The 56,276-nt window shown below is 63.2% G+C and carries 52 protein-coding genes and 1 pseudogene (2 of these 53 running past the window's edge); 30 read left to right on the forward strand and 23 right to left on the reverse strand.

What is annotated here, in order from left to right:
- The 3 genes in view from GHK62_RS14775 to GHK62_RS14785 are tightly spaced (at most 39 nt apart) and all read left to right on the forward strand, a layout consistent with a single transcriptional unit that may run on beyond the window.
- Positions 1–888, forward strand: the 3' portion of a protein-coding gene (locus tag GHK62_RS14775) for a sulfate/molybdate ABC transporter ATP-binding protein (RefSeq protein WP_153439904.1). 222 nt of this gene lie to the left of the window's left edge; only the last 888 of its 1,110 coding nucleotides appear in the window; its start codon lies beyond the left edge, outside the window; it ends in the stop codon at positions 886–888.
- Positions 888–2,255, forward strand: coding sequence for an FAD-binding oxidoreductase (locus GHK62_RS14780; RefSeq protein WP_153439905.1), 1,368 nt, complete (start codon positions 888–890; stop codon positions 2,253–2,255). Before GHK62_RS14775 ends, GHK62_RS14780 begins: the two co-directional genes overlap by 1 nt.
- 39 nt (positions 2,256–2,294) lie before the next feature.
- Positions 2,295–2,816, forward strand: coding sequence for an L-2-amino-thiazoline-4-carboxylic acid hydrolase (locus GHK62_RS14785; RefSeq protein ID WP_153439906.1), 522 nt, complete (start codon positions 2,295–2,297; stop codon positions 2,814–2,816).
- Between the two features lie 37 nt (positions 2,817–2,853).
- Here GHK62_RS14785 and GHK62_RS14790 read toward each other — a convergent pair whose 3' ends face one another.
- From GHK62_RS14790 to GHK62_RS14830, 9 genes are all read right to left on the reverse strand, one after another.
- Positions 2,854–3,345 carry an RES family NAD+ phosphorylase gene (locus tag GHK62_RS14790; protein WP_153440044.1) on the reverse strand — a complete coding sequence of 164 codons (492 nt, stop codon included), beginning with the start codon at positions 3,343–3,345 and terminating at the stop codon, positions 2,854–2,856.
- Positions 3,346–3,422: 77 nt separating this feature from the next.
- On the reverse strand, positions 3,423–3,794 hold the full coding sequence (locus tag GHK62_RS14795) for a DUF2384 domain-containing protein (protein WP_153439907.1): 372 nt from the start codon (positions 3,792–3,794) through the stop codon (positions 3,423–3,425).
- Positions 3,795–3,977: 183 nt separating this feature from the next.
- A complete protein-coding gene (locus tag GHK62_RS14800) occupies positions 3,978–4,760 on the reverse strand; it encodes a crotonase/enoyl-CoA hydratase family protein (RefSeq protein ID WP_153439908.1) in 783 nt (260 codons plus the stop codon).
- Positions 4,757–5,626, reverse strand: coding sequence for a hydroxymethylglutaryl-CoA lyase (locus GHK62_RS14805; RefSeq protein WP_153439909.1), 870 nt, complete (start codon positions 5,624–5,626; stop codon positions 4,757–4,759). Before GHK62_RS14805 ends, GHK62_RS14800 begins: the two co-directional genes overlap by 4 nt.
- Positions 5,623–7,611 (reverse strand): acetyl/propionyl/methylcrotonyl-CoA carboxylase subunit alpha, encoded by a 1,989-nt coding sequence (locus GHK62_RS14810; RefSeq protein WP_153439910.1) that lies wholly within the window; start codon positions 7,609–7,611, stop codon positions 5,623–5,625. Before GHK62_RS14810 ends, GHK62_RS14805 begins: the two co-directional genes overlap by 4 nt.
- A 17-nt stretch (positions 7,612–7,628) precedes the next feature.
- Positions 7,629–8,012, reverse strand: coding sequence for a RidA family protein (locus tag GHK62_RS14815; protein ID WP_153439911.1), 384 nt, complete (start codon positions 8,010–8,012; stop codon positions 7,629–7,631).
- A gap of 12 nt (positions 8,013–8,024) precedes the next feature.
- Positions 8,025–9,632, reverse strand: a complete 1,608-nt coding sequence (locus tag GHK62_RS14820) for a carboxyl transferase domain-containing protein (RefSeq protein WP_153439912.1) — start codon at positions 9,630–9,632, stop codon at positions 8,025–8,027.
- Between the two features lie 58 nt (positions 9,633–9,690).
- Positions 9,691–10,854: an isovaleryl-CoA dehydrogenase gene (locus tag GHK62_RS14825; RefSeq protein ID WP_153439913.1), complete on the reverse strand. Its 1,164-nt coding sequence runs from the start codon at positions 10,852–10,854 to the stop codon at positions 9,691–9,693.
- Positions 10,855–11,200: 346 nt separating this feature from the next.
- Positions 11,201–11,740 carry a gluconokinase gene (locus GHK62_RS14830; RefSeq protein WP_153439914.1) on the reverse strand — a complete coding sequence of 180 codons (540 nt, stop codon included), beginning with the start codon at positions 11,738–11,740 and terminating at the stop codon, positions 11,201–11,203.
- Positions 11,741–11,916: 176 nt separating this feature from the next.
- Between GHK62_RS14830 and GHK62_RS14835 the strand changes: the two genes are divergently transcribed.
- The 8 genes from GHK62_RS14835 (at position 11,917) to GHK62_RS14870 (ending at position 18,224) form a co-directional block, all read left to right on the forward strand.
- Positions 11,917–12,369, forward strand: coding sequence for an Lrp/AsnC family transcriptional regulator (locus GHK62_RS14835; protein ID WP_167528255.1), 453 nt, complete (start codon positions 11,917–11,919; stop codon positions 12,367–12,369).
- Positions 12,370–12,371: 2 nt separating this feature from the next.
- Positions 12,372–12,995 (forward strand): LysE family translocator, encoded by a 624-nt coding sequence (locus GHK62_RS14840; protein ID WP_167528256.1) that lies wholly within the window; start codon positions 12,372–12,374, stop codon positions 12,993–12,995.
- Positions 12,996–13,172: 177 nt separating this feature from the next.
- Positions 13,173–13,631: a helix-turn-helix domain-containing protein gene (locus tag GHK62_RS14845; RefSeq protein ID WP_153439916.1), complete on the forward strand. Its 459-nt coding sequence runs from the start codon at positions 13,173–13,175 to the stop codon at positions 13,629–13,631.
- Positions 13,632–13,767: 136 nt separating this feature from the next.
- The gene (locus GHK62_RS14850; RefSeq protein WP_153439917.1) at positions 13,768–15,636 is read left to right on the forward strand and encodes an AfsR/SARP family transcriptional regulator; all 1,869 of its coding nucleotides are present in this window, start codon (positions 13,768–13,770) and stop codon (positions 15,634–15,636) included.
- 38 nt (positions 15,637–15,674) lie between these two features.
- Complete coding sequence (locus GHK62_RS14855; RefSeq protein WP_153439918.1) at positions 15,675–15,893, forward strand: hypothetical protein; 219 nt, start codon at positions 15,675–15,677, stop codon at positions 15,891–15,893.
- 63 nt (positions 15,894–15,956) lie between these two features.
- Positions 15,957–17,150, forward strand: a complete 1,194-nt coding sequence (locus GHK62_RS14860; protein ID WP_153439919.1) for a YcaO-like family protein — start codon at positions 15,957–15,959, stop codon at positions 17,148–17,150.
- A complete protein-coding gene (locus GHK62_RS14865) occupies positions 17,147–17,866 on the forward strand; it encodes a TfuA-like protein (RefSeq protein ID WP_184108603.1) in 720 nt (239 codons plus the stop codon). The genes GHK62_RS14860 and GHK62_RS14865 overlap by 4 nt, the downstream gene beginning before the upstream one ends.
- 121 nt (positions 17,867–17,987) lie before the next feature.
- Entirely contained in the window at positions 17,988–18,224 is a 237-nt protein-coding gene (locus tag GHK62_RS14870) for a hypothetical protein (RefSeq protein WP_153439920.1), read from the forward strand.
- Positions 18,225–18,368: 144 nt separating this feature from the next.
- Here the strand turns inward: GHK62_RS14870 and GHK62_RS14875 are convergent, their stop codons facing one another.
- The gene (locus GHK62_RS14875; RefSeq protein ID WP_153439921.1) at positions 18,369–19,325 is read right to left on the reverse strand and encodes a S1C family serine protease; all 957 of its coding nucleotides are present in this window, start codon (positions 19,323–19,325) and stop codon (positions 18,369–18,371) included.
- 225 nt (positions 19,326–19,550) lie between these two features.
- On the opposite strand from GHK62_RS14875, the gene GHK62_RS14880 reads away from it, so the two are divergent.
- From GHK62_RS14880 to GHK62_RS14920, 9 genes are all read left to right on the forward strand, one after another.
- Positions 19,551–20,144 carry an ANTAR domain-containing response regulator gene (locus tag GHK62_RS14880; RefSeq protein WP_153439922.1) on the forward strand — a complete coding sequence of 198 codons (594 nt, stop codon included), beginning with the start codon at positions 19,551–19,553 and terminating at the stop codon, positions 20,142–20,144.
- Positions 20,145–21,365, forward strand: coding sequence for a CmpA/NrtA family ABC transporter substrate-binding protein (locus GHK62_RS14885; protein ID WP_153439923.1), 1,221 nt, complete (start codon positions 20,145–20,147; stop codon positions 21,363–21,365). It begins immediately after the preceding gene.
- A 339-nt stretch (positions 21,366–21,704) separates the two neighbouring features.
- On the forward strand, positions 21,705–23,102 hold the full coding sequence (locus GHK62_RS14890) for a CmpA/NrtA family ABC transporter substrate-binding protein (RefSeq protein WP_153439924.1): 1,398 nt from the start codon (positions 21,705–21,707) through the stop codon (positions 23,100–23,102).
- A 70-nt stretch (positions 23,103–23,172) separates the two neighbouring features.
- Positions 23,173–24,246 (forward strand): ABC transporter permease, encoded by a 1,074-nt coding sequence (locus GHK62_RS14895; protein WP_153439925.1) that lies wholly within the window; start codon positions 23,173–23,175, stop codon positions 24,244–24,246.
- Between the two features lie 10 nt (positions 24,247–24,256).
- Positions 24,257–26,035 carry an ABC transporter ATP-binding protein gene (locus GHK62_RS14900; protein WP_153439926.1) on the forward strand — a complete coding sequence of 593 codons (1,779 nt, stop codon included), beginning with the start codon at positions 24,257–24,259 and terminating at the stop codon, positions 26,033–26,035.
- Positions 26,036–26,039: 4 nt separating this feature from the next.
- Positions 26,040–28,490 (forward strand): nitrite reductase large subunit NirB, encoded by a 2,451-nt coding sequence (gene nirB, locus GHK62_RS14905; protein WP_153439927.1) that lies wholly within the window; start codon positions 26,040–26,042, stop codon positions 28,488–28,490.
- A gap of 4 nt (positions 28,491–28,494) precedes the next feature.
- Positions 28,495–28,833, forward strand: coding sequence for a nitrite reductase small subunit NirD (gene nirD / locus GHK62_RS14910; protein WP_153439928.1), 339 nt, complete (start codon positions 28,495–28,497; stop codon positions 28,831–28,833).
- A gap of 2 nt (positions 28,834–28,835) precedes the next feature.
- Entirely contained in the window at positions 28,836–31,493 is a 2,658-nt protein-coding gene (locus GHK62_RS14915; protein ID WP_153439929.1) for a nitrate reductase, read from the forward strand.
- Entirely contained in the window at positions 31,465–32,664 is a 1,200-nt protein-coding gene (locus tag GHK62_RS14920) for a siroheme synthase family protein (RefSeq protein WP_153439930.1), read from the forward strand. Before GHK62_RS14915 ends, GHK62_RS14920 begins: the two co-directional genes overlap by 29 nt.
- 30 nt (positions 32,665–32,694) lie before the next feature.
- Here the strand turns inward: GHK62_RS14920 and GHK62_RS14925 are convergent, their stop codons facing one another.
- Positions 32,695–33,159: an NUDIX hydrolase gene (locus GHK62_RS14925; RefSeq protein WP_153439931.1), complete on the reverse strand. Its 465-nt coding sequence runs from the start codon at positions 33,157–33,159 to the stop codon at positions 32,695–32,697.
- A 108-nt stretch (positions 33,160–33,267) separates the two neighbouring features.
- On the opposite strand from GHK62_RS14925, the gene GHK62_RS14930 reads away from it, so the two are divergent.
- Positions 33,268–34,251 carry a zinc-dependent alcohol dehydrogenase family protein gene (locus GHK62_RS14930; RefSeq protein WP_153439932.1) on the forward strand — a complete coding sequence of 328 codons (984 nt, stop codon included), beginning with the start codon at positions 33,268–33,270 and terminating at the stop codon, positions 34,249–34,251.
- Here the strand turns inward: GHK62_RS14930 and GHK62_RS14935 are convergent.
- Positions 34,248–34,916 carry a TetR/AcrR family transcriptional regulator gene (locus tag GHK62_RS14935; RefSeq protein ID WP_153439933.1) on the reverse strand — a complete coding sequence of 223 codons (669 nt, stop codon included), beginning with the start codon at positions 34,914–34,916 and terminating at the stop codon, positions 34,248–34,250. The genes GHK62_RS14930 and GHK62_RS14935 overlap by 4 nt on opposite strands.
- Before the next feature lie 381 nt (positions 34,917–35,297).
- Here GHK62_RS14935 and GHK62_RS14940 point away from each other — a divergent pair, with 381 nt between their 5' ends.
- From GHK62_RS14940 to GHK62_RS14960, 5 genes are all read left to right on the forward strand, one after another.
- The gene (locus GHK62_RS14940; RefSeq protein ID WP_153439934.1) at positions 35,298–35,861 is read left to right on the forward strand and encodes a TRAP transporter small permease; all 564 of its coding nucleotides are present in this window, start codon (positions 35,298–35,300) and stop codon (positions 35,859–35,861) included.
- A 10-nt stretch (positions 35,862–35,871) separates the two neighbouring features.
- Positions 35,872–37,152 (forward strand): TRAP transporter large permease, encoded by a 1,281-nt coding sequence (locus tag GHK62_RS14945; RefSeq protein WP_153439935.1) that lies wholly within the window; start codon positions 35,872–35,874, stop codon positions 37,150–37,152.
- A gap of 65 nt (positions 37,153–37,217) precedes the next feature.
- Positions 37,218–38,234 carry a TRAP transporter substrate-binding protein gene (locus GHK62_RS14950; protein ID WP_153439936.1) on the forward strand — a complete coding sequence of 339 codons (1,017 nt, stop codon included), beginning with the start codon at positions 37,218–37,220 and terminating at the stop codon, positions 38,232–38,234.
- Between the two features lie 96 nt (positions 38,235–38,330).
- On the forward strand, positions 38,331–39,191 hold the full coding sequence (locus GHK62_RS14955; protein WP_153440047.1) for a shikimate dehydrogenase: 861 nt from the start codon (positions 38,331–38,333) through the stop codon (positions 39,189–39,191).
- Positions 39,192–39,464: 273 nt separating this feature from the next.
- On the forward strand, positions 39,465–41,354 hold the full coding sequence (locus GHK62_RS14960; protein WP_153439937.1) for a bifunctional sugar phosphate isomerase/epimerase/4-hydroxyphenylpyruvate dioxygenase family protein: 1,890 nt from the start codon (positions 39,465–39,467) through the stop codon (positions 41,352–41,354).
- A gap of 24 nt (positions 41,355–41,378) precedes the next feature.
- Here the strand turns inward: GHK62_RS14960 and GHK62_RS14965 are convergent.
- Positions 41,379–41,465 (reverse strand): annotated as a pseudogene (locus GHK62_RS14965) (IS5/IS1182 family transposase); the annotation flags it as partial.
- An 87-nt stretch (positions 41,466–41,552) separates the two neighbouring features.
- Between GHK62_RS14965 and GHK62_RS14970 the strand changes: the two are divergent.
- Positions 41,553–41,981 carry a DUF4279 domain-containing protein gene (locus GHK62_RS14970; protein ID WP_153439938.1) on the forward strand — a complete coding sequence of 143 codons (429 nt, stop codon included), beginning with the start codon at positions 41,553–41,555 and terminating at the stop codon, positions 41,979–41,981.
- A 143-nt stretch (positions 41,982–42,124) separates the two neighbouring features.
- Here GHK62_RS14970 and GHK62_RS14975 read toward each other — a convergent pair whose 3' ends face one another.
- Positions 42,125–42,898 carry a slipin family protein gene (locus tag GHK62_RS14975; protein WP_153439939.1) on the reverse strand — a complete coding sequence of 258 codons (774 nt, stop codon included), beginning with the start codon at positions 42,896–42,898 and terminating at the stop codon, positions 42,125–42,127.
- 21 nt (positions 42,899–42,919) lie between these two features.
- Positions 42,920–44,263, reverse strand: a complete 1,344-nt coding sequence (locus GHK62_RS14980) for an NfeD family protein (RefSeq protein WP_153439940.1) — start codon at positions 44,261–44,263, stop codon at positions 42,920–42,922.
- Between the two features lie 356 nt (positions 44,264–44,619).
- On the opposite strand from GHK62_RS14980, the gene GHK62_RS14985 reads away from it, so the two are divergent.
- Together GHK62_RS14985 and GHK62_RS14990 are read left to right on the forward strand one after the other, a co-directional pair.
- The gene (locus tag GHK62_RS14985) at positions 44,620–45,792 is read left to right on the forward strand and encodes a Gfo/Idh/MocA family protein (protein ID WP_153439941.1); all 1,173 of its coding nucleotides are present in this window, start codon (positions 44,620–44,622) and stop codon (positions 45,790–45,792) included.
- A gap of 29 nt (positions 45,793–45,821) precedes the next feature.
- Complete coding sequence (locus GHK62_RS14990) at positions 45,822–46,772, forward strand: sugar phosphate isomerase/epimerase family protein (protein ID WP_153439942.1); 951 nt, start codon at positions 45,822–45,824, stop codon at positions 46,770–46,772.
- Here the strand turns inward: GHK62_RS14990 and GHK62_RS14995 are convergent.
- Positions 46,769–48,241, reverse strand: a complete 1,473-nt coding sequence (locus GHK62_RS14995; protein WP_153439943.1) for an FAD/NAD(P)-binding protein — start codon at positions 48,239–48,241, stop codon at positions 46,769–46,771. The genes GHK62_RS14990 and GHK62_RS14995 overlap by 4 nt on opposite strands.
- A gap of 353 nt (positions 48,242–48,594) precedes the next feature.
- Between GHK62_RS14995 and GHK62_RS33580 the strand changes: the two genes are divergently transcribed.
- On the forward strand, positions 48,595–48,759 hold the full coding sequence (locus GHK62_RS33580) for a hypothetical protein (RefSeq protein ID WP_167528258.1): 165 nt from the start codon (positions 48,595–48,597) through the stop codon (positions 48,757–48,759).
- Positions 48,760–49,041: 282 nt separating this feature from the next.
- Here the strand turns inward: GHK62_RS33580 and GHK62_RS15000 are convergent, their stop codons facing one another.
- The 7 genes from GHK62_RS15000 to GHK62_RS15030 all read right to left on the reverse strand — a co-directional run.
- Positions 49,042–49,812, reverse strand: coding sequence for an ABC transporter ATP-binding protein (locus GHK62_RS15000; RefSeq protein WP_153439944.1), 771 nt, complete (start codon positions 49,810–49,812; stop codon positions 49,042–49,044).
- Between the two features lie 10 nt (positions 49,813–49,822).
- The gene (locus GHK62_RS15005) at positions 49,823–50,812 is read right to left on the reverse strand and encodes an ABC transporter substrate-binding protein (protein ID WP_153439945.1); all 990 of its coding nucleotides are present in this window, start codon (positions 50,810–50,812) and stop codon (positions 49,823–49,825) included.
- Between the two features lie 117 nt (positions 50,813–50,929).
- The gene (locus GHK62_RS15010; protein WP_153439946.1) at positions 50,930–51,775 is read right to left on the reverse strand and encodes an ABC transporter permease; all 846 of its coding nucleotides are present in this window, start codon (positions 51,773–51,775) and stop codon (positions 50,930–50,932) included.
- 25 nt (positions 51,776–51,800) lie between these two features.
- On the reverse strand, positions 51,801–53,150 hold the full coding sequence (locus tag GHK62_RS15015) for an LLM class flavin-dependent oxidoreductase (protein ID WP_153439947.1): 1,350 nt from the start codon (positions 53,148–53,150) through the stop codon (positions 51,801–51,803).
- A gap of 68 nt (positions 53,151–53,218) precedes the next feature.
- On the reverse strand, positions 53,219–53,776 hold the full coding sequence (gene msuE, locus GHK62_RS15020) for an FMN reductase (protein WP_153439948.1): 558 nt from the start codon (positions 53,774–53,776) through the stop codon (positions 53,219–53,221).
- A gap of 577 nt (positions 53,777–54,353) precedes the next feature.
- Positions 54,354–55,058 carry an SDR family oxidoreductase gene (locus GHK62_RS15025; RefSeq protein ID WP_153439949.1) on the reverse strand — a complete coding sequence of 235 codons (705 nt, stop codon included), beginning with the start codon at positions 55,056–55,058 and terminating at the stop codon, positions 54,354–54,356.
- Positions 55,059–55,295: 237 nt separating this feature from the next.
- A protein-coding gene (locus tag GHK62_RS15030) for a xanthine dehydrogenase family protein molybdopterin-binding subunit (RefSeq protein WP_153439950.1) crosses the window boundary here: on the reverse strand, positions 55,296–56,276 show its 3' end. The gene runs 1,272 nt beyond the window's last position; the window shows 981 of its 2,253 coding nt (coding positions 1,273–2,253); the start codon falls outside the window, past its right edge; it ends in the stop codon at positions 55,296–55,298.

The following is a 56,276-nucleotide window of genomic DNA, read 5'->3' on the forward strand; positions in this document are numbered from 1 at the left end:
AACATCGGCTTCGTCTTCCAGCACTACGCCCTTTTCCGGCACATGACGGTGCTCGACAACGTCTCCTTCGGGCTCAAGGTACGGCCGGCCAACAGGCGGCCGCCAGCGGCCGAAATCCGCCGCCGGGCCCTTGATCTTCTCGATCTGGTACAGCTCTCCGGTCTCGAACGGCGCTATCCGGCCCAGCTTTCCGGCGGCCAGCGCCAGCGCGTGGCGCTCGCGCGCGCCATGGCGGTCGAGCCTAACGTGCTGCTGCTCGATGAGCCCTTCGGAGCGCTCGACGCGCAGGTACGTAAGGAACTCAGACGCTGGCTCAGGGAAATCCACGATCGAACCGGTCACACCACGATCTTCGTCACGCACGACCAGGAGGAGGCCCTCGAACTCGCCGACCGTATCGTCGTCATGAGCAAGGGCGCGATCGAGCAGGTCGGTACGCCGGACGAAATCTATGATCGTCCAGTCTCGCCCTTCGTCTACGGATTCATTGGCCAGTCGAACAGCCTCAACGTAACGCTTGCGAACGGTGAAATCTGGTTCGAGGACCGGCCGATCGGCCTGCGCGCCGCCGACGAACCGGACGGAGAGGCGACGCTCTACTTCCGCCCGCATGACGTCGAGCTCATCGATGGCTGCGGCGGCTGTCTGGCTGGTCTCGTGACGGGCAGCCGCCGCGTGGCCGGAACGCGCCATCTCGAGCTAGACCTTGGGCGGACGCAGCCCTCGGTGGAAATCGAACTGCCGCCGGAACGCGCGACTTCCACCGACCACACCCGCGTCGCCTTCCGGCCGACGAAGTGGAAGCTCTTCCGCAAGGAGGAGAAGCTGCCTGAGGTTCAAAGGACCGTCGCGACACAGACCGCCGAGCTGGCGCGCACCGGCACGTAATGTCCGTCATCGAAGAGCTCATCCGAACCCTCGGCGATGCCGTGCTGATCGGCGACCGGATCACCGAACGCCATCGCAGCGACGCGAGCCTTACCGGGCGAAACCTCCCAAGCGCCGTGGTTCGCCCGGCGAGCACGGCCGACGTCGCGACCGCGCTCAGTATATGCAACACGCATCGTCAAAGCGTGGTGCCGCAGGGTGGCATGACAGGGCTCGCCGGCGGCGCAAACCCCGACTGCGGCGACATCGTCATTTCGATGGAGCGGCTTTCCGGTATTAAGGAGATCGATACGGCGGCCGCGACGATGACGGTGCTTGCCGGAACACCGCTTGAAGTCGCGCAACGCGCGGCCGAGGACGCGGGCTTCCTGCTGCCGATCGATCTCGGCGCGCGCGGCTCGTGCCAGATCGGCGGCAATCTCGCCACCAATGCCGGCGGCATCCGTGTCATCCGCAACGGTGTTGCGCGCGACAATGTCCTGGGCCTCGAGGTCGTGCTCGCCGACGGCACGGTGGTCTCCTCGCTCAACAAGATGATCAAGAACAATACCGGCTACGACCTCAGGCAATTCTTCGTCGGGTCGGAGGGCACGCTCGGCATCATCACCCGCGCCGTGCTGCGCCTGCGCCCCTTGCCGGCCGGGCGGCTGACGGCACTCTGCGCGCTCGACAGCTACGCGGACGTCGTCGCCTTCCTGAAACGCGCTCAGCGGGCGCTTTCCGGTCTCTCCGCATTCGAGGCGATGTGGGAAAGCTATTTCCGCTTCAATTGCGAGGCGGAAGGACGACAATTCTTCGAAACCGCTCCAGCTTTCGCCGCGATCATCGAGCAGGACATCCACGGGCAGGACGGCGAGCGCGAGCAGTTCGAGGCCTTCCTGGGACAGGCCCTTGAAGAGGGGTTGATCAGCGATGCGCTGATCGCCCAGTCGGAGAAGGAGGCCCAGAGCTTCTGGCGCGTGCGCGAAGGCCATGCCATGGACAGGTTGCTGCCTTCCCTCGTCAATCTCGATGTCAGCTTGCCGATCGGCGATATCGGCCGCTTCGCCGAGGAATGCGGCAAGGTGCTTTCCGCCCGGTTTCCATCGGCACATGTCTCCTTCTTCGGCCATGTCGGCGACAGCAATCTCCATATCGCCTTTTCCGTTCCGGACGCGGATCAAGAAACCGCGCATCAGGTCGATGCCGTTGTCTACCCGCTTGTCGCCGCGTATCACGGATCCATTTCCGCGGAACACGGCATCGGCACGCTGAAGCGCGACTTCCTCGATCAGTCCCGCAGCCCGGCCGAACTGGACGTCATGCGCCGGATCAAGAATGCCCTCGACCCGAACGGCATCCTCAATCCCGGCAAGGTGCTTCGCTAACGCAAGAGGCGGCGCCAGCACCAGTGAAAGGACCTGCACATGACCGACAAACAAAGCAACTCAAGATCGGCAATGAACGGAGAGCTCGGCATTCTTGCCAGACGCAAGATCGAGGCGGGGATCATCGCGCCGATCTATGAGGTCATGCGGGAGAAGATCGGTGAGGAACTCGCCCAATCCATTATCGATACCGCGATCACGCGCGCTGCCATCGACGCCGGAAAGGCCTTTGCCGCAAAAACGCCCGGCGGAACCAGCCTGCGGACGTTTCAGGAATTGCAGGATCTCTGGACTCAGGACGACGCGCTGACGATCGAGGTCGTCAAGGCGACGGACGAGGAGTTCCATTACAATGTGCTGCGCTGTCGTTATGCCGAGACCTATCGGGAAATGGGTCTGGGACATATCGGGCATCTTTTGTCCTGCAACCGCGACGGCGTATTCTGCACCGGCTATGACCGGCGCATCACGCTCGAGCGGACGCAGACGGTGATGCAGGGCGCATCCCATTGCGACTTCAAATATCGCCTGAACAAGACCGCCGATCCGTCCTCCAAGTAAGCGTTGCGCGGACGCGGGATGCGGGTGGCTAATCCGTCTAAAGCCAGGAGGCTGGCGATTTCGGCAGCCTGCCTTCTGGATCGATGACCTCAAGGCGTGGCGCACCCGCGCCGTTCCAGCGCCAGAGCGCGACGCAGGTACCGCCGGGCGACATGAAAGACGGGTAGATCACGCCGTGAAATTCGCGGGCCAGGAGATGGGTCTGCAGCTTGTGGGTCTGCGGCACTGCGCCTTTGTCGAGGTCGTCCCGCCATTCGCATCGGTGGATGGCATCCGTCAGGCCAAGCTCCTCAAGAACATGGGCGTCCGTGAGATCGGCCAGCCGCGCATCGTAAAGCTCGAGCCGTACGATCAGCGCCGGATGCTGCACGAAACCCTGATTGTATTCGGCCCAGGCGGTCGAAAGTTCGCGCGCGGCGTAGATGGTCGGCATGCCGACCGGATTCCATCGGCCGCCGAAGCGCGCCGCACCCTCGCCGGAAAGCGGGACATGAGCCCAGCGCGGCACGAAGGCGCGCCAGAGCGGCATCGGCCCGGCAGGCGGCGGCTGCTCTAAGTTGGAGCGGGATGCGGACGGAAAACCGCTCACACTTTCCTCATCCGGCTCTAGGCGTAGACGCCGGCGCGAACAGCTTCCAGATAAGCGAGCACCTTGTCGGCCTTGCCTTCACCGACGAGATCGAACGCCGTCCTTCCGGCCCAGCCGGGGATCGGCTGATGCTTGAACCAGATGACGGCGCGGGCCTCGTCGCCCGCCATTTCGGACGCCATGGCGAGGATGCGGACGACCTTGCTCAGGGCGCTATCGACCTTGCGGGCGCCGCTCTTGGCTGTCAGCGTGTTCCGCGCGACGCCAATCAGCTTGGCGAGTTCGGCGAGCGTTATGCCCAGACGGTCGGCGACAAGGCGTGCCGACAGGAACGGGGAGTGATCCTCCCCGAAGCGGGCGGCGGGAATGTCCAGGTTGAGGGCGACCATGGCAAAACTCGATCCTGTTTTGATCAGCACAGGGATAAAGTATGCTCAATCCGCGGTCATTTCAAGCGCAAGCTTACTGCACGTTTCCTGAATCGTAGTCGATTCAAGCATAAAAACATGCAGCAATTCAAAGTGCTACAGCACCCTTTGCGCGTCTGATAAAACGCGCGATGCAGTAGCTCATCACGGCCAGGAGGGCGCCCGCCGGTCGAAGAAGGCGGAGACCCCTTCCCGGGCTTCCTCCGTTTCCCAGATGTCGGCAAGCTGCTCGATCGTCGCTGCGATGACGGCATCCGTGATGGGCATGCCAAGCGATCGCGCCAGGCGTTTGGCCCTTCCGGCTGCTTGCGGCGCGGCGGCAAGATAGGGGGGGATTTCCGCATCGACAGCGGCGTCCAATTGGCCAACGTCAACCACGACCGTCGCAAGACCGGCGGCAAGCGCCTCCTCCGCGTCAAAAAGCCGTGCCGACATGAACAGCGGTCGCGCCCTTCCCTCGCCGATCCTGGCAACGACATAGGGACTGATCGTAGCCGGGATCAGCCCGAGCCTTGCCTCCGTCAGGCCGAACTTTGCGCCCGCCGCCGCAACGACGGCGTCGCAAACGCTCATCAGCCCGATCCCGCCGCCAAAGGCATTGCCATGCACCCGGGCGATCAGCGGCTTCGGCATTTCGTTCAGCGCCTTGAACATCATCGCCAGCCGCGTCGCCTCGGCAATCCGCTCCTGCCGGTCGGCGTCGAACTGCTGGCGCATCCAGTCGAGATCGCCGCCTGCACAAAAGCTCTTCCCCTCGCCGGCGAGGATGACGACACGGACCGCCTTGTCATCGCCAAGCCGGACCGCCGCATCCGTGAGTTCGCCGATCATCGCGGCGGAAAGCGCGTTGTGCTTTTCCGGACGGGCGAGCGTCAGCCGGGCGATGCCCCGTTCGTTGACAGTGCACCGGATCGTTTGCTCAGTCATGCTGCACTCCTCAGGGATCGGGCGAAGGCCGCCGCGCGATCGAGCTTTGCAGTGTCGAGGCCGGTCGAAAATCCTTTCGTCTGCAGGAAGGCATTCACCGCAAGCGTATCGACGTTACCGGCGGCGCCCGGGGCATAGGGGCAACCGCCGAGCCCTCCGGTCGAGGCGTCGAACACCCGCAGGCCGCGATCAAGGCCGACGGCGATATTTTCCAGCGCCCGGCTGGACGTGTTGTGGAAATGACCCGCAAGCTTCGCCGCGTCGATGTCGCCAAGCACCGTCGCCAGCATGATATCGACGGCTTCGGGCGTGCCGCGCCCGATCGTGTCGCCGAGACTGATCTCGTAGCAGCCGAGCTCGGAAAGAAGGCGTGCGACGCGGGCAGTGGCCTCCGGCGCGATCGGACCCTCGTAAGGGCACTCGACGACGCAGCTGACATAGCCGCGCATCGGAATTCCATGGTGCCGGCTTGCCTCCGCGACCGGGAGGAAGCGCTCGATGCTCTCGGCAATCGAGCAGTTGATGTTCTTCTCGGAGAAAGTTTCGGAGGCGGAGGCAAAGACCGCCACCTCGTCAGCGCCGGCGGCGAGTGCGGCATCGAAGCCCCTGATGTTCGGCGTCAACGCCGCGTAGCGAACGCCGGGGCGCCGCGCGATGCCGGCCATGACCGCCGGGGCATCTGCCATCTGCGGCACCCATCTCGGGCTGACGAAGCTCGTCACCTCGATACGCTCGAAGCCGCAATCGGAGAGCAGGTCGACGAGCCGGATCTTGTCATCGGTATCGACGAGCCGGGGCTCGTTCTGGAGGCCGTCGCGCGGCGCCATCTCGACAATCGTGACATGCTCGCTTGCCGAGGATGTCATTGTGCGGCCTCCTCACTGAGCGATACAAGGACGGTGCCTTCGCTGACCTGCGTGCCCTCGGCCACGTGCACGCTCGCGACCGTTCCCTGCCGCGAAGCCGAAAGCGTAAGTTCCATCTTCATCGCCTCCATCACCACCAGCGGCTGGCCCTTGGCGACGGTCTCCCCGGCGGCGACACGGACCATCTTGACGAGCCCCGGCATCGGCGCCACGAGTTCATCGTCGGCAATCTCCCCGCCATGTCCGCCGGACAACGCATCCGGCAGGTGAAACACAAGGTTCCGGCCATCGAGAAACAATGTCAGCATCTCGCCCTGCTGGAGGAAGCGAAGCGTTCGCCTCTGCCCGGCCACTTCCAGCCGCGCACCGTTTTCGAAGCGTTCGAGCACGAGCACCGGCAAGGTGCTCGTCCCGGCACGAACGGCGAACTGATCGCGTCCGCGCGACGCGAGCGTGACGGCCGCGCGCCCGTTCGCGTGGTCGATGGAAACCGTCCGGTGGGCGTCGCCCCAGATCTGCCAATAGCCGAGCGAGGCCCAGGGATCGCTGGAGGTCATTGGCTGGAGGACGCCGGTGGAGACGATTGCGGCCAGCGCCAATGCTTCGTCGTCCGGGTCGCTCGGCGCCACCAGCCGCTCGACCGTCCGGTCGATCAGTCCCGTGTCCGGCCTGCCGGCGCGAAAATCCTGTTCGTCCGTCAGCCTGATGAGAAAATCGAGATTGGTAACAGTTCCGCCGATCTGGACCTCCTTCAAGGCCGCCTTCAGCCGGGCGAGCGCTGCCGACCGTGTCCCCGCATGCACGATCAGCTTGGCGATCAGCGGATCGTAAAAGGGCGTTATCGAGTCCCCCTGCTGCACGCCGGAGTCGATGCGCGTGTTGCTGTCCGGAAAGCTCAAGTGCGCCAGCCGGCCGGTCGCCGGCAGGAAGCCGCGGGTGGGATCCTCGGCATAGATTCGTGCCTCGAAGGACCAACCGTCTATGCTGATCTCGCCCTGCTTTTTCGGCAGCGGCTCGCCGGCTGCAACGCGCAACTGCCATTCGACCAGATCGAGCCCGGTGACCGCCTCGGTGACCGGATGCTCGACCTGCAGCCGCGTATTCATTTCCATGAAATAGAAATGGTCCGGCCAGAGGCCGTTGGTCACGTCGGCTATGAATTCGACTGTGCCGGCGCCGACATAGCCGATCGCATGCGCGGCCCTGACCGCGGCGTCACCCATGGCGCGGCGCACTTCGGCGGTCATGCCCGGGGCCGGCGCCTCCTCGATCACCTTCTGGTGCCGCCGCTGCAACGAGCAGTCGCGTTCGAAAAGATGAACGATGTTGCCGTGCCGATCCCCGAAAATCTGGACCTCGATGTGGCGGGGGCGGTTCAGATATTTCTCGATCAGGACCCCGCCGTCGCCGAAGGAGGCCTGCGCTTCCCGCTGCGCGGATTCCAGCGCCGAAGCGAAGTCCTCTCGCCGCTCCACGCGCCGCATGCCCTTGCCGCCGCCGCCGGCGCGCGCCTTGATCAGCACCGGATAGCCGATTTCCGCAGCCTGGGCTGCCAGGAACTCAGGGTCCTGGTGGTCGCCGTGATAACCCGGCACGACGGGCACGCCGGACTGCTCCATCAGCGCCTTGGCCGCATCCTTGAGCCCCATGGCCCGGATCGCTTCCGGTGGCGGCCCCACGAAAGCGATTCCGGCGGCTTCGACCGCCTCGGCAAAATCGGCGTTCTCGGAGAGGAAGCCATAGCCCGGATGGATGGCGTCAGCGCCGACGGCCCTTGCGGCCTCGATGACGCGGTCGATCGCAAGGTAGCTTTCGGCTGCATTCGCGGGGCCGATCCGCACCGCCTCATCGGCGAGCATCACATGAAGCGCATAGCCATCCGCATCGGAATAGACGGCAACGGTGCGAATGCCGAGCCGCCGGGCGGTGCGAATGATGCGGCAGGCGATCTCGCCGCGATTGGCAATCAGGAGTTTGGAAAACATGCCCCTCGGTTCCGCTTCTATTCTGCCGCCATCACTTCGACTTCCAGGAGCCAGCCGGAATCAAAGAGCCCGGCTATCACGAGCGTCATCGCCGGTGCCAATGCACCGAGGTAGTCGCTGCGGATCTCGCGGTTTGCGAGGACATGGCTCCTGTCGGCGAGGTAGGTCGTCACCTTGACGATATTGTCCTTGGTCATGCCGGCGGCCTTGAGCTGAGCGTCAATGTTCAGCCAGACCTGGCGTGCCTGCGCCTCGAATCCTTCCGGCAGGACGCCATCGGAGGTCATCGGAATCTGGCCGCTGACGAAGAGCAGGCGTTGAAAATTTTCGACGCTGACGGCCTGCGAGTAGCCGCCACGCGGCTGCGGTGCATTGATCGCGTTGATATTGTCGCGTTTCATGGCCCACCTCCCCTACATCCTGAACAATCCGAAACGTGTGTCCTCGATCGGGGCGTTGAGTGCCGCCGACAGCGACAATGCGAGCACGTCCCGGCTTTTGCGCGGATCGACGACGCCGTCATCCCAAAGACGCGCCGAGGCATAGAGCGGATGGCTTTGCCGCTCGAAAAGATCGAGCACCGGCTGGCGGAAACGCGCCTCCTCCTCCTCGTTCCACGGCGTGCCCGCGCGCCGCAAGGCTTCGCCGCGCACCGTCGAGAGCACGCCCGCCGCCTGTTCGCCGCCCATCACCGAAATGCGGCTGTTCGGCCAGGTCCAGAGGAAGCGCGGTGAAAAGGCTCGCCCGCACATGCCGTAGTTGCCTGCCCCGAACGATCCGCCGACCAGCATGGTGACCTTTGGCACCTTCACTGTGGCCACCGCCGTCACCAGCTTGGCGCCATGCTTGGCGATGCCTTCGGTCTCGTATTTGCGGCCGACCATGAAGCCGGTGATGTTCTGCAGGAAAACGAGCGGGATCCTGCGCTGCGCGCAGAGTTCGACGAAATGGCTTCCCTTCAGCGCCGACTCTGAAAACAGCACGCCGTTGTTGGCGATGATGCCGACCGGTATGCCATGAATATGGGCGAAGCCGCAGACGAGCGAGGTTCCGAAACGCGCCTTGAATTCGTCGAAACGGGAGCCATCGACAATCCGGGCGATCACCTCGCGGATCTCATAGGGCGTTCTGAGGTCGGCCGGCACGATCCCGGCGATTTCCTCCGGATCGTAGAGGGGCGGCTCCGGCGTGCGAAGCTCGACCGACGTTGGTTTTTCACGGTTCAAGCCCGATACGGTGCGCCGCGCCAAGGCCAGTGCATGCGCATCGTCGCGCGCCAGATGATCGGCAACGCCCGACAGTCGCGTGTGGACGTCTGCGCCGCCGAGGTCCTCTGCCGAGACCACTTCGCCGGTCGCCGCCCGCACCAGCGGAGGGCCGGCCAGGAAGATCGTGCCCTGCCCCTCGACGATGATCGCCTCGTCGGACATGGCCGGCACGTAGGCGCCGCCCGCCGTGCACGAACCCATGACGACGGCGATCTGCGGGATGCCGGCAGCCGACATGTTCGCCTGGTTGTAGAAGATCCGGCCGAAATGCTCGCGATCGGGAAAAACCTCGTCCTGGTTCGGCAGGTTGGCACCGCCGGAATCGACCAGGTAGACGCAGGGAAGCCGGTTTTCGGCGGCAATTTCCTGCGCCCTCAGATGCTTCTTGACGGTCATCGGGTAATAGGTGCCGCCTTTGACGGTCGGATCGTTGCAGACGATCATGCATTCGCGCCCGGCGATCCGGCCGATGCCGGTAATGAGCCCGGCACCCGGCGCGTCGCCGTTGTACATACCGTGCGCGGCCGTGGCGCCGACCTCCAGAAAGGGCGTGCCAGGATCGATCAGGGAAGCGACCCTGTCGCGCGGCAGCAGCTTGCCGCGACTGACATGGCGCTCCCGCGCCTTCTCGCCGCCGCCGCTGACGGCGAGCCGCACCGCCTCCTCGACCGTCGCGATGGCATCCGTCATCGCTGCGTAGTTGCTCTGGTAGAGGTCGGAGGATGCCGAGATATGCGATCTCAAGATTGTCATGAAGCCCTCAGGCACGGGATTTGACCAAGATGCGCGACGAACGGCAGTCGCCGTTCGTCTATTTCGTTTCCGCGAACAGCTCGCGCCCGATCAGCATCCGGCGGATCTCGCTCGTGCCGGCGCCGATCTCGTAGAGCTTGGCGTCACGCAGCAGGCGGCCGGCCGGGTAGTCGTTGGTGTAGCCGTTGCCCCCAAGCGCCTGGATCGCCTCGAGCGCCAATGCGGTCGCCTTTTCCGCCGCATAGAGGATGCAGCCGGCGGCATCCTTACGCGCGGTTTCGCCGCGGTCGCACGCTGCCGCCACCGCATAGACATAGGCGCGCGCCGCATTCATCGTCACGTACATGTCGGCAAGCTTTCCCTGCATCAACTGGAACTCGCCGATCGGCTGGCCGAACTGCTTGCGTTCATGGAGATAGGGGACGACGACATCGAGGCAAGCCGCCATGATGCCGAGCGGCCCGGCCGACAGCACCACGCGCTCATAGTCGAGGCCGGACATCAGGACATTGACGCCGCGGCCTTCCGCGCCGAGCACGTTTTCTTCCGGCACCTGGCAGTCCCTGAATATGAGTTCGCAGGTGTTGGAGCCGCGCATGCCGAGCTTGTCGAGCTTCTGGCCGGTCGAGAAGCCGGCGAAACCCCTTTCGACGAGGAAGGCGGTGATGCCGCGCGGGCCGGCGGCCGGATCGGTCTTGGCATAGACCACCAGTACATCGGCGTCCGGGCCATTGGTGATCCACATCTTGTTGCCGTTCAGCACGTAGCGGTCGCCGCGCTTGTCGGCCTTGAGCGTCATCGAGACCACGTCGGAGCCGGCACCCGGTTCGGACATGGCGAGCGCACCGACATGTTCGCCGGAAATGAGCTTCGGCAGATATTTGGCCTTTTGCGCGGAGCTGCCGTTGCGGTTGATCTGGTTGACGCAGAGATTGGAGTGGGCGCCGTAGCTTAGGCCGACGGAGGCGGATGCGCGGCTGATTTCCTCCATCGCGACGCAATGGGCGAGGTACCCCATGCCGGCACCGCCATAGGCCTCGTCGGCGGTAATGCCGAGCACGCCGAGCTCTCCCATCTCCCGCCAGAGGGGCGCGGGAAACGCATTGCTCCGGTCCGTCTCCTCCGCGAGTGGCGCGATCCGTTCGCTCGCAAACCGGCGTACGCTGTCGCGCAGCGCGTCGATGTCATCGCCGAGGGCGAAGCTCAGTCCACCTTGATACATGTCTTTTCTCCTCCGCATGCCTCCGGCGGCGATCTCCTCATCGCCGTCAGAAACAGGCCTCGCGGGCATCCTCCTCGATGCACGATCGCCGACTGCGCCGCGCGTCTTTCCTGACGCGCTTTGGTTCATGAATCGCTGCATCGTAACGCCGCACGGCCATTGCCGCGAACGATAACATCGCGCTCGGCTAATTTCCTTCCAAAGAGCTTGGCAGCCAAGCACGATTTGAAAAGGGGAAGGCTCACCTACGGCAGATCGATGCTTTGCACCCGGCATGGGTCGCGCCCACGCGATGCCGCGATTCGAGACGGATGACGGGCATCGAATCCCGAGCAATCAGCGCGCGCTACATCCTGCCGAGGGCGCCAAGCGCCTCATCGACGATTGCGTCCAGCGACTGGTCGATGTCGACCGTCACGGTCTTCGCCTCGCCGGTCGGATCTTCCAGGGTTGCGAGTTGGGTCTTCAACAAGGACGCAGGCATGAAGTGGCCGGTGCGGTGCTGCATCCGTTCCGCCAGCACCGCCTCGCTTCCATGGAGATGGACGAAGGCCAATCCCTCCGGTGCGCATTCACGCAGCTTCTGACGATAACTCACTTTGAGCGCCGAGCAGGCAACGACGGCCGGGCCCGCATTTTCCGCGAGCTTACGGCCGATCGCCGCAAGCCATGGCCAGCGGTCATCGTCGGTCAGCGGAATGCCCTCGGACATCTTCTTGATGTTCTCGGGCGGATGCAGAGCGTCCCCTTCGATGAAGGGATAGCCATAGGCCTTCGCAATCCGTTCGCCCACAGATGATTTTCCGCTTCCCGACACACCCATCACGATGATCGAGCCTGGAAATCGGTGCTCCGACACCGTGTCTTTCTGTCTCTTCTCGATCATTGTCCTGGACCTGTCTTCCCTGTCTGCTGGCGAGCAATTGCGCTTCCGCTCATAGCTTCCGCGCCGCCGGTGGGCAAGCGGCATGGCCGATCGGCGGAAGGACTGCCGCGATGCCAGAGAGGACTGCACAAAAGGAAACACTTGAATTTCTCCAAACTTCCACGTATTTTTCTAAAATGGACGTGACGGACAGAAAAATCATTGGAATTCTTGCGAACGACGCTCGCACGTCGCTGACCGATATAGGTGCGGCGATCGACCTCTCGCCGTCCGCGGTCAACGAACGCATCCGCCGTCTGGTCGCAAGTGGCACGATCCGCCGCTTTACGCTCGACGTGGATCATCGCGCCCTTGGCCTCGACGTTCTGGCCTTCGTCTGGATCGCCCTTTCGGCCGATGCCGATGAAGCCGAATTCCGTGCCTTCATGGCGGCGCACCCGGTCGTCGCCGAATGCCATCACGTGACCGGCTCGTGGTCCTATTGCGTCAAGATCCGCATGCCGACGCTCGGCGACATTGAGCCGTTTCTCTCGGAGCTGAAGGCACGGCGATATCTCGCCCGCAGCGAAACCGTCATCGCGCTTTCGACCGTTGCTGATAACCTCTTCACAGGACCGGAGGTCCGCTAGAGATGTCCGTATTGCTCTTCGGCAAAGGCCTCCTGCTCGGCCTAGCCATTGCCGCGCCGGTCGGGCCGATCGGCGCGCTTTGCATCAGCCGCACGCTGACGCGCGGCTTTTGGGCCGGCGTCGCCGGCGGCCTTGGAACCGCGCTCGCAGACGCCACCTACGCGATGCTTGCTGCGGTCGGGTTTGCGGCATTCGCTGCCGCGCTTTCCGTGATCGCAACGCCACTCGGTCTGGTGGGAGGCCTGTTCTTGATCTGGCTCGGCTGGCGCGGACTGGCGCCGAAACCCGTTGCCGCGGCCGCCGAGATCGACGCGCGCGATCTCTTTCACACGACGACCGCGACCTTCTTCCTGACGATCGCCAACCCGACGACCATCCTCTCCTTCGCTGCCATCTTTGCGGGGCTCGGGCTTTCGACGGTCGGCGAAGGAGCAAAGGGCGCAATTGTTGTTTCGGGCGTCTTTCTCGGCTCGCTCGCCTGGTGGTTTTTCCTGAGCGGCGGCGTCGCGCTTGCCAAGACGCGGCTCCCGGACAGTTTCGCCACCTGGGCGTCGCGCCTTTCCGGGCTTCTGCTTATCGGATTCGGCGCAACCGCGCTCGCCTCGACGGCAATCCGGTTTGTCTGACGCCTTCGCAGTCAGCCGGCGCAGCGCATATGCCTTGTGCGCGACATAATCACGACGCAACACAATCACAAAATGTGTTTCAGCCCCCGGTTTCTGGCGCGCGCTGATTGCATCACATCATTTATTCGAGCAAACTTATATGGACGAGGTCGAACCGTTCCGAGGAGAATCACTGCGATGAATAAAAAGGATCCCAACCCGATAGATACCTTTGTCGGTTCTCGTGTCCGAATGCGCAGACTGATGGTCGGGCTGAGCCAGGAGAAGCTGGCCGACGGCTTGGGCATCACGTTCCAGCAGGTACAGAAATACGAAAAGGGCACAAACCGCATCGGCGCGAGCCGCCTGCAGGCGATCGCCGATATCCTGGGCGTCCACCCGAGCTTCTTCTTCCAACGCGAAGACGACAAGCCGTCGGGACGGGACAGCGCCGGCGACATGCATGAATCGAACGAGATTTCTTCCTTCGTGGCCTCGAAGGAAGGCATCGCGCTCAACAGGGCCTTCCTGAAGATCGCCGATCCGGTGTTGCGCAAGAAGATCATCTCGCTCGTTGCCGCCATGGCCCAGGCACCGGATATGGAGTCGACGAGCGCGATCTCCGGGGCGCGTCGCACCGAGCCTCTGCACGGCTAGAGACCACGGCGCTGCGCGTCTTATCAGACGCGCAAAGAGCGCGGTAGCGCTTTGAATTGCTGCATGTTTTCTTAAATCGGTCGCGATTTAAGAAAACATGCAGTACAGATAACCTTACCGTCAGCGAGGGGGCCGCATGACCTATAGGTTGCAGACTCTGGGACGATTGCGCCTATTAAATGAAACGGGGCGCGAAGTCGCCTTTCCCGAGAAGGGTCTGCTCATCCTGTGTCTCGCGATTGCCAACGGCTGTCGCGAACAATCCCGGGCGGAAATCGCCAGGCTGCTCTGGGACGGGGTCGAGCCCAGTCAGGCCTATGTCAACCTGCGCAAGACAATTTCCCGCATCACCGCGCAACAGATGGAGCTCGGTCGAACCTTCCTGACCTTTTCGCAGTCGTCGATCCTGCTCAATCCCGGAAGCTTGACGAGCGATCTCGATGCCGTGACCGACGACGGCGACGACGCCGTCGCTCGCTTCTGCCGCATTGCCACTGTGCTGCGCGACGACTTCCTGAAGGACGCGAAATCGCACGGGAAGGCGCTTGATGCCTGGATCAACCGCCAGCGCGAGACGCATATGTCCCTGCTCAGGGAGAGCCTGCTTGCCGCGGCGCCCGCTGCCGCGGGCAAGCATCGCGACCTTCTCAAGTCGGCGGCAATGCGATTGCTCGAACGCAGCCCGTTGGACGAGGAAGTCCGCAAAATCTTGAAGGCTGCGCTGGAGTCGGAAGGACGGCACCATGATGCGCAGGTCATCTTCGAAAGCGTCAGCCGGTCGGTGCCGATCATCGGCAACCAACCGTCCGCGCCCGTCGAGATCCTCCCCCGGGACGACTCTCACCAGAGAAAGCCGCCGCGGCTCGTGCTGCTGCCGCCCAACTCCGAGCGTGGAGACAGCACCGCGGCGATCTTTGCAAGTTCGCTCATCGAGGACGTGACGATCGGCCTATGCGCCCTTCGCTCCGTCAGTGTCATCGCGCCCTATACCGCGGCGCAGATCGGCCTTCAGGCCGACAAGGCCAACACCTACGAACGGCATGCCATCAGCTATATCCTCGACACACGATTGACCGACGAGGGTGACCGCCAGAGCCTCTTTGCCCAGCTGATCTTCTTCGCCAACGACGAGGTCATCTGGGCCGACCGGTTCAATCTCATCGGCGATGGGCTGATGCAGTCGCGCAGGGGCATTGCGCATCGGATCGCTGCGGCTATTGCCAGTCAGATTGAACAGAACGAAGCCGTTCGCGGTTCCTATGAGGGCCACGCGGATTCCTATCGAAGCTATCTTCTCGGCCAGCGACACCTGAAGGACCTCAACCTTCCCGAGATCCGCCGCGCCCGCAAGAGCTTCAGGGAGGCACTGGGCCAACAGGCGGGTTTCGCACCCGCGATGGGCGGACTGGCCCGGACCTATTTCTTCGAATGGCTGCTGACGGCACGCAATGATCGTGAGCTGCTGGGGCTGGCCGAGCGACATGCCCGGGAGGCCGTGGTCGCCGACGAAACACTCGCCTCCGGCTATCTGGAACTCGGCGTCGTCAAGCTCTACATGCGCCAATTCGACGAGAGCGTTGAGTTCCTCGACAGGGCGGAAGCTTTGAGCCCGCACTACGCCAATGTCCTCGCCAGCTACGGCGACACCCTCGTGCAGGCGTCACGCCCAGCGGAGGGACTTCAAAAGATCAAGACGGCGATCGATCTCAATCCGATCGCACCCGACAACTATTTTTGGGCGGCGGCTGGTGCCAGCTATTCCCTTGGCCAATACGAAGAGGCCCTCGGCTACATTGATCGGATGCGGGACAGAGCGCCCGCCGACCGGCTATCGGCGGCAAGCTGGGGCATGCTCGGCGACCGCAGAAAGGCGCGCCAGTTCGTGCGCAAAACATTCGATGTCCACCCGGATTTCGATCTCGACAGATGGATGGCGATCGTGCCCTTTCGCGAGGAGTGGCAGAGGGAGCATTACCGCGAGGGCTTGAAGAAGGCAGGCTTTTGAGGCGCAATTCCGCGCGAGAGCAAGAGGGGATGAAATGAATGGCTGAAGTTGTTGTTTTCGGCATTGCCGGAGAGGATCATTTGTGGCTTGCGGACCTCAAGGCGGGGACGGTCACCAGGATCGATCCGCCAAAGCAGGGTGCGCTGGCCGACGCCGACACATTGCGCAAGTCCGGGTGCACGGTTGTCAAAACAGTCAATCTGGCAGCTGCGGCAAGTTCCGCCGACGCCGTCTTCGGTGGCTACATGGACGGCTAGCCGCCGGCCATGCGCGACGGGCGGTAGACCAAGGGGGTTCCGCCCGCACGTCTCTTCAAAACCATGTCCAGCTCAATTCGCTATTCCGATCGGATCTGCCCCGCCGAAGCGACCTTCGGCCGGATAGAGGCGCTTTTGCCGGAGTTCGGCATCACGCGGCTGGCGCGCCTGACCGGACTGGATTGCATCGGCATACCCGTCTGGAATGCCGTGTCTCCGAACTCAAAGTCCCTGGTCATCAATCAGGGCAAGGGCATAACGGACATCGACGCAAAAGTCTCGGCGGCCATGGAGGCGCTCGAGCGCGCCGTCGCATGCGCGCCGCGCGTGCCGGCGAGAGTTGCGAGCCGCAGCGACCTGTTGGCCGAAGGCAATCAAGCCTTGTCTCTGCCGGGGTTAATCGCGAGCGGCCAGCCGGACCTTGCCGACAACGAGCCTATCCGCTGGGTTCTCGGCCGCAACCTCGACGGCGGAGTGTCGACATGGGTTCCGCTGGAGGCCGCCCTGCTCGACAGGACGGTGGAGAACTGCCGGTACTGGCAATCCTCCGATGGTCTCGCCTCCGGCAACAGTGAAACCGAAGCGGTGCTGCATGGGCTCCTCGAACGGATCGAACGCGATGCGGAGGTGCTGTGGCGCATCACGCCAATAGCCTCGAGGCTTCGAAGCTGCGTTTTACCCCAGGCGCTCGGCGATGCGGTGCTTGCTGCGATGGCCGGGAAGATTGCCGCGGCCGACCTGGAGCTGCGCCTTTTCGACATCACCAGCGATGTCGGCATACCGTGCTTCACCGCCGTCGTAGCCGGGAAGGACATCCTCACGGCGAAGGCGCCGCTTTTCCACCATGTCACGGTTGGACACGGCGCACATCCGAATGCAGTGAGAGCGGCAATCCGCGCCGTGACCGAGGCGGCCCAATCGAGACTCACCTATATCAGCGGCGCGCGCGACGACGTCTATCCGGAGACGTTCGTTCGCCCTCTGCCGCAGCAGACGCAAAAACTGTTCGAGGCTCTGCCGCAAGAGCGGACACGCGTCCACGCCGGACAAGAGGGGGGACCGGATGCGCTCTTGTCTTTCGTCCTGCAACGGCTGCGCAATGCCGGCATCGGTCCGGTCGTCTCCGTGCCGTTGCTTGGCGATGACCTGCCCTTTGCGGTTGTCAAAGTGTTCGTTCCGGAGCTGGAAAACCCGGAGGGCGAGCGCAAGCGCCGCTTCGGCACACGGGCGCTCTCCTGGGCACTGGAGGCGGCGTGAAGATCGTCTTCGTCGGCCCGACCGTCCCCGATGCGCCCGAACGCGCCGGTGCGGCCTTCGCGATCCGGCCGCCGGCGATGCAGGGAGACATCTTGCGCGCCATACGCGCCGGCGCGACGATCATCGGCCTTGTCGACGGCAATTTCGAACGTGTGGCTCCTGTCTGGCACAAGGAGATTCTGTTCGCCCTTTCAGAAGGCGTACAGGTCTTTGGTGCGGCGAGCATGGGCGCCTTGCGCGCCGCCGAATGCGCGGCCTTCGGAATGGTCGGGATCGGGGAAATATACCGCCAATATGCCGCGGGCGAGCTCGCGGACGACTCGGATGTGGCGCTGCTTCACGCTCCCGCCGAGCTCGGCTATGCGCCGCTCACGGTCCCGCTGGTCAATGTGCGCGCGACGCTTGCACGCCTCAGGCAGGGCGGCTCGATCACCGCAGCGGATGCAGCACGGATCGAGGCGGCAGCCGGGCAGATATTCTACAAGCGGCGCACATGGGCAGCGATCGTTGCCGACGCAGACCTTCCAGCGGATGGCGATCGCGTCGCCTTGGCGGCAAGGCTGCAACAGGAGATGGTTGACCAGAAGCGCGCCGATGCCCTCGCGCTTTTCGACGCGGTCCGGGCTCAGCCGAACGAACGGCGCGGCGAAAGACCCGGCTGGGCGTTCCATTCGACAACTATGTGGAAGGTTTTGCTTAATCAACCGGAGACGTAGGACGGGTCGCTTTTCCCATTCAGCGTGTGTCACGCTCGTGTCACGCCCACGGCCCGGAAGTCACGCTATATTGCTGACGAAAGCGGGTCGCAGTGACCCCCGAGTGGCACTGGGGAAAATCATGAAGCAATCCATCAAGTTACCTACCGACGTGGAAGACAGGGAGAAGGAACTTCTGGCCCTTGCCCGCCTCGTCAGCTACGCGCGAGACTCCGCCAAGACATTGAACGTCGAAGGCGTGCAGTATTGCCTTGAACTGGCTTTGGCCTCCCTGCTCCAGGAAGTCGAATACATGACCGACAAGAACGTTCTTCCGACAGTCGACCTGATGGCACTGGGCAGCCTGGGCCGCTGCTGAAATAGGGACAAACGTAGTTTCAAAGAGTTAGATCGTTCACTGTTTCAATGAGACAATGAAATGATCCGGAGAGGGGCGAGGAGCATGGAGCGGTTTCCACCGGGATCCCGCTCCATGCTCCTCGGACTCGTTGGCGTCGCCCGCTCATGATCGGGCGATGGGCACCAAGGTCCTCTTTTCGATCTTGCCCGCCACCGAAAAGATCAGGAATTCGGTCGCCTGGCCGATCCTCTCACCGTCCATCAGCCTGACGACATCGTCCACGCCGCCGAGAGGCTTGCCGTCGATCGACAGGATATAGTCGCCTTCCCGAAGACCACCGCGCTCGGCCGGGCCGCCGGGTTCCAGCCGTCTCAGACGGACCGACGTCGTCCGGTCGGTTCCGGCTGCCAGCGCGATCCTGCGCGGCAGTTCGATCGTGTCGCCGGCAATGCCGATATACGCCCGCCTGACATGGCCGTATCGGAGGATCTCGGAAATCACGAAATTTGCCGTGTTCGAGGCGACTGCAAAGGCGATGCTCTGCGCGCCCTGGATCACGGCCGTGTTGACCCCGATCACTTCGCCGCCCGACGAGACCAGCGGCCCTCCCGAATTTCCTGGATTGAGGGCCGCATCCGTCTGGATGACGTCGTCCATCAGACGCCCGTTCGCCGCCCGCATCGTGCGTCCGAGTGCCGAGACGATGCCCGCCGTGACGGTCCATTCGAAACCCAGCGGATTACCGATGGCGATTGCGATGTGCCCTCGCCGCAGCCGCTTTGAATCCCCCAGCTTCGCCCAGGCGCCGACGCCCGAGTTCGCCCGTATGAGCGCGATGTCGGTGTCGACGTCGCGACCAAGCACACGGCCTTCCGTCACGAAGCCGTCCGGCGTCGTGACACGAACGGCCTTGGAATCCCCGACGACGTGATTGTTCGTCACGATCAGCCCGTCGGAAGAAACCGCAAAGCCCGAGCCATGACCGGCCCTGCCGCCAACCCGCTCGATGCGGCTGACCGCCGGGCCGACCACATCGACCGCGCCGGCAATTGCATGCGAATAGGCATCCGTCAGCGCGCCGTCGTCGACGGGCGCTATTTCCTTGTCGATGAAACCCATGATCTGATCCTCAAACGGCGGCGACCATCGCCGCCGAACCAACGGACCGAAACAATTTGGTACTGTTGTTCAAAATAGATGGAGAGACCTGCAGATCGGTTCAAGCCTTGGCTCGATCTGGGCATTTCGCCCACCACAATGCCTTAAATTCATGCATTTCATGACGTCGCAAAATTTTTAGGCAAACATATTGCGAAATTTGCTGCGCTGCATCATGATCGCCGCATGACCCGCCGCGACCTGACCATTCTTGTGATTGACGAGAACGCCATCCGCGCCTCGATCATCGAGGAAGGCTTGCGCGATGCGGGCCACAACCGCGTGAGCATCGTGCACGATGTCCATGGCGTCGGGCGGGTGATCGAAAGGTTGCAACCGGACGTGATCGTCATTGATCTCGAAAATCCCAACCGCGATCTGCTGGAGAGCATGTTCCAGCTCTCCCGCTCGGTAAAGCGCCCGATCGCCATGTTCGTTGACCGATCCGACAGCAGCATGATCGAAGCGGCGATCGACGCCGGCGTCTCGGCCTATGTCGTCGACGGACTGCGGCAGGAGCGGGTGAAGTCGATCCTCGACATGGCGATCAGCCGTTTCAACGCCTTTTCACGCATGGAGCGCGAGTTGGCGGAAGCACGCAGCGAGCTTGCAGACCGCAAGGTGATCGACCGGGCCAAGGGCATCCTGATGAAGTCGCGCGGCATCGGCGAAGAAGAGGCCTACAAGCTCCTGCGCACGACCGCGATGAACCAGAACCGCAAGATAGCCGAAATCGCACAGAGCCTGGTGCTCGCGGCAGGATTGCTGGAGGACCTGTAAATGGCTGCCACCGCCGACATCACCCTCGGCTTCATGCCGCTCTTCGACAGCGCCGTGCTCATTGCCGCCAGCGAAAAAGGCTTCGTCGCCGACGAGGGCCTCACGGTGCAGCTCGTCCGGGAAACCTCCTGGGCCAATATCCGCGATCGGATCGCCGTCGGCCATTTCCAGGCGGCCCACATGCTGGCGCCAATGCCGATTGCAGCCAATCTCGGCCTCACGCCCCTGTCGCTGGACCTCGTGGCGCCCTTTGCGCTCGGACTTGGCGGCAATGCAGTGACGGTGTCGCGCGGTCTCTGGGAAGGCATGGTCGCTGAGGGCGCCAGGCCCGGCACCGACCCGGGCACCAACGGCGCAGCCTTGAGGCGCGTCGTCGAACGCCGCCGTGAAGCGGGCGAGCCGCCGCTGCGTTTTGCCGTCGTCCACCCCTTCTCCGGCCATAACTACGAGTTGCGCTATTGGCTCGCGGGCTGCGGCATCGATCCGGAAAGCCACGTCGAAATTGTCGTCGTTCCCCCGCCGCTGATGGCCGATGCACTGTCGACTGGCGCGATCGACGGGTTCTGCGTCGGCGAACCGTGGAACAGCGTCGCGGTCGCACGCCATGCCGGACGCATTGTCACCACCAAGGCGTCGATCTGGCGACTGAGCCCGGAAAAGGTGCTCGGTGTGTCAGCCCGGTTCGCCTCCGAGAACCGCCCCGCGCTGGACGCGCTGCTGCGCGCGCTCTACCGAAGCTCGATGTGGTGCGGCGAAAGCGCAAATCACGAAGAACTCGCGGCGCTGATGAGCAGCCCTGCCTATCTCGACCTTCCGCGCAAGATGCTGATGCCGATCCTCACGGGCCGACTGACGCTCGGTGACGGCGCGACCGGCGACATTCCCGAATTCTTTGTCCCGCATGCCAAGGGAGCGACCTTTCCCTGGCAGAGCCACGCCCTCTGGTTCTACAGCCAAATGGTGCGCTGGGGACACACGCCGCATTCGGCAGCACTTGCCGAGCGTGCGCGTGACACCTATCGGCCGGACATCTACAGACAGGCGCTGAAGCCGATCGCTGCGCCGATGCCCGGCGCCAACATGAAGGTCGAGGGCGCCCTGACCGTGGCGGCACCGGTCGGCGCTTCGGAAAAAGGGCTTATTCTCGGTCCCGACGGCTTTTTCGACGGCCGGATCTTCGACCCGGACCGCCTCGAGGGCTACCTGGCGAGCCAGCGCTGACGACCTGCTCGATTATTGTGCACTGCGCAAAATTTATTCAAGAGACAGCTTAATCGCCTCTCACCAGCGCACTGCGCTTTGGGCCCAATCACCGAAAAATCATGAGAATCCGTCCGTCCACGAAACTGGCACGGTTCCTGCATTGTGGAGAGCGTAGGGCCCTTGGGGTCCGCTTGAAATAATCGGCGTCCAATGAAGGGCGCAGAAGGCAAGGCTGCCAAACCGGGAACGCGCTCTGAACGAGGCAGAGCGTCGGACTGCGGTTTGGCAGCCTTTTTATTTGCCCCGAACGTCGCAACCGCAGGCGAGCCTCCCATCGCCGGCACACAGGAGAAAAACATGACGAGGCCTTCCACCGGAAAATTCGCGAAGTGTTCGCTCGCCGCCTGGGCGGCCACACTCTATGTCGGCGCCGGCTCTTTCGCGTCTGCCGAGATGCTCGTGCCCGAGAAGGACGAACTCAAGCTCGGTTTCATAAAGCTCACCGACATGGCGCCTCTCGCGATCGCCTATGAGAAGGGCTTCTTCGAGGAAGAGGGGCTGTTCGTCACGCTCGAACCGCAGGCCAACTGGAAGGTGCTGCTCGACCGCGTGATAACAGGCGAACTGGACGGCGCGCATATGCTCGCCGGTCAGCCGCTCGCCGCCACCATCGGCTTCGGCACCAAGGCGCATATCGTGACGCCCTTCTCCATGGACCTCAACGGCAACGGCATCACCGTTTCGAATGACGTCTGGGCGATGATGAAGGAGAATATTCCGCTCGGCGCGGACGGCAAGCCGGCCCACCCCATCAAGGCCGACGCGCTGAAGCCCGTCGTCGATGCATTCAAGGCCGAGGGCAAGCCATTCAATCTCGGCATGGTGTTTCCGGTTTCCACTCACAACTACGAGCTTCGTTACTGGCTGGCCGCCGGCGGCATTCATCCGGGGTTCTATTCGCCGGAAAACGTCACGGGACAGATCAGGGCGGACGCGCTTCTTTCCGTGACGCCGCCGCCACAGATGCCCGCCACGCTCGAAGCCGGCACGATTGTCGGCTACAGCGTCGGCGAGCCCTGGAACCAGGCCGCCGTCTTCAAGGGCATCGGCGTTCCGGTGGTGACCGACTACGAAATCTGGAAGAACAATCCGGAGAAGGTCTTCGGGCTGACCAAGGAATTCACCGAGAAGTATCCGAACACGACCCTTGCGCTGACAAAGGCGCTCATCCGCGCCGCCAAATGGCTGGACGAAAACAACAACGCCAACAGGGCCGAGGCAGTCGAAATCCTGTCGCGCAGCGAATATGTCGGCGCCGACGCGGACGTGATCGCCAACTCGATGACCGGCACCTTCGAATACGAGCGGGGCGACAAGCGCGACGTTCCCGACTTCAACGTCTTCTTCCGCCACAACGCGACCTATCCGTTCTACTCCGATGCCATCTGGTACCTGACGCAGATGCGCCGCTGGGGTCAGATCGCCGAGCACAAGGACGACGCCTGGTACGCGGAAACGGCGAAGTCCGTCTATCTGCCCGACATCTACATGAAGGCGGCAGGGATGCTGGTCGAAGAGGGCAAGGCGGACAAGGGCGACTTCCCCTTCGGCACCGACGGCTACAAGGCGCCGACCTCCGACTTCATCGACGGCGTCACCTTCGATGCCAAGGCGCCGAACGCCTACATCGACTCCCTCAAGATCGGGCTGAAGAACGAACAGACGATATCCGGGTCGGATGTCGTTGGCGGCTGAACACTGGACTGGCGGCGCGAAACCCGAGGCCGCCTGTTCCCGACCAAATTTCAACAGATGAGACAAATCGATGACTCAAGCGATCACCGTGGCTGACCCGAAACTCGCACGACGAGAGCGTCTGTTTCAGCGGATCAATAAAGCCGCCGGCTGGCTCAACGCGCTTGGCCTCGGCTGGGTGACCCCGATCCTGCGCATGGCAGCCGGCGACAATGTCGCCGAGCAGATGTCCGAAATTCGCAAGGTGCTGCTGGTGCCGCTCGCGGGCATCCTGTGCTTCCTCGCGCTTTGGGGCTTTCTTGCGCCGAAGGTTCAAACCTCGCTTGGCGCCATTCCCGGGCCTGCGGCCGTCTTCGGCCAGGCCAACGTGCTTCTGCAGGATCATTTCGTGGAACGGAGCAAGGCAACGGCTTTCTATGCCCGGCAGGACGAACGCAACGCCAAGCTCGTTGCCGATGGCAAGGCCGATCAGGTGAAGCATCGCGTGTTCACCGGCAAGCCGACCTATATCGACCAGATCACGACCTCGCTGATGACGGTCGGGCTCGGCTTCGTGATCGCGACGCTGGTCGCCGTGCCGCTCGGGATAGCCTCCGGTCTCTCCAAGACGATCAACGGTGCCATCAACCCGCTGATCCAGATCTTCAAGCCCGTCTCGCCGCTGGCATGGCTGCCGATCGTAACAATGGTCGTCTCGGCGCTTTATGTCGATCCGTCGAGCCTGCTGCCGAAGTCACTGGTGATCTCGGCCGTTACCGTGACCCTCTGTTCGCTGTGGCCGACGCTGATCAATACGGCGCTCGGCGTGGCTTCGATCGACAAGGACCTGGTGAACGTCGGCAAGGTGCTTCAGCTTTCGACCGCGACGACGATCCGCAAGCTGGTTTTGCCTTCCGCCCTTCCGTTGATCTTCACCGGGCTGAGACTCTCGCTCGGTGTGGGCTGGATGGTGCTGATCGCGGCCGAAATGCTCGCCCAGAATCCCGGCCTCGGAAAGTTCGTCTGGGACGAATTCCAGAACGGCTCTTCCGACTCGCTCGCCCGCATCATGGTTGCGGTGCTGACGATCGGCATCATCGGCTTCATTCTGGACCGCATCATGTATGCCCTCCAGTCCGCCTTCACCTTCTCGTCGAACCGATAGGACGCGCCCCATGACCGTTCTAGGCGGGACCATTCTTCAACTGAGCGATGTCTCGAAGTCCTTCGGCGAGGGAAAATCGCGCAATGACGTCCTTTCAGGCGTCAACCTCAAGGTCGAGGAAGGCGAGTTCATTGCCATCGTCGGTTTTTCCGGCTCAGGCAAATCGACGCTGATTTCCCTCCTCGCCGGCCTGACGATGCCGGATCGCGGTGCGGTGCTCTTCCGCGACAAGGAAGTGTCGGGTCCGGGGCCGGAGCGCGGCGTCGTCTTCCAATCCTATTCGCTGATGCCCTGGCTGTCGGTCCGCGCCAATGTCGCCCTTGCCGTCGATGCGGTGCATTCCGCCAAGAGCAAAGCCGAAAGGGCGAGCCTCGTTCAGTACTATATCGAGATGGTCGGTCTCGCCCACGCGACAGAGCGCCGGCCTGCGGAGCTCTCGGGCGGCATGCGCCAGCGCGTGGCCGTGGCAAGAGCGCTCGCGATGCAGCCCGACGTGCTCCTGCTCGACGAGCCGCTCTCGGCACTCGACGCGCTCACCCGCTCGAAGCTTCAGGACGAATTCGCCGAGATCTCGTCGAAGGAAAAGAAGACCATCATCCTCATCACCAACGACGTCGATGAGGCGATCCTGCTTGCCGACAGGATTGTCCCCTTGACGCCCGGTCCGAATGCCTCGCTCGGTCCCAGCTTCGAGGTGAACCTGCCGCGACCGCGCGACCGTGCGGAAATGAACTCGAACGCCGAGTTCATCCGTCTTCGCGGCGCCGTCACCGAATATCTGATGGATCTGGGCGCCGGACGAACCACCGCAGAAAGCGGCGCCGTCGCCTTGCCCAACGTCGTGCCGATCACCCAGAAACTTGCCGGCACCAAGCTGCCCGACGCCTATGCGCGAAAGGCGCGCTCCGCGATCGAAAAGAGCTACGTCGAGTTTTTCGAGGTCCGAAAGGTCTATCCGACGCCGAAAGGTCCGTTGACAGTGGTCGATGGCTTCAACCTCAAGATGAATAGAGGCGAGTTCATCTCGATCATCGGCCATTCGGGATGCGGCAAGTCGACCGTTCTGTCGATGATGGCCGGCCTCAATCCGATCTCGTCCGGCGGCATCATCCTCGATGGACGGGAAATTTCCGGCGCCGGTCCGGATCGGGCGGTGGTTTTCCAGGCTCCATCGCTGCTTCCCTGGCTGACCGCCCGCGAAAACGTCGCGCTCGGCGTCGACCGGGTCTATCCGGACGCGACGCCCGCCGAGCGCCGCGACGTGGTCGAATATTACCTGCAGCGCGTCGGCCTCGGCGATGCGATGCACCGGCTTGCGGCGGACCTCTCGAACGGCATGAAGCAGCGCGTCGGCATCGCCCGGGCGTTCGCGCTGTCCCCTAAGCTGCTGCTGCTCGATGAGCCCTTCGGCATGCTCGACAGCCTCACCCGCTGGGAGCTGCAGGAAGTGCTGATGGACGTGTGGAAGCGGACGCAGGTGACGGCGATCTGCGTGACGCATGACGTCGACGAGGCGATCCTGCTCGCCGATCGGGTGGTGATGATGTCGAACGGCCCCAATGCACGGATCGGCAACATCATGGAGGTGAACCTGCCGCGGCCTCGCTCGCGCAAGGAGCTCCTGTCGCACCCCGACTACTACGCCTACCGCGAGGAGCTCCTGGACTTCCTGGAGGCCTATGAAGGCGGGGCCAGCCCCGCTCCCGAACATCTCGAAGCGATCCGGGCGAAGCGCGCCGCCCGAACGATGTTGTCCGCCCAGACCCTCAAGAAACAAGCCGCGGAGTAATGGAATGACCGAGAAACTGGTGATCGTTGGCAACGGCATGGCGCCGGGCCGCATGCTGGAAGAACTCTTCGAGAAGGCGCCAGGGCGCTATGAAGTAACGATCTTCAACGCCGAGCCGCGTGTCAATTACGACCGCATCATGCTCTCGCCGGTGCTGTCCGGCGAGAAGGATTACGAAGAGATCATCATCCATGGCGACGGTTGGTACATCAAGCACGGCATCACGCTGTACAAAGGCCACAAGATCATCGCCATCGACCGGAATGCCAAGACGGTCACCTCCGACCATGGTGTGACGGAAAGCTACGACAAGCTGGTGATCGCCACCGGTTCCGTGCCCTTCATCATTCCGGTGCCCGGCAAGGATTTGCGCGGCGTCATCACCTATCGCGATCTCGACGACGTGCAGGCGATGCTGCTCGCGGCGCAGTCGCGCGAAACGGCCGTCGTCATCGGCGGCGGTCTCCTTGGCCTCGAAGCGGCGGCAGGCCTGAAAGCCCGCGGCATGGATGTCACCGTGCTGCACGTCATGCCGACGCTGATGGAGCGCCAGCTCGACCCGGCCGCCGGCTACCTCCTGCAGAAGGCGGTCGAGGAACGCGGCATCAAGGTCATCACCAAGGCAAATACCAAACGGATCGTCGGCGAGGAGAAGGTCGAGGGCATCGAGCTCGACGACGGCCGCATCATCCCGGCAACACTGGTGGTGATGGCGGTCGGCATCAGGCCGAATGCCAGCCTCGCGAAGGAAGCCGGGCTTGCCGTCAACCGTGGCATCGTCGTCGACGCCGGCATGCAAACCTCCGACGGAGACATCATGGCACTCGGCGAATGCGCCGAAGTCGACGGCATGGTCTACGGCCTGGTGGCGCCGCTCTATGAGATGGCGCGGGTTGCCGCACGCCACCTGGCCGGTGATCGCAGCGCCGCCTTTGTCCATTCCGATACGCCCACAAAGCTGAAGGTGACCGGCATCAATCTCTATTCGGTCGGCGATTTCGCCGATGGCGACGGCCGCGAGGAAATCGTGCTGCGCGACGCCACCGCCGGAATCTACAAGCGGCTGGTCTTGAAGGACAACCGCATCATCGGCACGGTGCTCTATGGGGACACCGGGGACGGCGCCTGGTTCAACGACCTGTTGAAGCGCGGCACCGACATTACCGAAATGCGCGACACGTTGATCTTCGGCCAGGCCTATCAGGGAGGGTCTCCGCTGGACCCTATGGCGGCCGTTGCAGCCTTGCCGGATGATGCGGAAATCTGCGGCTGCAACGGCGTCTGCAAGGGCAAGATCGTCTCGACGATCACCGGAAAGGGCCTGACGTCGCTCGACGACGTGCGTGCCCACACCAAGGCTTCGGCCTCCTGTGGTTCATGCACCGGCCTCGTCGAGCAACTGATGTCGCTCACCCTCGGCGACGCCTACAATCCGGCCGCCGTGCAGCCGATGTGCGGCTGCACGGACCTCGGCCATGACGACGTCCGCCGCCTCATCAAGGCGAAGAAACTGAAGACCATTCCCGCCGTCATGCAGGAGCTCGAATGGAAGACCTCCTGCGGCTGCGCGAAATGCCGGCCGGCGCTCAATTACTACCTCGTCTGTGACTGGCCGGACGAATATGCCGACGACTACCAGTCGCGCTTCATCAACGAACGCGTCCACGCCAACATCCAGAAGGATGGCACCTATTCGGTGGTGCCGCGCATGTGGGGCGGCGTGACCAATTCCAAGGAACTGCGCGCCATCGCCGATGTCGTCGACAAGTTCGATGTCCCGCTCGTCAAGGTCACCGGCGGCCAGCGCATCGACCTGCTCGGCATTCAGAAGGAAGACCTGCCGGCCGTCTGGGCCGATCTCGGCAAGGCCGGCTTCGTCTCGGGCCAGGCCTATGCCAAGGGATTGCGGACGGTGAAGACCTGCGTCGGCTCTGATTGGTGCCGCTTCGGCACGCAGGATTCGACGGGGCTCGGCATCCGCATCGAGAAGTTCATGTGGGGCTCGTGGACTCCCGCCAAGGTGAAGATGGCCGTCTCCGGCTGTCCAAGGAATTGCGCCGAGGCCACCTGCAAGGACGTCGGCGTCATTTGCGTCGACTCCGGCTTCGAGATCCATTTCGCCGGCGCCGCCGGGCTCGACATCAAGGGCACCGAGGTCCTGGGGCTCGTCAAGACCGAGGACGAGGCGCTGGAGCACATCGTTGCCCTGACGCAGATGTATCGCGAGCAGGCCCGCTATCTCGAACGCATCTACAAATGGGCAAAACGCATCGGCCTTGACGAGATCCGCCGCCAAATCATGAACGATGCGGAGAAGCGCAAGGCCTATTTCGACCGCTTCGTCTTCAGCCAGAAATTCGCCCAGGTCGACCCCTGGTCGGAGCGCGTCTCCGGCAAGGACAAGCATGAGTTCCGGCCGATGGCGACGGTCGGTTTCAATCAGGCAGCGGAGTGAGGTGATGGAAATGAACTGGATCGCAATCGGCAATGTTTCCGATATCCCTCTGCGCGGCGCGCGTTGCGTGAGAACGCCGCAGGGCAAGATCGCCGTCTTCCGGACCGCGGAGAACGAGGTCTTCGCGATCGAAGACCACTGCCCGCACAAGGGCGGGCCGCTCAGCCAAGGGATCGTCCACGGCACCGCCGTGACTTGCCCGCTGCACAACTGGGTGATCTCGCTCGAAACCGGCAAGGCGCTCGGCGCCGACGAGGGCGAGGTCCGCACGGTCCCGGTGAAAAACGACAACGGCGCGCTTTTCATCGCGCTCGAGAGCCTGGCGCTGGCAGCGGCGGAGTAGGCATGGCGCGCGAGGTCAAGACCACCTGCCCCTATTGCGGCGTCGGCTGCGGCGTCATCGCCCGCGTGGACGATGAGGGCGCCGTCAGCGTCAAGGGCGATCCTGAGCATCCGGCCAATTTCGGCCGGCTCTGTTCCAAAGGCTCGGCACTTGCCGAAACCCTCGATCTCCACGGTCGCCTTCTCCATCCGGAGATCGGTGGCCGCCGCGCAGGCTGGGACGAAGCGCTCGATCTCGTCGCCAGCCGCTTCGCGCAAACCATTGCCGAGCACGGCCCGGATTCGGTCGCCTTCTATGTCTCCGGCCAATTGCTGACCGAGGACTATTACATCGCCAACAAGCTGATGAAGGGTTTTATCGGTTCGGCGAACATCGACACGAACTCGCGCCTGTGCATGTCGTCCTCCGTTGCCGGTCACCGCCGCGCCTTCGGGTCCGACACGGTTCCGGGCGCCTATGAAGACCTTGAGCTTGCCGATCTCGTCGTGCTCACCGGCTCCAATCTCGCCTGGTGCCACCCGGTCCTTTACCAGCGCCTTGCCGCGGCCAAGGCAAACCGCCCCGAGATGAAGGTCGTCGTCATCGATCCACGCCGCACGATGACCGCCGACATCGCCGACATGCATCTGGCGCTTGCCCCGGACAGCGACGTTCCGCTTTTCAACGGGCTGTTTGCCCATCTGGCGGCGAGCGGCGCCGTCGATCAAAACTATATCTCGGCGCACACAAAGGGCTTCGCCGAGGCCTTTGCGGCCGCTTCGGCGCTGGATCTCGCGGAACTTTCGGCGCTGACCGGACTTTCGCAGACGCAATTGCGCGATTTCTTCCGCCTGTTCGAAACGACCGAGAAGGTCGTCACCTGTTACAGCCAGGGCGTCAACCAGTCGGCTTGCGGCACGGACAAGGTCAACGCCATCATCAACTGCCATCTCGCGACCGGCCGGATCGGCCGGCGGGGCATGGGTCCCTTCTCGCTGACGGGCCAGCCCAACGCCATGGGCGGACGCGAGGTCGGCGGGCTCGCCAACATGCTCGCCGCCCATCTCGACATCGAGAAAGCCGCTGACCGTGATCTCGTCCGGCGCTTCTGGGGCGCACCCGCGCTCGCAGGCAAGCCGGGCCTCAAGGCCGTGGACATGTTCCGCGCCGTCGCCGACGGCCGGATCAAGGCGCTCTGGATCATGGCGACGAATCCGGTTGTCTCGATGCCCGACGCTAACGCGGTCGAGGCCGCGATCAAGGCCTGTCCCTTCGTCGTCGTCTCCGACATCCTTAGTGAGACCGATACCGCGCGCCATGCCCACGTGTTGCTTCCTTCGCTCGGCTGGGGCGAGAAAGACGGCACCGTCACCAATTCCGAACGGCGCATCTCCCGCCAGCGCGTCTTCCTCCATGCTCCCGGCGAGGCCCGCGCCGACTGGTGGCAAATGGCGGAGGTCGGGCGGCGCATGGGCTTTGCGCAAGCCTTCGCCCATGCCTCCGCCGCCGAAGTCTTCGCCGAACATGCCGCGCTTTCCGGTTTTGAAAACGATGGCCGCCGCGATTTCGACATCAGTGCTCACGCGACGATCGACAAGGCGAGCTATGACGATCTCAAGCCTTTCCAGTGGCCGCAGCCGCAAGGCACGCGGCCTCGGGAGAGGCGGTTTTTCGCCGAGGGCGGGTTCTACCATGCGGACGGGCGCGCCAGTTTCATAACCGTCGACGTGTCCCCCTCCAAACGGGCAAACGATGCCTATCCTTTCACGCTCAATACGGGTCGGGTGCGCGATCATTGGCACACGATGACCCGGACCGGGAAGAGCGCCCGGCTCTCCGCCCATATCGCCGAACCTTTCGTCGAAATTCATCCGCGCGATGCCGAGAGGCTTGCCGTCGCGGACGCCGATCTGGTGACGATCGAGAGCGCCTACGGACAAGCGACCGTCCGCGCGCTCCTCACCGAGCGCCAAGCGGAGGGAAGCCTTTTCGTGCCGATGCACTGGAACGATCAGTTCGCCTCGAAGGGCCGCATCGACGCGCTGGTGCCGCCGATCACGGACCCCGTTTCCGGCCAGCCGGCGTCGAAGAACGTGGCGGTAAAGGCTACGCGCTTGGACGCCCGGGCCTATGGTTTCGCGGTCTCCGCCGAAAAACCGCAAGGTATTGATGCTGCTTACTGGGCGATCGCCAAGGCCGACGGCGGCTGGCGCCTGGAACTTGCCTTCTCCGAGCCGCAAGCAGACTGGATCGGCTGGTGCCGGCGGGCCTTTTCCATCCCGGCCGGAATCGAGCCGATCGGCTATACTGATCGTCAGTCCGGCGAACTCCGCCTCGCCTTCTTCGACAGCGACAGGCTGCTTGCCGCGCTGTTCCTTGCGTCCCGCCCCGTGGCGGTCGCCCGCAACTGGGCGGTCTCTCAGCTTCTTGCCTCGCATACCGACCTCGGCACGCGCTTCGCCGTGGCGGCGGGTCGTCCCGGCGCCGGCAGAGAGGACCCGGGCGCAACGGTCTGCTCCTGCTTCAGCGTCGGCGTCAATCAGATCACGGCCGCCATTCGCGACGGCTGCCACAGTGTCCAGGCGATCGGCGAGAGGCTTAGCGCCGGCACCAATTGCGGCTCCTGCCGCGCAGAGATAAGGGGGATCATCGATGGATGCCTTGCCGCTGCCGCTGAATGACCGGACCGCAAGGCCGTCGCAGCAACGTGTCGCTCCGCTCGCCACCCTGCCGCTGTTCTGGACTTTGAAAAAGAAGCGCGTCGTCGTCGCCGGCGGCAGCGATGCCGCCGCCTGGAAGGCGGAATTGCTGGCAGCCTGCGGCGCGGAGGTTCATCTCCATGCGCCACGCACGGAGCTTAGCAATGTCTTCCTCGATCTCTTGAGACGCGGCGCCGCCCACGAAGACGGCCGCCTCGTCCATCACGACGAGATATGGCACTCCGGCGCCTTTTCCGGGGCCACGCTTGCGATTGCCGATTGCGACGACGACGCAGAAGCGGAGGCATTCTTCAATGCGGCGCGTGTCGCCGGCGTTACCGTCAACGTCATCGACAAGCCGGCCTTCTGCCAGTTCCAGTTCGGCTCGATCGTCAATCGCTCGCCGGTCGTCGTGTCGATTTCGACCGACGGCGCCGCGCCGATCCTCGCGCAAGCGATCCGCCGTCGGATCGAGGCCTTGCTGCCGCCGGCAATCAAGGACTGGGCAACGATCGCGCAGGCGATCCGCGAAAGGGTCAACGCACGACTGAAACCGGGCGCGGCGCGCCGCACCTTCTGGGAGCGGTTCGTCGATCGCGCCTTTCTGGAGACACCGGAGGAGGGTGTCGAGACGCGGCTGATGGAGGAGCTGGGTTGCCTTTCCGCGACCCGCTCTGCCATCGGCCGCGTCACGATCGTCGGCGCGGGTCCGGGCGATGCTGAACTCTTGACGTTGAAGGCCGTTCGTGCCCTGCAGGCCGCCGATGTCATTGTCTTCGACGAACCGATCTCAAACGACGTGCTCGAACTTTCCCGCCGGGAAGCAAGGCGGCAATTCGTCGGCCGGCCGGATAGCCGGGTCTCAGATGGCCGGGGCGATATCCACAATGCCATGGTTGAGCTGGTCCTGGCCGGCAAGCGCGTGGTGCGCCTCAAATCCGGTGACCCCACCGCTTCCATCGGAATGCGTGAGGAAATCCGACTGCTGGAAATCGAAGGCATTTCCGTCGAGATCGTGCCGGGGGTAAAGGCCGAGCGCCGTCGCTCACGAACGGAGGTCCCGGACGAAATCGGCGGGCTCGCCAATGTCGGTATTGCGGCCGGCCTGGCCGACGCAGCCGCGACGCAGGTCGCCCACATCGCCAATCATTGACCGTGCGAGCCTTCGCCGACTTTCCGAAAGCTATTTGGGTGACAACGAGGCCTCGAGGCGATCAAGAAAAGCACGCTGGGACGCGTTTATTTTCTCCCGCGCTTCCGGCAGGCTGAACCATCCGGCGCGATCGACTTCCGGAAAGGCCTGTGTCTGGCCGCTGTGTGGCGGCCATTCCATTTCGAACATATTGCTGCGGATATCGGTGATGTCGACATCGCTCTCGCCGGCGAAGGCGGTGACGAGCTTGCCGCCTTTCTGGCGCAGCTCGCCAAGGTTCACCAAGGTCCCGTTCATCGCGACGCCGGTTTCCTCAAGGAACTCGCGCCGCGCAGCAGCCTCTGGCTCTTCATCCGAGTCATATTCCCCCTTTGGGATAGACCACGCCCCAGCATCCCTGTTGCTCCAGAAGGGACCGCCGGGGTGGACAAGCAGGACACGCAACGCCTCGCCGTCGTATTTGTAGAGCAGGATGCCTGCGCTTCTTTTCGGCATTTGCGATCCTTTCGACGTCCGTGGCCCGAAAGGATATCATTGCTGAGCCGCATTTCGAACAGAGCGAGCGGCAATCGGGCTTATGCAACTTCAAGGAGGCCAAAGCCGATGCGCGCGATGGTCCTTGAGAGGGTCGGGGAACCGTTGAAAGCGGTGGAGCGGCCGCTTCCCGAACCGCTTGCCGGTGAGATCCGGCTGCGCGTCGAGGCCTGCGCTGTCTGCCGCACCGATCTGCACGTGGTCGACGGCGACCTGCCGCGGCCGAAGCTGCCGCTCGTTCCGGGCCACGAGATCGTCGGCATCATCGAAGCGGTAGGCTCCGGCGTCGATCCGGCGCGCATCGGCCGGCGCGCCGGGGTCCCCTGGCTCGGCCATACCTGCCAGCACTGCCTCTACTGCCGGTCGGGCGCAGAAAACCTTTGCGACGATCCGCTGTTCACCGGCTATACCCGCGACGGTGGCTTCGCCACCGATGTCATTGCGGATGCCGACTATGCTTTCGATCTCGATCGCGACGGCGATCCCGTGGCGCTTGCGCCCCTCCTCTGCGCCGGGCTCATCGGCTGGCGGTCACTAAAACGCGCCGGCGACGGCAAGAGGATCGGGATCTATGGCTTTGGCGCCGCCGCGCATATCATCGCCCAGATCTGCGTCTGGCAGGGCCGGCAGGTCTACGCCTTCACTCGCCCCGACGATGCACCCGCACAGCGCTTCGCCCTCGACCTGGGCGCGCTCTGGGCCGGCGGTTCGCACGAGCCGCCGCCGGAGCCGCTCGACGCTGCGATCATCTTCGCGCCGGTCGGAAATCTCGTGCCTGCAGCACTGAAAGCAGTGCGCAAGGGCGGACGGGTGGTGTGCGGCGGCATCCACATGAGCGATATTCCCGCCATGCCCTATGCCGTGCTTTGGGGCGAACGCGAACTGGTTTCGGTCGCCAACCTCACGCGCCGGGATGGCCGCGAGTTTTTTGCCATCGCGGCGGAAGCAGGTGTCAAGACGCACACGATCGTCTACCCGCTTGATGAGGCCAACCGTGCCCTTGCCGACCTTCGCGCCGGTGGGCTGAGCGGCGCAGCCGTACTCGTTCCCTAAGTGGGCCGGGTGGACGCAGGCCCGCCTTCCGATTTCAGGTAGCTGATCACAGCATCGGCAATCATCGTGCGATGCCGTTCGATGGTTGCCTCTTCCGAGAGATCACGGCGGAAGATGGTGCCGAACGTGTAGCGGTTCGACACACGGAAGAAGCAGAAGGCGCTGATCAGCATGTGAACATCGATCGGATCGGCCTTGCGGCGAAAGGTGCCGTCGGCGAGACCGCGCGCGATGATCGCCTCGATCATCTGAATGACCGAGACATTGAGCTCACGGATCGCCTCCGAACGCAGCATATGCGCCGCGTGGTGGATGTTCTCGATGCTGACCAGACGGACGAAATCCGGATTGGCCTCATCGTGATCGAAGGTTGTTTCGATCAAGGTCCTCAGCGCCTTTTCCGGCGGCAGGTTGGCGAGTTCGAGATCGGCTTCGAGCGTGCGGATCCTGCGATAGGAGCGCTCGAGCACGGCGAGATAGAGCCCCTCCTTGCTGCCGAAATAGTAATAGATCATCCGCTTCGAGGTGCGCGTGCGCTCAGCGATCGCATCCACCCTGGCACCGGCCAGCCCATGCGTCGAAAACTCTTCCGTCGCTACCGCAAGGATATCCTCCTGCGTCCTTTGCGGATCGTTCTTTCTGCCATTCCCCTGCCGCTCCGCCATTTCCGCACTGCTTCCCGGCCCCGACAGGCCATTGAATCATCATGCCTATTTCCTGCGGGTCCCACGGCGCCTCGATGGACACCTGAAACGCCTCGTCTCGCGATCCGAGACCGCCAACGTCGTCGAAGATGGCTGCGATTTTCGACCCTTAGCTGTGCCCCGCAAGAGCAATTCCTCAAGTCATATTCACGTTATCATCCTCTTTCAATAGCACAGCACTTGACATTCGAACTAGTTAGTACATTTTATAAATCCATTGCCGAACCGCGCTGAGGAGCGTGGTGGCCGCCGGCGAACCGCCGCGCGTTGGAGGAGGAGGCCTGCCACTGGCGCGTCGTCGCGACGTGCCGCCGGTACGCCCTATCGCTTTGGGAGGAGCGAATGGCCCGCATCATCGATTTCTATTTCTTCGTGCTGAAGGTGACGATCGCTCTGCTGCTCGCCGGCATGGTCGTGCTCGTCTTCGGCAATGTCGTCCTGCGCTACGCCTTCAACCAGGGCATCACCGTTTCCGAGGAGCTGTCGCGGATGTTCTTCGTCTGGCTCACCTTTCTCGGCGCCGTCGTTGCCATGCGCGAGCATGGCCATCTTGGCGTGGACTCCCTGATCAAGCGCTTGCCGCCGTCTGCCGCAAAGGTGGCCGTGCTTTGCGGCCATGCACTGATGCTCTATGCCACATGGCTGGTGATCAGCGGCAGTTGGACGCAGACGCTGATCAACCTCCATGTCGGCGCGCCGGCGACCGGCATCCCGATGGCGTTTTTCTATGGCGCTGGCATCGCCTTCGGCGTTCCGGCCTTCCTGATCCTGCTTGCCGACGCCTTCGCGGTCGCGACCGGCCGCATCGACGTGACGACGGCCGACCTCGTGCGCGAAAGCGAGGATGAGGCGGCCCTCGACGATCTGCCCGAGCCCATGCTCGGCCAGCTCTCGCCGAAGCACTGAGGAGGCGACGATGACCGTCACCATCTTTCTCGGCGCGCTTCTCGGACCCATGGCACTCGGCGTGCCGATCGCCTTCGCCCTGATCTTGAGCGGCGTCGCGCTAATGCTCCATCTCGGGCTCTTCGACGCCCAGATCGTCGCGCAGAACGTCCTGAACGGCGCCGACAGCTTCCCGCTGATGGCAGTTCCCTTCTTCCTGCTCGCCGGCGAGGTGATGAATACCGGCGGCCTTTCCCGCCGCATCGTCGCGCTGGCGATGGCGATGGTCGGCCATATCCGCGGCGGCCTCGGCTTCGTCGCGATCTTCGCAGCCTGCATTCTTTCAAGCCTCTCGGGCTCTGCCGTCGCCGACGCGGCCGCCCTTGGCGCCCTCCTCCTGCCGATGATGCTGAAAAGCGGCCACAACCCGGCGCGCGCCGGCGGGTTGCTTGCGTCCGCCTCGGTCATCGGGCCGATCATTCCGCCGTCGATCGGTTTCATCCTCTATGGCGTGGTCGGCGGCGTCTCGATCACCAAGCTCTTCCTCGCCGGCATCTTCCCCGGGCTGATGATCGCCGTGGCGCTTTCGATTACGTGGCTCATCGTCGCCCGCAAGGAGCAGTTCGAACTGCCGCCGAGAGAGAGCGGCGCAGTGCGCCTCAAGGCCTTCATCGACAGCTTCTGGGCGCTCATGCTGCCGGTGATCATCATCGTCGGGCTGAAGTTCGGCGTCTTCACGCCGACGGAAGCGGGCGTGGTGGCGGCCGTCTACTCGCTCTTCGTTTCGATGGTCATTTACCGCGAACTGCCGCCGGCACAGCTCTTCCACGTCTTCGTCGCGGCCGCCAAAATCACCGCCGTCGTCATGTTCCTGGTCGCCTGCGCGGCGGTCTCGGCCTGGCTGATCACGGTCGCCGACGTACCGGGCGCGCTCGCCGCCCTCGTCGAACCGCTGATGGACAACCAGACGGCGCTCCTCGTCGCCATCATGGCCCTGATCGTCGTCGTCGGCACTGCCATGGACATGACGCCAACCATTCTGATCATGACGCCGGTCTTGATGCCAATCATCAAGCAGGCGGGCATCGACCCGGTCTATTTCGGCGTGCTCTTCATCATCAACAACTCGATCGGTCTCATTACCCCGCCTGTCGGCACGGTTCTGAACGTCATCTGCGGCGTCTCGAAACTATCGATGGAAGACCTGATGAAGGGCGTCATGCCGTTCATGATCGCCGAACTGATCGTTCTTTTCCTGCTCGTCCTGTTCCCTCAGCTGGTGACCGTTCCGGTCTCCTGGTTCGGGCACTGACGGGCATGGCTTCACGCACTGTCAACACGGCCGGTCTGAACACCGGTCCAACCTGGGAGGAAAACATGTTGAACAGACTGACGAAACTGGCATTGGGCCTCGCCCTGCCACTGGCACTGCTGACGGCAGGACCGGCGCTCGCTGAGATCCGCGACCAGACCATCAAATTCGCGTCCGCCAACAACAAGGGCCACCCGCAGGTGACCGGCATGGAGAAATTCGCCGAACTCGTCAACGAGAAGAGCGGCGGCAAGATCGCGGTGAAACTGTTCCCGGGCGGCACGCTCGGCGGCGACGTCCAGACCGTCTCGGCGCTGCAGGGTGGCGTCATCGAGATGACGGTGCTGAATGCCGGCATTCTCGCAAGCAACGTCAAGGAGTTTGGCGCAGTCGACCTTCCCTTCCTGTTCAACAGTGGCGAGGAGGCCGACAAGGTGATGGATGGTCCGTTCGGCACCGGCCTGATCGAGCGCCTGCCCGACACCGGCCTCGTCGGCCTTGCCTATTGGGAACTCGGCTTCCGCAATCTCACCAACAACCGCCATCCGGTGACTAAGCTCGAGGACATCAAGGGCCTCAAGATCCGCACGATCCAGTCGCCGATCCCGGTCGAACTCTTCAACTCGCTCGGCGCCAACGCCGTGCCGCTCCCCTATACGGAGCTTTACACCGCGCTCGAAACCGGAACCGTCGACGGCCAGGAGAACCCGGCCGCAAACATCCTCAACGCGAAGTTCTACGAGGTGCAGAAATACATGACGCTGACCCGTCACCAGTACAACCCGCAGATCGTGCTGATCTCGAAGAAGTTCTGGGACGGCCTCAATGACGAAGAGAAGGCGGTCCTGCAGCAGGCCGCGGTCGAAGCACGCGACTTCCAGCGCAAGGTGTCGCGCGAGCAAGATGCCGCAGCGCTCGAGGAAATCCGCAAGACCGGCATGGAGGTCAGCGAACTCAGCCCGGAGGAAACGCAGAAACTGCGCGATGCCGTCAAGCCGATGATCGAGAAGTTCAGCGCCGACATCGGTCAAGAAACGGTGCAGAGCCTCTTCAAGGAAATCGGCGCCGTGCGCGGCCAGTAACGAGGAAAGCCGCCGGCCCGCCTGCTGCGAAAGGTGGGTCGGCTTCAGCGGCGCTGCGGATGCCGTCGGCGCGGAAAGCACATGGAACGGGAAACCATGACCGATACGCTCGTAAGATCTTTGAAGGCCGGCCTGATCGGCTCTGGCATCCAGGCCTCACTGACACCGGCGATGCATGTGGCGGAGGGCGCGGCGCAGGGACTGCGCTATGAGTACGAGCTGATCGATCTCAATGCGCTCGGCGCGACGGAGAATGATTTGCCGCATCTCATCGCCGATGCCGAGCGGCGCGGCCTTGCCGGGCTGAACATCACCCATCCCTGCAAGCAGGCGATCATTTCCTTTCTCGATGAGCTCTCCCCCGACGCCCGGCGGCTCGGTGCCGTCAATACCGTGGTGCTCAAGGGCGGCCGGCGCTACGGCCACAACACGGACTGGTGGGGTTTCGCCGAAGGCTTCCGGCGCGGTCTGCCGGATGCGGACCTCGCCTCAGCCGTGCAGCTCGGCGCCGGCGGCGCGGGCGTGGCGACGGCTTACGCTGCCCTCTCGCTCGGTTTGCGGCGGCTTACCGTCTTCGACCGCGAGCCGGAGCGCGCGCAATCGCTTGCCGAGATGCTTTCGCCCATTTTTCCTGAGGCCGACATTGTGGCCGGTACGGATCTCGCCGCCGCGATGCGGGACGCATCGGGCCTCATCCACGCCACGCCGACCGGGATGACGAAATATCCGGGGCTGCCGCTCGACGCCGAGCTCCTCGACGAGCGCCACTGGGTCGCCGAGATCGTCTATTTCCCGCTGGAAACGGCGCTGCTCCGGGAAGCGAGAAGACGCGGTTGCCGCACGCTCGACGGCGGCGGCATGGCCGTGTTCCAGGCGGTCGGCGCCTTTCGCCTATTCACCGGGCTCGAGCCGGACGCGGCGCGGATGCTCGGCCATTTCAGGGCGCTGACGGGCTGACGATCGCTCGGTTGGACGCGAGCCTGGCCGGGAATACCCCCCTCTGCCCTGCCGGGCATCTCCCCCACAAGGGGGAGATTCGAGAAAGGCGCCGTCGGCACCAATGCCACCTCTCTCACAGCGGGACTTGGCGTTGTCGATGAGAAGACCGGGGAGCCCGCCGCTTGCCGATCTCCCCCCTTTGTGGGGGAGATGCCCGGCAGGGCAGAGGGGGGTGCACCAACACCCCCTTCCCGCTTCCTGCCTTTGCAATCTAGAACCGAGGACAGGACCATGAAAACCTCGATAGCGACAGTCTCCTTGAGCGGCGATCTCAAGGACAAGCTGCAGGCGATTGCCAGAGCCGGCTTCGACGGCGTGGAAATCTTCGAGAACGATTTCCTCGCTTTCGATGAAGGCCCGCGAGAGGTCGGCCGCATGGCGCGCGACTTCGGCCTCGAGATCACCTTGTTCCAGCCGTTCCGGGATTTCGAGGGCATGCCGGAACCGCTTCGCACGCGAACTTTCGACCGTGCCGAACGCAAGTTCGACGTGATGCAGGAGCTTGGCACGGATCTCGTCCTCGTCTGCTCCAACGTATCGCCGGCCGCCCAGGGCGGCATCGACCGCGCGGCCGCCGACTTTCGCGAGCTCGGCGAGCGGGCGGCGAAGCGAAACCTCAGGGTCGGCTACGAGGCGCTCGCCTGGGGCCGGCACATCAACGATCATCGCGACGCCTGGGAGATCGTCCGGCGTGCCGACCACCCCAATGTCGGTCTCATCCTCGACAGTTTCCACACGCTTTCGCGCAAGATCGAAGTCAATTCGATCCGGTCGATCCCGAAAGAACAAATCTTCATCATCCAGCTCGCCGACGCGCCGCTGATCGACATGGACCTGCTCTACTGGAGCCGGCATTTCCGCAACATGCCCGGCGAAGGTGATCTTCCGGTCACCGACTTCATGCGCGCCGTCGCCGCCACCGGGTACGACGGCTATCTGTCGCTGGAAATTTTCAACGATCAGTTCCGCGGGGGCAATGCCGGCGCAATCGCGGTCGATGGGCGCCGCTCGCTGATCTATCTCGGCGACCAGGTCAAGCGCTCCGAACCGGACACGCCCTTGTCGGTACCTGCGATGCCGGCGCCCGCGGAGGTCAAGGGCGTCGCCTTCATCGAATTCGCCGCCGACGAGGAGCAGGCGGCCGAATTGGAGGCCCTGGTCAGAGCGCTCGGTTTTCAGAAGACTGCGACGCACAAGAGCAAACGGGTCGCGCTTTATCGCCAGGGCGCAATCAATCTGGTCGTCAATACGGAGCGCGAGGGGTTCGCCAGTGCCTCCTACCTGGTGCACGGCACGTCGGCCTATGCCTTCGGGCTGATGGTCGACGACGCCGCGGCGACGGTCGAGCGCGCAAAGGCGCTCGGCGCTGAACCCTTCGCACAGGCCGTCGGCCCCGGCGAGCTTTCGGTACCGGCGATCCGTGGCGTTGGCGGCGGGGTCATCTATTTTCTCGACGAAAAGTCGGAGCTTGCGCGCATCTGGGAGATCGAATTCGAGCCGGTGGAAGATGACCTGCCAACGACGCCGGCCGGCCTCGCCTCGGTCGACCATGTCGCCCAGACCGTCAAATACGAGGAGATGCTGACCTGGCTTCTCTTCTACAACTCGCTGCTCGACGTGCATAAGACGCCGATGGTCGACATCGTCGATCCGGCCGGGTTGGTACGCAGTCAGGTGGTGGAGAATGACGCAGGCTCGCTGCGCATCACGTTGAACGGCGCCGAAAACCGCAACACGCTTGCGGGGCATTTCATCGCCGAGACCTTCGGCTCCGGCATCCAGCATCTCGCCTTTGCCACGAATGACATCTTTGCGGCGGCCGATGCGTTGCGGGCAAACGGCTTTCGCGCGCTGCCGATCTCGCCGAACTACTATGACGACATCGAGGCGCGCTTCGCACTCGAGCCGGAGCTGATCGAGCGCCTGAAGGAGGCCAATATTCTCTACGATCGCGACGAGCACGGAGAGTACTTCCAGCTCTATAGTCCGACCTATGGCGAGGGATTTTTCTTCGAGATCGTGGAGCGACGCGGCTACCGCGGCTACGGCGCCGCCAATGCCATCTTCCGCATCGCCGCTTTGAAGAAACAGTTGCGGCCGGCGGGGCTGCCGAGAGATTAGACCGTGGATACATAACGATCTGATCCAAATCCTTGCTGCGGCGAGTTTGACTGCATCAAGGAAATTCAATGGGTCTTTGTCATAGCGAGTCGCTATTCCTCTGAAGTTCTTGAATCATGGCCCGGCGGAGGCGAAAGTGATTTTTGAATCGCATCGGAGCGAAGATTCATGAATGAGCGATAAAGGCTGAGGAACACTATGGCTGAAGTGCATCGAACCGCCGCATCCCTACGCTTTTGCGGCGACGACCTTGATCCGGAGGAAATATCCCGCACGCTTGGGGCGCAGCCGACAAAATGCGCGAAAAAGGGGGGTATTTGGTGTACGCCTAACGGGAAAGAGATAGTTGCTCGGCACGGCTTCTGGCATCTATCCGCTACTGAAGAAAGTCCCGGCGATCTCGACAAGCAAGTAGGCGCACTCTTCTCCGCATTGAGTAATGATCTCGATGCGTGGAGGGCACTTGCAGCACGCTTTCGCGGAAACATATTCGTAGGTCTGTTCCTATACGGCTGCAATGAAGGACTTGGCCTCTCGCCGGCGACAACGAGTGCGATCGGATTACGTGGATTAGAGCTCGATCTCGACATCTATAGTGGCGATGACACCGACCAAGAGATCGTTTGAAGCCATCTCGTTATGGGTTTACGGCTTAGAGCAATTCCAGGAAAAGTGTGTAACGTCCGAAATTGCGTTGTTTCAAGGAGTCAGATCATTTCACTTTTTCAGTTAGATTGTGAGATGATCTAGGAGCAAAGCAACGTCCCGCTTTATTGCGAAGAACCGCCCATCTTGGTCGCGAGGATGTTCGCCAGATCCATCGGGAACGGAAAGATGATCGTAGAGCTCTTTTCAGCGGCGATCACGTTCAGCGTGCTGAGATAACGCAATTGCATGGCCTGCGGCTGCCGGGCGAGAATTTCCGCCGCTTCGAGCAATTTTGCCGCCGCCTGCTGTTCGCCCTCGGCGTTGATGACCTTCGCCCGCCGCTCGCGTTCCGCTTCCGCTTGGCGCGCGATTGCCCGGATCATAGATTCATTGATGTCGACATGCTTGATCTCGACGGTGGCGACCTTGATCCCCCAGGCATCCGTCTGGACGTCCAGTATCTTCTGGATATCTTCGTTGAGCCTGTCGCGCTCGGCCAGCATCTCGTCGAGGTCGTGCTTGCCGAGCACGGAGCGCAACGTCGTCTGGGCGAGCTGGCTCGTCGCTGCCATGAAGTCCTCGACCTGGATCGTCGATTTTTCCGCATCGATCACCCGGAAATAAATGACCGCGCTGACGCGGACCGAAACGTTGTCGTGGGAGATGACGTCCTGGCTCGGAACATCGAGCACTCGCGTCCTGAGATCGACCCGCACCATCTGCTGGACAATGGGTACGAGCAGGATCAGCCCCGGTCCCTTGACGCCGGTGAACCGGCCCAGTGTGAAGACGACGGCACGTTCGTATTCGCGCAAAATCCTGATCGCGTAGGCAATAACGATGAGCAGCACCACGAGCGCCGCTATGAAGGGGGCGAGACTTCCGACTATGTCCATGACCTTCTCCTGTCGAGGCAGTCAGCTTTGCGATTCACTGCGCGCGACTTTCAGCGTCAATCCGTTGCGGTCTATGATCGTCACATCTTCTCCCGCGGAGAGCGGCTCGCCGCTGACGGCTTTCCAGCGTTCGCCGCGGGCAATGACGTAGCCTGTGCCGTCCGTCCAACTGTCGACTGTGCCTGACATGCCGATCATCTGCTCCCCACCGGTGACGACCTTGTGCCGGCGCGAGATGAAGGCGAGCCGGGCGACGAGAGCGCTGAAGGCAAGGCTTGCGATGGCGACACCGCCGAGCACAGGCCAGGAGACCTGCAGGCCCGGGACGTCCGTGTCGAAAAGGATTGCTGCGCCGAGAACAAGCGCGACCCCGCCGCCGAGTCCAAGCGCCCCGAACGACGGCGCATGCGCCTCGGCAATCAGCAGCCCCACGCCGAGGATGATCAGCCCGATGCCGGCGTAGCTCACCGGCAGGACGGCGAGCGCGTAGAGCCCGAGCAGGAGGCTGATGCCGCCGATTGTGCCGGGCAAAACCGTTCCCGGCGTCAGAAACTCGAAGATCAGCCCATAGATGCCGACGATCATCAGGAGCAGCGCAACATTCGGATCGGTGATCACAGACAGGAGGCGGGTCCGCCAGTCGGGCAGAACGTCCTCGACCGCGAGACCCGCCGTATCGAGGCGGAGATCGGCCTGGCCGACACGGACCGTGCGGCCATGGGCCTGCTTCAACAAATCCTCGATGCTGACGGCGATGAAATCGACAACCTTTTCGCGGACGGCGGCGGTCGACGAAAGGCTCGCTGCCTCGCGCACGGCGCGCTCCGCCCAGTCAGCGTTCCGATTGCGCAGTTCGGCAAGACCACGGATATAGGCGACCGCGTCGTTTATCATCTTCGCTTCGCCGGCATTGGCCGGTTGCTTCGCGCCACTCTTCTTGTCGCCCTCGTCGTCGCCGCCGAACAGTCCACCGCCTATGGCAATAGGCGTGGCCGCGCCGAGATTTGTGCCCGGGGCCATCGCCGCGACGTGGCTCGCATAGAGGATATAGGTACCGGCGCTCGCCGCCCTCGCCCCGCTCGGCGCCACGAAACTTGCGACCGGTACGGAGGAATCGAGGATGGCGCGGATGATGTCACGCATCGACGTGTCGAGGCCGCCGGGCGTGTCCATCTGCAATATGACGAGGGAGGCGCCTCGCGCTTCGGCCCGCCCAAGGCCACGGATCACATATTCCGCGGTCGCCGGACTGATCGCGCCGTTCACATGCAGGACCATAGCCCGACGCTCGGCCGCGGAAGCGGACGGGGCAGGAAACGCGAACGCCGATATCAATGCCAAGAGCAGGATGAGGATTCGGGACATTCGCCGCCACAACCTCAGAGTTTCTTTGGATCGCGATGATTTTGCGCCCAATAGATCCATTCCAATATAGGCCAGAACTGCCGAAAGGGTAAGGCTCCCGCAACCTGCCGTGGAAGTCGCGCGGAGGAATTCGGTCCGTGCCGTCGCTCAGAGCGGCGGCGAAGCAGGTACCTGATCGCCCTTACCGAGCACCGCCGAAATCTGATGGCTGCGCGCGACGACATCGAGCAACTCGGCAAGCGGATCGGCGGCCTCATCGACGCAGGCGACGTATCACGGCAGCTCGATTGACGTTGCCAGGGTGCTCCCATACGCTGATTGCGCGGTTCTGCTGCACCTCTTCCCGGGAGGAGAACATGAAGGGGAACGCTATCGCCGTCATTGGCGCCGGCATGATCGGCGCCGCGCACGCCTTCGGCTACCGAACGAACCTACCGCGCTTCGAGAAGCGCATTTCAGGTCTTCGTCTTGCAACGGCCTGCGACGGCAACGACACGCTCGCGGGCCGCCTCGCCGCGACGTGGGGGTTCGAAAAGACGGAAACAGATCTCAACGCGGTTCTCGCCGATCCCGAAATCGGCATCGTCAGTGTCTGCCTGCCGAACGCGCTCCACGCGGAGGTGACGCTGGCGGCGATCGCCGCCGGAAAGCACGTTCTCTGCGAAAAGCCGCTCGCTCTCAATGCCGAGGAGGCGCTGCGCATCCATCGCGCCGCGACGGCATCGCCGGTCGTCTCCGCAACCGTCTTCAACTACCGGCGCATTCCGGCCGTTGCGGCGATACGCGACATCATCGCTGCGGGAGAGATCGGCGACCTCGTCAATCTACTGGTCCAGTACGAAAGCGAATATGCCGCCGATCCCAACCTGCCACACAGCTGGCGGTACGAGCGTAGCCGCGCCGGCGCCGGTGCATTGCTCGATATCGGCACCCATGCCATCGACATCGTCCGCTTTCTCTGCGGGGAGGTCTCCGAGGTCGCCGGCGCGATCGCCACGGTTTCGATCAGGGAGCGTTTCCTGCCGGCCGCCGACGGCATCGGCCACGACAAGGTTGCGCTCAGTACCGAAAAGAGGCCCGTCGACAACGACGATGTCATGTCCGCCCTGCTTCGCTTCGAAAATGGCTGCCAAGGCATGTTTCTGGCGAGCCGGGTGGCGGTTGGCATGGGCAATACGCTTTCCTTCTCGATCACCGGGACGAAGGGTGCACTACGCTACAATTCGCGCCTGCCGGCGCACTATGAAATCGCGCGTTTCGACGGCAGCGGACAATCGCCCTTTGCGCTGGTGACGAACAACCCGGCCCTCCCCTATGCCGAACTGCTCCCCGTTCCTCACGACGGCGTGGCGATCGGCTACGCGGAAGTGTTCGGATTCATGATCCACGAATTTCTCGAAGCGATCGCCGACAACCATCCCATGCACAACGGATCGACGCTCGACGGCCTGCGCGCCGCACAGATTCTCGACGCGATCCAATTGGCTGCGGATACCGGTGCGCCGGTGAGGGTTTCGCACGCCGATTGAACGGCCATCGCGCCGATCGGGAGGAATGGATGAAGATCGGCCTGAACACCGACGGCTTCGCGGCGCTCTCGCTGGAAGCATGCCTGGACCGCGCCGCCGAACTCGGGTTCGCTTGCGTCGAATTCGGCCTCGGCGGCTGGTCGAGCGCACCGCATCTCGACATTGCCGAATTGCTTGCGAGCGGCGCGGCGCGTGATCGGCTTCTCGGCATGCTGCGTGACCGCAATCTCGAAATCTCCGCGCTCAACTGCTCCGGAAACCCGCTGCATCCGGGCGAGAGCGGGGCAAAAGACACAGATCTCGCCCATGACACGCTGGAACTCGCGGTGCTGCTCGGCGTCCGGCGCATCGTTATGATGTCCGGTCTGCCGGCCGGCGGTCCGAGCGATGCCTTCCCGAACTGGATCACCTCCTCCTGGCCGCCGGAAGCGATGGCGATGCTCGAATGGCAGTGGTGCGAGCGCGTCATCCCCTTCTGGGAGGACTATGCAGCCGCGGCAGAGAAGAAGGGACTCCGCCTCTGCGTCGAGCAGCATGGCCGGCAGGCCGTCTACAATGTCGAGAGCTTCTTCCGCTTGCGCGACGCCGTCGGCCCAACCGTCGGCGTCAATTTCGATCCGAGCCACCTGATCTGGATGGGCGGCGATCCGGTTTCGGCGATCCGCGCGCTCGGCGACTGCATCTACCATGTCCACGGCAAGGATACGCGCATCGAGCCGAGGGCGCGTATCGACGGTCTGCTCGACCCGAAGCATGTACTGCCGGTCCGCGGACGATCATGGAATTTCGTCTCGCTCGGGCACGGCACGCCGGTCCGGGGCTGGCTGGAGATTCTCAAGGCCCTCAGGGAGGTCGGCTATGACGATGTGATCAGCATCGAGAACGAGGACTATGCCCTCGACGCCGACAAGGCCGTCGCCACCTCCGCGACGACGCTGCGCTTCTGCATCGAGCAGCTGAGCACTGACAGCCGGCTCTAACTCATCGATGCAGGCCGCAACTCCTCCGATCCGCCGTCTCGCGATTGAGCGGCTTTCGCCGCTCCTCGCCCGCCGGCGAGCGCGGCCACCTGCTCCGCCACGAAGATGGCGTGATCGTTGACCTGCGGCAGCCCCATTAGCTCCCCGAAAGTTCCGCGAGCGAGCGGTCCGGCGATGAATAGCGTCTCCGTCTCCCGGCCCTCACTGTCGAGCGCGCGGCTTGTCTCGCTGCAGGCAAGGCCGAGCCCGACGGCATCCGGCTGCAGGTAGCCATCGGCCGAAAGCGTTTCGAGGAAAGGCTGGCTTTTCAAGATGGATTTGTGTGCCGGCCCGGTGGTGATCACCACCGCATCGACAGCCCAGCGCTCGATCCCGGCACCGTAGCGCCGCCGGAACGCCACGGCGATCTCGTCGCCGTTTCTCTCGAGCCGATCGATCCGGCCCGCCAGAATGCGGATGTCGCCGGACTGCAGTCCGGCCCTGACGATGGCATCGATCTGCGGTGCGATGCGAAAGCGGTGAACGTCCCAGAAGGGGCGCAGATGGCGGATCAGCCGGCGCCGTTCCGTGACTGGCAGGCTGCGCCAGATCTCCCCTCCTTGGCTGCGAAGCGCATCGAAGACCGCATGCCAGGAAAAGCCGTCCGCTTCGGCGTCGGCGACCGCCCGCCGCACGCGCACGAGAAGTTCCGTCGCCGTTCGCGACGGCGCCGCCGTAAAGTCTCCGTAGGGGTCCTGGGCTTGGGCCGGGTGCCCGCGCGAGCGGAGGCCGCGCCGGGAATAGGCGGTGATCGGCCCCGTCCGCCCGGTCGTGCGCAAGGAAGCGATGACGTCCGCCGCGGTGAGGCCTGTGCCTATGATCAGGACGTGGTCGTCGGGGCGGATGGCAGCGAGAGCCGCCGGGACGGTGGTATCCGGTACATAGCGCGGGTGCCCCCGCAACGTGGCGTCGATGCCAGCCGGCGCCGCTGGGGCCGGATGGGTGGTTGCGATCACCAGTATGTCGGCGCGAACCATCGTGCCGGCGTCACCCCGGATTTCCCAATCTCCGTCACGCCTTTCCGCGCTGATCACCCGCTGCCGGTGGTGGACGATGCAGCCGTTGCCGAGGTGCGGCGCCACGGCATCGGCGACATAGCGGCCAAAGAGGCCGCGGCGCGGATAGAGATGGCCGTCCGGCGCCCGTGCCTCTCGGTCGTCGCGCGGCTCGCCCCGAAGCTCCATCCAGCGGACGAATTCGTCGGCGTCGTCCGGATCGAGGCTCATACGCCCGGCCGGCACATTGACCCGGTGCGCCGGATCGTCGGTGTCATAAGCAAGGCCACAGCCGAGGCGCTCGCGCGGCTCGAAGACGGCGATCTGCCACCCTTCCATGCTCTTGTTGCGTGCGAGAGTTGCGGCGACGACCGCCCCGGTAAAACCGCCGCCAACGATAACGACCGTGGGGCGCCCCCCGCTCACGAAATTCATTTCGCGTCCCTCCGCTTCAGCAAGGGCACCTCGGCGATCTTCCTCACCACGTGCGGAGGCTCGCCCCGCGTCGCGCAATTGTCAATGGTGCGCGCGCCCACCTGCTTGCCGCGCAAAGGAACCAGCTCCACCGATGTTGCGGAGAGTAACCCCTTCACGTCCCCGCGCGCCGTCGCCGGCCCCTTCACGGATCGTCATATCGCCGTTACCGCCCCGCCGCTCGGAAAAGCTGAAAAAACAAACAGTAAGACTGCTTGCGCGCGCGCAGGACCGCTTGCCATCGAAGATGATTTGAGGGAACATTTAGAGCTGGCCCTTGAGGCCTGGGCAATCTCCGGTGAAGGGAGAATACCATGCCTCTTAAATTTCTGATTGCAGCGTTGGCACTCCTGGCGCTTTCAGGATGCGCAAGCACCGGCACAGGTGACATCAACACGACCTATGCGCAATGGCAGGGCGCCTATCCTGAGCCTGAATTCGCCGCGAGCGAGACGGGTAGCATTCGAATCCCATACTGATGCATGTCGCCCTGTGTAGCGGTTTTGGGACGACGACATGCATAAAAGCAATGACCTAAAGCGCGTCGCAAGACTCCGATTGAACGCGACGCGCTTTAGCCGTGTCGCGTTCATCCGGCTTCGGTCCCGAGCCGCTCGGTTTTGGGCCGATACTGCGCCGACTTTCCACCGCAGACACGGCGCAATCCATCGCCTTGAAGCGTGCGCTTCACAGTTCCAGCGAACTGTGAAGCGCAGGCGGCATGGACGTCCCATGGAAGGAGGCGCGCGGAAGCGGCTCGCTCAGTGCAGCCCGAACTCGCGGAGCAGATCCTTGCGGTACTGGACGAAGCGCGTCTCACTTCGATCGCGTGGCCGGGCGAGATCGATCTCGATGATCTTCGGGTTGCTCTCCTTGTTCGTCGGAAGAACCAGGACACGGTCCGCGAGATAGACCGCCTCCTCGAGATCGTGCGTGACGAGAACCATCGTTACGTTCTCATCCCGCCATATTCGCTCCAACTCCTCCTGCATCGTCAGTTTTGTCATCGCATCGAGCGCGCCAAACGGCTCGTCAAGCAGCAGGATCTCCGGTTGGACCGTCAGCGCCCGCGCAATGCCGACCCTTTGCGCCATGCCGCCCGAGAGCTGCTTGGGGTAGGCGTCCGCAAATTCGGCCAGTCCCACCAACGAGATGTAATGGCGTGCACGCTCCTTGGCGTGACGAGCCTGGCCGCCCCTCACCTCCAGCCCGAACGCGACGTTTTCGAGCACCGTCTGCCAGGGAAGCAGCCGTGGCTCCTGGAACATGACGGCGCGTTCGTTGCCAACGCCGCTGATCGGCTCGTTGTCGATGAGCACCTTGCCGGCATCTGCGGCCTCGAGGCCCGCAAGGATGCGCAGCAATGTCGTCTTGCCCGATCCGCTGGCCCCGACGATCGCAAGGCATTCGCCCGCGCGGATGTCCAGATTCATGTTCCTGAGAACCCGGAGCGAACGGCCGCCGATCTGGAAGGATTTCGAGAGATCGCGCAGTGCGATCTCCCCTTTTCGCAAAGCCTGGACGTCTCCCATGGCTGTCCCCTCAGTTTGCAGCAGTGCTGGCGATGTTCTGGAGTAGAAGATCGGAGGCCTTGTACTTGCCTTCGGGCAGGCTGCCCTCGCGCTCGAGAACGCCAATCCAGAAATCCAGATCTCTTTCGGTCGCTCGCGCCCCCGGGCGCAGCCCGAAGCCGGTCCAGTGCTTTGCCAGTGCGCCATTCTCGCCGCGTTTTTCGAGAATTTTTGCAAGCAGCGCCCGTGCTTCTTCCGGATTTTCCCTCGACCAGTCGGCCGCGCGGGCAGACTGTTCGACAAAATTCCTGGCCGCTTCCGGGTGTTCCTCGACGAAGTCGCGGCGAAGAACCGCAAAACCACCGGCAATCTCGCCAAGGACGTCGGTGTCATCGAAGATCGCGCGCACGCCGCCATTGTCCAGGATCTGGCCGTTGAACGTTGCCTGCCAGTATCCGACAGCCGCGATGTCAACCTGCTTCGAGCGCAAGGTCTGCTCCAGCTGCGGGCCCGGCACGGCGACGAGGTTGGCGGCATTCTGCGGCAAGCCCTTGCTGTGCAGCGCTTCCCGCACCGCGTAGTCGAGGTGGGCACCGAGCGTGTTCACCGCAATGGTCTTGCCGACGATATCCTCGATGGATTTGATCGGGCTGTCTTCGAGCACGTAGAAGATGCTCTTCACCTGTTCGTTGATGCCATTGGTCGGATAGGCGGCGACAAAATCGTTGCCGCTGGCGATCGAGTTGATGACGGCCGCGGTTGCCGCCGAGCCTATGTCTACGCTGCCGGATGCGAGCCCGAAGAGCGACTCCGGACCGCCGCTCGCATAGCCGACGTTCTCGAGCTTTATGCCCGTGCCGTCGAAGTAGCCGAGTTCGGCAGCGAACTCGTGCGCCGATACGCTGCCGTGGCTGGCAAGGTAGCGCAGGGTCACCTCATCGGGCGACTGCGCCGCCGCGTAGCCGGAGAGGCCGATGGCAAACAGCGTGCCAAGACCGAGGGAGCGGATGGAGATGGTCATGTGTTCGTCTTTCCTGGTTGGAGAAGTTGATGGCGAAGCGCGTCGCACCCGCTTTAAGTCTTTGTTTGCATGCATGTCGTTGTCCCGAAACCGCTGCACACTTTCGGGCGACATGCATTAGATCGAAACATCGCTCCAGCGGCACAGGCGGCGCTGAGCAAAGACAAGCGCGTAGTTGGCGATGAGCCCCAGCCCGGCGAGGATGAAGATCGCCGCGAACATCAGCGGTATCTGAAAGTTGTACTGGGCGTTCATGACCTGGAAGCCGACCCCCTTGTTGGCGCCAATCATCTCGGAGGCGATCAGCAACAGAAGCGCAGTCGTGGCACTCAGGCGCAGACCAACGAAGATGGAGGGGATGGCTCCCGGCAGGACGACGCGGCGGAAGACGGTCGCGCGGGACGCTCCGTAGACACGCGCCATTTCGATCAGCTTCGAATCGACTTCCTTGACCCCGCTGATCGTGTTCAAGAGGAGCGGGAACAATGTCGCCCAGAAGATCACAAAGACTTTAGATGCCTCGCCGAGCCCGAGCAGCAGGATGAACACCGGATAAAGCGCCAGCGCCGATGTCTGCCTGAAAAGCTGAAGGATAGGATCGAGCGCCTGCTCGATCGAGCGCACCTGCCCCATGAACAGGCCGAGCGGTATCGCCACGACCACGGCCGCCACGAATGCCAGGCCGGATCGTTGAAGGCTGATGGCGATGTCGTCGAGCAAGGCTCCGCCGAAGACGCCTCTCCACAGGGCAGAAAGGATCGCGTCGATCGGCGGGAAAACGGCCGGATTGATCCAGCCGCTGCTGCTGGCTGCCTGCCAGAAGACGAGAAAGGCAGCGAGAAGTCCGTAGCGCGACAGCCAGTTTCGAAGTTTTACGCTGGCCCGCAGAAGATATTCTTCGGCCTTCGCCCCACCGGCGCCGCCGTTGGCGAGGATTGATCTGTCGACATCTTGCAAGCTCATCTGCTTGGCCCTCCTCTTTGGCGTTTCATTCGGCGGCCTGAACGGCCCCGCGCGATTGCGTCCACGGATTTTCCGGTCTGGGGAGGCCGAGGTTTTCGCGAAGCGTGCGGCCTTCATATGCGGTCCGGAACAGCCCCCGACGCTGCAGTTCGGGAATCACCAGGTCGACAAAGTCGTCGAGCGCGCCGGGAAGCCACGGCGGCAGGATGTTGAACCCGTCCGCGGCTTCGTTGCGGAACCATTCCTCGAGCTGGTCGGCAACCTGCTCGACGCTGCCGACGACGGTGTAGTGACCTCTCGCTGTCGCGATCCACTGGTAGAGCTGCCGTATCGTGAAACCGTGCTCGTCGGCGATCTTGCGGATCAGCGCCTGGCGGCTCTTCATTCCTTCCGTCTCCTGGCTGACGGGCAGCGGGCCGTCGAGCGGATATCCCGTCAGGTCGAGCGTTCCGCCGGTCAATCCGTTGAGCAGCGCGACGCCGTCTTCAGGAACGATGAGATCGTTCAGCCGCTCGTACTTGCTGCGCGCCTCTTCTTCCGTGCGGCCGACAAAGGGTGCGACCCCCGGCATGATCAGCACGTGTTCGGGATTGCGTCCCGCGCGTCGGACACGCGCCTTGATGTCCCGGTAGAACTCCTGGGCAGAACTGAGATTCTGGTGGGCGGTGAAGATTACTTCCGCCGTCGCAGCGGCAAGCCTGCGTCCGTCTTCGGATTGTCCCGCCTGGACGACGACCGGGTGGCCCTGTATCGGGCGCGGCACGTTGAGCGGCCCTTTCACAGAGAAATGCTTGCCCCGATGATTGACGTCGTGGACGCGTGCGGCATCGAAGAAGCGGCCGGTCGTCTTGTCACGTATAAAGGCGTCGTCCTCCCAGCTGTCCCAGAGGGCCTTCACCGTTTCGACATGCTCGCGAGCGCGCTCATAGCGCTCGGCATGGGCCGGCTGCGTTTCCCGGTTGAAGTTGCGAGCCGTCTCGTCGCCCGCCGACGTCACCACGTTCCAGCCGGCCCGGCCGTTGGACAGAAGGTCGAGCGACGCAAATTTGCGGGCGAGCGTATAGGGCTCTTCGTAGGTGGTCGACGCGGTTGCGATGAAGCCGAGATGCGTCGTCAGCGGTGCGAGTGCGGCAAACAGCGTGACCGGTTCGAACCCTGCTATCTTGGCGTTTCCGCCCTCACGACCGCCGAGCCCGACGGAGAGGTTGTCCGCGAGAAAATAGGCGTCGAACAGGCCGCGTTCGGCCGTCTGCGCCAGCTTCCTGTGAAACTCGAAACTTGTCGCGCCGTCGGCCGGAGCCTCCGGGTGTCGCCAGGCGGCAATATGCTGGCCGCCGCCGGGCAGAAAGGCGCCGAGCTTGATCTTTTTGGTCATTGAACCCTCCGAGAGTTTTCGGCCGATCGGCCATGAGCGAGTGATTGCTTCACGATGCTTGTTCGCGGCTAAGCGGCGATGCTGCGTCGGTCGGAGCGTCCGAGGACCCGCGTTGCTTCCTCGACCGCCTGCCCGACCCGAGCATGGATCGCTTCCGAAATGAGGGCGCCGTCCGCGAAGTCCTTGTCCGACGTGTAGATGGCCGTCGGCATTGCGAGCGCTTCAAAGAAGCCGAACAGTGGACGCAGCTGGTGCTCGACGATCAGCGAATGACGCTCGCCGCCGCCGGTTGCCGCAAGGATGACCGGCTTGCCGCGCAGGGACGAGGGATCGAAAAGGTCGAAGCAGTGCTTGAACAGCCCGGTGTAGCTGCCTTTGTACGTCGGTGAACCGACGACCAGCACGTCGGCCGAAATCGCCTGATTGACGATATACCGCGCTTCGGGAGCGAGATCATCCAGCCGCCTTGCATGCGGCAGGGAAGGACCAAAGTCCTCGATGTCGAATGTCTGTGCCGCGGCTCCCACATTCAGTGCAAGCCGATGGACGATATGATCGACGAAAGTCCGGGTTTTGGACGGGCGCGTGATGTTACCCGAGATTCCGACCACTCTTTTTTCCGGCATCGGTGACCTCCGTCGAAGCCGTTTCAGATGTGATCATCTAAATCTATAATTTTTGTGAATTATAGCAACACAGTTCCATTTCGCATCGCTGAAGGAGAAGAGTTTGCCATGGTACCGCACCTGTCTGCGGCCATCTTGGCGGCAGGTGAATGACGGGCGCTTTTCCGCTGAATGCGCCCGGGACCGTCGGTGCTCTGCCAAAGCTGCATTGCACGTGCAACGATCGCTGCGACGGCCGGTCTCAGCTTGGGCAAGACCCGCTCCGAGTGAATCGTCGTCGTGACCACAGAGTACGGATTAGGCCTCCTGATCTACCTGAGAACGGCACTCCCCACGGCCTTGCCGGGCATCTCCCCCACAAGGGGGGAGATCGGCAAGCGGCCAATGTCCCACTCAGCTCTAACCGCCTGTGCGCGGCGTTTAGTGACCCTATGCGCGCGATGGTGAGTTGAGAGACTTCGGCATCTGCGATTTCACTGTCGGCCAGGACCTTGCTTCTGGCCAATCTCCCCCCTTGTGGGGGAGATGCCCGGCAGGGGAGAGAGGAGGGTGTTAACTCCGCTGGTCCGGCTCCGTCCTAGAGAGAACGCGTCAGCCCGCCATCGACCCGGATGTTCTGGCCGGTGATATAAGCCGCGCCGTCTGAAGCAAGGAATGCAACGGTGGCGGCAATCTCCGCGCTCGTTCCATAGCGCTTCATCGGCACGCTATCACGACGCTCCTCGGTCGCGGGCAGGCTGTCGATCCAGCCGGGAAGAACGTTGTTCATCCGGATATTCTCGCCCGCATAGGTGTCCGCGAAAATCTTGGTGTAGGCGGCGAGACCCGCGCGGAAAACGGCTGAAGTCGGAAACATGGCGCTGGGTTCGAACGCCCATGCCGTGGATATATTGATGATCGCGCCGGACTTCTGCTTCTGCATTATGGGCGTCACGAAACGCGTCGGCCGGATCACGTTCAGAAGATACGTGTCCATCCCTCGGTGCCAGTCTTCGTCGGTGATTTCGAGGATCGGAGCGCGCGGGCCATGACCGGCGCTGTTGACCAGCACGTCGATGCGGCCCCACGTTGAAACGGCAAGATCCACGAGCCGCTTCAGGTCTTCATTCGACTGGTTCGAACCCGTGACACCCACGCCGCCGAGCTCCTTGGCCAGCGCTTCGCCCTTCCCCGAGGAAGAGAGAACTGCAACCTTGTAGCCATCGGCCGAGAGCTTGCGTGCAGCCTCCGCTCCCATGCCGCTCCCGCCTGCCGTAACCAGCGCGACCTTCTCTGTACCCATGTCATTTCCTTTCAGGACGTTCACTCAAGAGTCGCGCGAACTTTGACATAAAGGGTGCGCGGCGGCTAAACAGAAATACACGCACGAGCCTGTAAAACTATTGGATGTCCACTGAGCTTTCGAGACTGGCTGCTCGGCCAGATCGGAAGGCCGCGGTGATGGGCGGACCCGCGCGTTACAACGCCGCGCGTCCAGGACGCGCAAAGATCGCTGCAGCACTTTGAATTGCCTGATCAATCAAGCGCGTCCAACGGCGTTTCGTATTCGCTCTCTGGTGAAGGGCAAATCATAGAGACGCTTGCCGGTGGCGTTTCTGATCGCGTTGGCGACAGCCGCTGCCGCAGGTCCCTGGGCGGCCTCGCCGGTGCCTAGGAAGGGTTCGCCGGGGCGCTCGATGATATGCACCTCGACACTGTCCGGGACGCTTGCAAAACGCAGGATCGGATAGCTCGACCAATCGGTGCTGGTGATCCTCGTCCTGTCGAATGCCACGGCCTCGTAGAGCGTCCAGCTGATCGATTGCAGGATGCCGCCCTCCGTCTGGTTGCGGATACCGTCCGGATTGACAATTTCGCCGCTGTCGATGGCGGATACGACGCGGACGATGCGCACACGACCGGTTTCCGGCTCGACTTCCGCTTCCATCGCAACCGCCAGGTAGGCGGCGAGATTCTTGTAGCGGGCAAAGGCGAAGCCGCGTCCGCGATTCCTCGGCATTTGCGCCTTGTCCCAGCCGAAGCGCTCCGCAGCCAGTTCTATGACCGCACGCGCGCGCGGATCCTCCATGTGGCTCAGCCGGAATTCGACCGGATCGGCTTCGGCCATCAGCGCCAGTTCGTCGATCGTGCTTTCGATCGCGAAGACATTGGCATAGCCGCCCAGCGCCCGGAGCGCCGAGACGCGCAGCGGCATGTCGGGCAGGAAGTGCCAGAGCACACGCTTGTTCGGAATCGCGTAGAGCGGATTGGCGTTTCGGTCGCCATTGCCGGAGGGACTGATTCTGAGCTCGGCCGGCTCCGGCTGGAAAGCTTGAGCCTTGTGGCGCGCCGCGAGCAACGCGCCGGCCCCGCCGGGACGCGTGGAGTGCGTATTGCTCCAAAGATCATAGGCCCAGCTCGCGATCTTGCCTTGACCGTCGAGTGTCGCACTGACCTTCATCAGCATCGCAGGGCCATAGGGCTCCCAGCTGTGCTCCTGCTCACGCATCCACTGAACGCG

Source organism: Sinorhizobium terangae, from assembly GCF_009601505.1.
GTDB lineage: Bacteria > Pseudomonadota > Alphaproteobacteria > Rhizobiales > Rhizobiaceae > Sinorhizobium > Sinorhizobium terangae.

Coding starts and splice junctions, on each gene's coding strand:
- GHK62_RS14780 (WP_153439905.1), top strand. CDS start 888: ATGTCCGTCATCGAAGAGCTCATCCGAACCCTCGGCGATGCCGTGCTG.
- GHK62_RS14785 (WP_153439906.1), top strand. CDS start 2,295: ATGACCGACAAACAAAGCAACTCAAGATCGGCAATGAACGGAGAGCTC.
- GHK62_RS14790 (WP_153440044.1), bottom strand. CDS start 3,345: ATGCCGCTCTGGCGCGCCTTCGTGCCGCGCTGGGCTCATGTCCCGCTT.
- GHK62_RS14795 (WP_153439907.1), bottom strand. CDS start 3,794: ATGGTCGCCCTCAACCTGGACATTCCCGCCGCCCGCTTCGGGGAGGAT.
- GHK62_RS14800 (WP_153439908.1), bottom strand. CDS start 4,760: ATGACTGAGCAAACGATCCGGTGCACTGTCAACGAACGGGGCATCGCC.
- GHK62_RS14805 (WP_153439909.1), bottom strand. CDS start 5,626: ATGACATCCTCGGCAAGCGAGCATGTCACGATTGTCGAGATGGCGCCG.
- GHK62_RS14810 (WP_153439910.1), bottom strand. CDS start 7,611: ATGTTTTCCAAACTCCTGATTGCCAATCGCGGCGAGATCGCCTGCCGC.
- GHK62_RS14815 (WP_153439911.1), bottom strand. CDS start 8,012: ATGAAACGCGACAATATCAACGCGATCAATGCACCGCAGCCGCGTGGC.
- GHK62_RS14820 (WP_153439912.1), bottom strand. CDS start 9,632: ATGACAATCTTGAGATCGCATATCTCGGCATCCTCCGACCTCTACCAG.
- GHK62_RS14825 (WP_153439913.1), bottom strand. CDS start 10,854: ATGTATCAAGGTGGACTGAGCTTCGCCCTCGGCGATGACATCGACGCG.
- GHK62_RS14830 (WP_153439914.1), bottom strand. CDS start 11,740: ATGATCGAGAAGAGACAGAAAGACACGGTGTCGGAGCACCGATTTCCA.
- GHK62_RS14835 (WP_167528255.1), top strand. CDS start 11,917: ATGGACGTGACGGACAGAAAAATCATTGGAATTCTTGCGAACGACGCT.
- GHK62_RS14840 (WP_167528256.1), top strand. CDS start 12,372: ATGTCCGTATTGCTCTTCGGCAAAGGCCTCCTGCTCGGCCTAGCCATT.
- GHK62_RS14845 (WP_153439916.1), top strand. CDS start 13,173: ATGAATAAAAAGGATCCCAACCCGATAGATACCTTTGTCGGTTCTCGT.
- GHK62_RS14850 (WP_153439917.1), top strand. CDS start 13,768: ATGACCTATAGGTTGCAGACTCTGGGACGATTGCGCCTATTAAATGAA.
- GHK62_RS14855 (WP_153439918.1), top strand. CDS start 15,675: ATGGCTGAAGTTGTTGTTTTCGGCATTGCCGGAGAGGATCATTTGTGG.
- GHK62_RS14860 (WP_153439919.1), top strand. CDS start 15,957: ATGTCCAGCTCAATTCGCTATTCCGATCGGATCTGCCCCGCCGAAGCG.
- GHK62_RS14870 (WP_153439920.1), top strand. CDS start 17,988: ATGAAGCAATCCATCAAGTTACCTACCGACGTGGAAGACAGGGAGAAG.
- GHK62_RS14875 (WP_153439921.1), bottom strand. CDS start 19,325: ATGGGTTTCATCGACAAGGAAATAGCGCCCGTCGACGACGGCGCGCTG.
- GHK62_RS14880 (WP_153439922.1), top strand. CDS start 19,551: ATGACCCGCCGCGACCTGACCATTCTTGTGATTGACGAGAACGCCATC.
- GHK62_RS14885 (WP_153439923.1), top strand. CDS start 20,145: ATGGCTGCCACCGCCGACATCACCCTCGGCTTCATGCCGCTCTTCGAC.
- GHK62_RS14890 (WP_153439924.1), top strand. CDS start 21,705: ATGACGAGGCCTTCCACCGGAAAATTCGCGAAGTGTTCGCTCGCCGCC.
- GHK62_RS14895 (WP_153439925.1), top strand. CDS start 23,173: ATGACTCAAGCGATCACCGTGGCTGACCCGAAACTCGCACGACGAGAG.
- GHK62_RS14900 (WP_153439926.1), top strand. CDS start 24,257: ATGACCGTTCTAGGCGGGACCATTCTTCAACTGAGCGATGTCTCGAAG.
- nirB (WP_153439927.1), top strand. CDS start 26,040: ATGACCGAGAAACTGGTGATCGTTGGCAACGGCATGGCGCCGGGCCGC.
- nirD (WP_153439928.1), top strand. CDS start 28,495: ATGGAAATGAACTGGATCGCAATCGGCAATGTTTCCGATATCCCTCTG.
- GHK62_RS14915 (WP_153439929.1), top strand. CDS start 28,836: ATGGCGCGCGAGGTCAAGACCACCTGCCCCTATTGCGGCGTCGGCTGC.
- GHK62_RS14920 (WP_153439930.1), top strand. CDS start 31,465: ATGGATGCCTTGCCGCTGCCGCTGAATGACCGGACCGCAAGGCCGTCG.
- GHK62_RS14925 (WP_153439931.1), bottom strand. CDS start 33,159: ATGCCGAAAAGAAGCGCAGGCATCCTGCTCTACAAATACGACGGCGAG.
- GHK62_RS14930 (WP_153439932.1), top strand. CDS start 33,268: ATGCGCGCGATGGTCCTTGAGAGGGTCGGGGAACCGTTGAAAGCGGTG.
- GHK62_RS14935 (WP_153439933.1), bottom strand. CDS start 34,916: ATGGCGGAGCGGCAGGGGAATGGCAGAAAGAACGATCCGCAAAGGACG.
- GHK62_RS14940 (WP_153439934.1), top strand. CDS start 35,298: ATGGCCCGCATCATCGATTTCTATTTCTTCGTGCTGAAGGTGACGATC.
- GHK62_RS14945 (WP_153439935.1), top strand. CDS start 35,872: ATGACCGTCACCATCTTTCTCGGCGCGCTTCTCGGACCCATGGCACTC.
- GHK62_RS14950 (WP_153439936.1), top strand. CDS start 37,218: ATGTTGAACAGACTGACGAAACTGGCATTGGGCCTCGCCCTGCCACTG.
- GHK62_RS14955 (WP_153440047.1), top strand. CDS start 38,331: ATGACCGATACGCTCGTAAGATCTTTGAAGGCCGGCCTGATCGGCTCT.
- GHK62_RS14960 (WP_153439937.1), top strand. CDS start 39,465: ATGAAAACCTCGATAGCGACAGTCTCCTTGAGCGGCGATCTCAAGGAC.
- GHK62_RS14970 (WP_153439938.1), top strand. CDS start 41,553: ATGGCTGAAGTGCATCGAACCGCCGCATCCCTACGCTTTTGCGGCGAC.
- GHK62_RS14975 (WP_153439939.1), bottom strand. CDS start 42,898: ATGGACATAGTCGGAAGTCTCGCCCCCTTCATAGCGGCGCTCGTGGTG.
- GHK62_RS14980 (WP_153439940.1), bottom strand. CDS start 44,263: ATGTCCCGAATCCTCATCCTGCTCTTGGCATTGATATCGGCGTTCGCG.
- GHK62_RS14985 (WP_153439941.1), top strand. CDS start 44,620: ATGAAGGGGAACGCTATCGCCGTCATTGGCGCCGGCATGATCGGCGCC.
- GHK62_RS14990 (WP_153439942.1), top strand. CDS start 45,822: ATGAAGATCGGCCTGAACACCGACGGCTTCGCGGCGCTCTCGCTGGAA.
- GHK62_RS14995 (WP_153439943.1), bottom strand. CDS start 48,241: ATGAATTTCGTGAGCGGGGGGCGCCCCACGGTCGTTATCGTTGGCGGC.
- GHK62_RS33580 (WP_167528258.1), top strand. CDS start 48,595: ATGCCTCTTAAATTTCTGATTGCAGCGTTGGCACTCCTGGCGCTTTCA.
- GHK62_RS15000 (WP_153439944.1), bottom strand. CDS start 49,812: ATGGGAGACGTCCAGGCTTTGCGAAAAGGGGAGATCGCACTGCGCGAT.
- GHK62_RS15005 (WP_153439945.1), bottom strand. CDS start 50,812: ATGACCATCTCCATCCGCTCCCTCGGTCTTGGCACGCTGTTTGCCATC.
- GHK62_RS15010 (WP_153439946.1), bottom strand. CDS start 51,775: ATGAGCTTGCAAGATGTCGACAGATCAATCCTCGCCAACGGCGGCGCC.
- GHK62_RS15015 (WP_153439947.1), bottom strand. CDS start 53,150: ATGACCAAAAAGATCAAGCTCGGCGCCTTTCTGCCCGGCGGCGGCCAG.
- msuE (WP_153439948.1), bottom strand. CDS start 53,776: ATGCCGGAAAAAAGAGTGGTCGGAATCTCGGGTAACATCACGCGCCCG.
- GHK62_RS15025 (WP_153439949.1), bottom strand. CDS start 55,058: ATGGGTACAGAGAAGGTCGCGCTGGTTACGGCAGGCGGGAGCGGCATG.